This window comes from uncultured Kluyvera sp. (assembly GCF_902485085.1).
Classification (GTDB): domain Bacteria; phylum Pseudomonadota; class Gammaproteobacteria; order Enterobacterales; family Enterobacteriaceae; genus Kluyvera; species Kluyvera ascorbata.
Genome location: NZ_CABTJS010000097.1, coordinates 1 through 56,837, shown reverse-complemented (window position 1 = coordinate 56,837; position 56,837 = coordinate 1). Strand labels below are relative to the sequence as shown.

The window sequence follows — 56,837 nt, the reverse complement described above, 5'->3', positions numbered from 1 at the left end:
AAAAGTCACACCGCTGTTTTATAATTTAACGGATAAGTAAGTATGAAACTTGTCGATGTTAATCAGGCTAATATATCGTTAAGCCCACAGATAAGCGATGAGACGCTTCTTCAGCGTAACCTTCAGGCGCTGCGCGACGAAAAAAGCGCTGAGGGTCGGCGTATCTCCAGCCCTTCCGTCCCGCTCACCGCCGCGCTGGTCAAAATGAAGTGGAAAAACCGCCGCGAGATTTATGCCTATCAGGTCAAAGAAGAGATCTTTGGCGCAGCCCTTTGCGAAGTGATGGAACGTTACCCGCACCTGCGCGATAAAATTCTCGCCCACACAGAATCCTGCTATCAGCATGTGCTGAGCCGCGAAACCGCAACGCTTGAAATCAGCCGCGGCCTCGCGGATGGTGATTACCGCACCTCAAACGTCATCCTTAAACTGGATAAAGAAGACGAAAAGCCTCCCGTTCAGCCGGTGATATCCGTCGCGAAATAGTCAAAAGCACAAGACCCCTGCGGTGAATCCGCCTCAAGCGCAAGCGCCACTAGCCCGATTTTCGCGCCGACCCACTTACCTTTTCCCGCCGCAAAGACTGGCGTCACCGGCTGCCAGATTCCCCCTTGTTCACACCAGGCGAAACTGCAAATGCCTCCGTGGGTGACGCTAACACTAAACGCGCACGATGCGCTATTTATCTGCGCAATGACCCGACGGCTTTCGCGCACCACGCCGGCATCGCTCATCCAGCCAGTGACCCAAAGTAACTGATGATATCCGCCCTGCTTTTCAAGCAGCAGCGCCGCGTAGCGCTCACCGTAAATAATCAGGCCGCCGCTATCGCCATTTCCCGCTGCGTTTAGCGTCAACGCCGTTCGGGCAGTAAACTGCCACGCCGGGAATTTTTGCAAAAGCAGATTCGGTTGCCAGTAAAGATTACTTTTACCCTCAGTCTGCACCAGCGGATAACAGCGTAAATTCAGTTGATGACTTCCCGGCAACAGCCAACCAGGATTAGGGTTCGCCTGCCACTGCCACTGTAAACCAGGCACGCCTCGCGCAAAATCGTCATCGGTTTGCGGCAAGCGTCGTGCCGATGGCGGCAGGCTTGCCGGGCGCGGCCAGCGCATCACTGGCTGACCTTCCCCTTCACCACCCATCGGCTCACCGATACGTGGCCAACCGTCCTGTTCCCAGCGCATCGGCTGCAGGTGGACAATACGTCCGTAGAGGTGCGCATCCTGGAAATGCACAAACCAGCATTCGCCGTCATCCAGTTCCACCCAACCGCCCTGATGCGGGCCATTCACCGGTGTATCGCCCTGGAACAACACATTTCTGGCCTCCCACGGGCCGGCCATACTGCGGGCGCGCAGCACAGTTTCCCAGCCTGTCTCCACGCTGCCCGCCGGGGCGAAAATGTAATACCACCCGTCGCGCTTGTAGACCTTCGGCCCTTCCAGCGTCGGCTGATCGCAGCTACCGTCATAAATGATACGACCTTCGCCAAGCAGAGAAGTCCCATCCGGGGACATGGCAAACAACTGAAGCTTGTGCTTGATGCCGCTGCGGCTATGAGCAAAGGCATGCACCAGCCAGGCGTCACCGTTGTCGTCCCAGAATGGACAAGGATCAATCCAGCCTTTCGCCGGTTGCACGCAGTACGGTACGCTCCATGTTCCCCAGGGATCGTCGGTCTGACACATGAAAATTCCCTCATCCGGCGTGCTGAAAAACACCCATAGCTTGTTGTCATGCCAGCGAATTGATGGGGCCCATACACCTTTTCCCGGCTGATATTCGTCATAGCCGGGCAGCGGCAGCGCATCAAAGACGTGGTTAATAATCTGCCAGTTGATCAGGTCCGTTGAATGCAGAATCGGCAGCGCGGGCATATGGTTAAAGCTGGAAGAGACCATAAAAAAGTCGTCCCCAACTCGGACGATATCCGGGTCGGAATAGTCCGCGCACAAAATCGGGTTCTGATACTCAGATTGCGTCATCTCACTCTCCTCAGGCTTTACTCAATTCGCCGTCAACCGCTTGCGGCTCTGCGGTTGTCGCTGGTACCCCTGCCTGTTGACGAGCGGAGAGGTCACGTTGAATTGCCGCCATTTTCTGGTCGTCGAGCTTATAGAAGCGTGACAACCACCACAGCACCAGGTAAGAGAGTGATGGCCCGAGGGTCAGGAGCCCAACGATGCCCATTGTCGCCATCGGCGTTTGTTCACTCACGCCCGCCTGATAGCCAAACAGCCCCAGCGAGAATCCTACCACCGCGCCCGCAACCGCCATCCCCATTTTCAGCGCAAACAGGTTGCCAGAATAAGAGAGCCCGGTAATACGGCGACCAAACTTCCACTCGCCGTAGTCGGCGGCGTTGGCCATCATGTTCCACTTAAAAGGTTGGTACATCTGGTGGAAGAAGCCGACGAGGAAATAGAGCGGGAACACGACCGGCAGCCAGGTCGGTGGTACGAAGAACATCACTACGCCTACTGCGACCAGCAGCAGGTTAATGTTTTTAAACAGTGATACTGCGCGATAACGCTTCGCCAGCCAGCCCGCGGCGATACTGCCGATAATGGTGCCGACGACGCTTGTCGAGACAAAGGCCGATTTCATCGCCGTGCCCGCCGCCGACTCCACGCCCCCCATCATCAGATAGGTGGCGTAATAGAGCGTGGCTGCACTGCGCATCACGCCCGCCATACTGGAGAAGAAGGTAATGATCGCCACGATCCGCCACTGATCGTTTGCTAACAGCGAACGCAGATCTTCACGAATACTGCCCTGCTGCTCAACCGCAGGCGCCACGCGCTCTTTAGTCGAGAAAAAGCAAAATGCGAGCATCACAATGGCAATCAATCCCATGATGCCCATGGTGGCCTGGAAGCCGAACTGCTTATCCTCTTTGCCCAGATAATCGACCAGGAACAGCGTCGCAACGGAGACCATCAGCCCGGCAATAGAGGAAATCGTAAAGCGATAGGACTGTGCCGACAGACGATCTTTTTCATCGCGCGTGATCACCCCACCCAGCGCGCAGTAAGGAATGTTGATAAAGGTGTAACACAGCATCAGCAGGGTATAGGTCAGGTAGGCGTAAACCAGTTTACCTGATGCGCCGAAAGCCGGCGTGGTAAAGGTCATCACCGCCAACACGGCGTAAGGAATAGCAAACCAGATTAGCCACGGGCGGAAGTGGCCCCATCGGGTTTTAACCCGGTCGGCGACAATGCCGGTCAGCGGGTCGGTGATAGCATCAAGAACGCGAGTCACCAGAAACATCACCCCAACCGCCGCCGCGGAGAGGCCATAAATATCTGTATAAAACCAGGTTAAAAACATCGTTACAGAAGAGTAGACGATACCGCAAGCGGCATCGCCCATGCCATATCCCAGCTTTTCTGCGATAGACAATTTGTTGTCATTTGCCACGAGAATGTCCTCCGGAATTGAAGAGGCTTCAATGTAGGAGGATGCCTAAGACAATCCTATTGTCATTTTTCGTACTGGTATTACGTTTTCTGGCAACTGCGGAAGCTGTCACACAACTGGATGATTTGTCATACCGCTTTCATTTTTGTGACCTTAAACCAGCCGGAACACAGAGATCGCCGACTTCAGTTCACCGGTATGGTGCTGCTGTTGCTGGGCCACCTGAATCGTCTGCGCCACATGCTGTACGTTCTCCTGCACGCTGGCATCAATTGTGGCAATGCTGCCTTTCATCTGCAGCACGCTGGTTTTCTGCTGGTCGCTCATTGAGAACAGCACGTCAACGCAGGATTGCAGGCTGTCGATATTGTGGATAATTGACTCCATCGTTTTCCCCGCTCGTTCAACCTGCTCCGCGCCCTGATGGGTGCGCTCGACGGAGGTGGCAATCATCTGGCGAATATCGCGCGCGGCTTCTTCACAACGTAGCGCCAGCGTACGTACTTCGGCAGCCACCACCGCGAAGCCTTTGCCGTGCGCGCCCGCCCGCGCCGCCTCAACGGATGCGTTCAGCGACAGAATGTTGGTCTGGAAGGCAATGCCGTCAATAAGCTCAAGAATACCGTTAATTTTCAGCGACTCATCGCGGATATGTGCCATTGAGGCCATCGCCGAGCGAATATTTTCCCCGCCCTCCTGCGCCACGCCGCTCGCCTGTTCCGCCAGCGTCCGCGCCTCGCTGGCCTTCTCGCTGGTGAGCGAGGCCGCCCCGGCGAGCTGCTCCATGGCGCTGGCGGTGACGGCTAACGATCGCGCCTGGTTATCCGTGCGTTCAGAAAGTGCGGTATTGCGCTGGAGGAGCGTTTGCGAGGCTTCAATCAGCTGCGAAACGTTGCCGCTCACTTGCTCAAGCGTATTACGCATCGCATCCAGCGTCAGGCTAAAGGTGCGGGCAAACGGGGAGCTGCTGGTTTTGCTGTCGCGCTCAAGGGTCAGATACCCCGTCTCTCGGTTGATAACCGAGGCTAGCTTCGCCACTTCGCTAGCCGAGCGGGCATCCTGCTCCATCCGCACCGCCAGCAGCACGAGGAATATCGTCTGCGCGACAACGTATAGTCCATGCATTATCACCATTTCCAACCCGGTATGCATAAAGACAGTAATATTAAACAGGCCATACTCTTGCAAATAGTTAAACACCAGATGATGCACGGCAATAACGGCAGCCCCCATAATTAATGGCCGCCAGTCTCGCCACGCCAACAATGCGGACAGTAGGACAAATACCGAGAAGTGGTATTCGGTTTCGCCATCTCCAAGCTGAATTAGCAGCGCAGAATAGGCCATCATAATAAACGCGTACACCAGACGCGTAATGAGCTTACCGGGAAAAAGTAGCGTCATGAGCGTGCCGAGAACCGCAAGCAATGTGGCCACCAGCAGCGCCAGACTGAGGTTGCCATTCATCGCTCCCACGCCCAACGATACGCCCCACATCACCCAGGCGAGCGCCATCAGCAGCCGGTCGGCTCTACGGCGAATAGAGGATAAAGAGAACAGATCCCGAGGCACGCCATCGGCTTGCCATAACGTCATTATTGCCATGATATATTCCGCCTGCGCAGGTGTTATTTCACGTCATATTATTGTTAGCGTTCAGAATTAAGCGTAGAGGGGTTATTTATAGCTAGCCAGCAAGTTGTTAAAAATATATCGCCACTATTAAGCTATGCTTAATAACATTTAACAGAGGATTGGAATATATAAGACTTAAGGGAAATATTATATTACTGAGGGAATAATAACGGATGGCGCAGAACGCGCCATCCGGGATACTTATTTTTTCGCGACGGTCTCTTCACCGACCAGGCCAATTTTCAGATAGCCTGCCTGATGCAGAGTATCCATGACCTTCATCATCGTCTCATAGTCCACGGTTTTGTCCGCACGGAAGAAGATAGTGGTATCTTTTTTGCCTTCCGTCAGCGCGTCAATTGCCGTCACCATGTTGTCGTCGGTAATCGGATCGTTACCGAGGAACATTGATTTGTCCGCCTTCACCGACAGATAGACTGGTTTATCCGGGCGAGGCTGCGGTTGGCTAGACGAGGCTGGCAAATTCACTTTGACATCCACGGTGGCCAGCGGGGCGGCAACCATGAAGATAATCAGCAGTACCAACATGACATCGATAAACGGCGTCACGTTGATATCATGCATTTCGCCATTATCGTCCAGATTTTCATTAAGACGCATTGCCATGGGGCGTTAACCTACTCGTAATTTCTGGGCGGTACGCACCGGGTGTACGCCGCTGGCGCTGAGGTCCAGGTCACGGCTTTGCAGCAGCAGAACCTGCGCCGCAACGTCGCTCAGGTTGGCTTTAAAGCCACCAATCAGACGCGCGAAGATGTTATAGATAACCACCGCTGGAATCGCAGCGAACAGGCCAATTGCCGTTGCCAGCAGCGCTTCCGCGATACCAGGAGCGACGACCGCCAGGTTAGTGGTCTGGGTCTGGGCGATACCGATGAAGCTGTTCATGATACCCCATACGGTACCAAACAGGCCGACGAACGGGGAGATAGCACCGATGGTCGCCAGGAAGCCGTTACCACGGCCCATATGACGACCCACAGCTGCCACACGACGCTCCAGACGGAAGCCGGTACGTTCTTTAATACCTTCGTTATCTTCCGAACCCGCAGAGAGCTCCAGTTCGTTCTGCGCTTCGTTGATTAACTGAGTGCTCAGGCTACGGGCATCAAAAGCGGCCGCAATTTCATTTGCCTGATTCAGGGAACGTGCATCGCCTAACAGTTTTTGTTCGCGCTTGAGGCGGCGCTTATGGGAGATAAGCTCTGCACCTTTGCTGAAGAAAATAGCCCAGGTGACGACGGATGCCAGTATCAAGCCAATCATGACTACTTTAACCACGATGTCGGCATGATGATACATACCCCAAACGGAGAGATCCGCCTGCATCAAATTATTACCCACTGTGTATCTCCAGGACGTAAATCACAAATTCTGGGAACAATAATATCAAAACATCGTCGAATTGATAGTAGTTCTCATTAGTATTTACATATTGACCCAAATCACACTTATTTTCCTTGCGCTTACGCAGTAAAAAAGTTTTCCGCCCGTTTTTTGGCAAAATTTTCTGCTGTTCGCGCACTAAACGGTAGATCCCGCGTGCAATCGTGTTAATTTAGCCATCCAGACGTATAAAAATAGGCAGACAAAAATGGCAGACAAGCACCTCGATACCGCGCTGGTTAACGCCGGACGCAGCAAAAAATACACCCAGGGATCGGTGAACAGCGTCATTCAGCGCGCCTCTTCGCTGGTGTTCGACACGGTCGCCGCCAAAAAACATGCGACCCACAACCGCGCCAACGGCGAACTGTTCTATGGCCGTCGCGGTACCCTCACCCACTTCTCATTGCAGGAAGCAATGTGTGAGCTGGAAGGTGGCGCCGGCTGCGCCCTCTTCCCCTGCGGTGCGGCAGCGGTAGCCAATACGATTCTGGCATTTGTTGAACAAGGCGATAACGTGCTGATGACCAACACCGCCTATGAGCCAAGCCAGGACTTCTGCACCAAAATTCTCGGCAAGCTGGGCGTGACCACCAGCTGGTTTGACCCAATGATCGGCGAAGGGATTGCCGCGCTGATTAAGCCCAACACCAAAATCGTATTCCTGGAATCCCCCGGCTCCATCACCATGGAAGTGCACGACATTCCGGCCATTGTTGCCGCCGTACGCCGGGTCGCGCCTGAAGCCATCATCATGATCGACAACACCTGGGCGGCGGGGATTCTATTTAAAGCGCTCGATTTCGGTATCGATATCTCTATTCAAGCCGGTACCAAATACCTGATTGGCCATTCGGATGCGATGGTGGGTACGGCGGTGTCTAACGAGCGCTGCTGGCCGCAGCTGCGTGAAAACGCCTACCTGATGGGCCAGATGCTTGACGCGGATACCGCCTACATGACCAGTCGCGGCCTGCGTACGCTGGGCGTGCGTTTACGTCAGCACCATGAAAGCAGCCTGAAAGTGGCCGAATGGCTGGCTCAGCAGCCTCAGGTTGAACGCGTAAATCACCCTGCACTGCCTGGCAGCAAAGGGCATGAATTCTGGAAGCGTGATTTTACCGGCAGCAGCGGTCTGTTCTCCTTTGTGCTCAAAAAGCACCTGAACGATGAAGAGCTGGCGAACTACCTGGATAACTTCTCGCTGTTCAGCATGGCCTACTCCTGGGGCGGCTTTGAGTCGTTAATTCTGGCTAACCAACCGTCGGAACTCGCCAGCATTCGCCCGGAAGGGAAAATCGATTTCACCGGCACGCTGGTTCGCGTCCATATCGGTTTAGAAAACGTTGACGATCTGATTGCGGATTTAGCGGCAGGATTTGCCCGCATCGTGTAACATACCTATGCCCGGCAGCTTCTGCTGTCGGGCGGGTTAGCAATGTTTTTGATGCGTCGGTCAGACGCGTCACCGATGTTGAGAACAGTCGGTCCCCGAAGTGATAGATCACCGTCGGCGTAAACCGTTTCCGCGTTGTTGTCAGCAAATCAGGACAGCGCGGCTTCAGTAGTTGCGCACGCGATCAAGGTGTTCTTAATCTTTCGGGCGTACAATAAGCGAAAACGCTGTTCCACAGGAATGTTCATGGTCGTTATTCAAGATATTGTCGCCGCGCTTTGGCAGCACGATTTTGCTGCTCTGGCGAATCCGCACGTCGTGGGGATCGTTTATCTGGTCATGTTTGCCACACTTTTTCTGGAAAATGGCCTGCTTCCCGCTTCATTCTTACCCGGCGATAGCCTCCTGCTATTGGCGGGCGCGCTCATTGCGAAGGGCGTGATGGGCTACGTCCCCACTATTGCTATTCTGACTGCCGCGGCGAGCCTTGGCTGCTGGCTGAGCTATGTTCAGGGCCGTTGGTTGGGCAATACCCGCGTGGTGAAAGGCTGGCTGGCGCAGTTGCCGGATAAATACCATCAGCGGGCTACCTGCATGTTTGACCGTCACGGTCTGCTGGCGCTGCTGGCGGGGCGTTTCCTGGCGTTTGTGCGTACCCTGTTGCCAACCATGGCGGGTATCTCCGGCCTGTCGAATCGCCGCTTCCAGGTGTTCAACTGGCTGAGCGCACTGCTGTGGGTGGGCGTAGTGACGAGCTTAGGCTATGCCATCAGCATGATTCCGTTTGTGAAACGTCATGAAGATCAGGTGATGACCTTCCTGATGGTTCTACCGATTGTCCTGCTGGTCGCCGGGCTTCTGGGCACGGTGATTGTGGTGATTAAGAAGAAGTATTGCGACGCATAATATCTCGTAGCCCGGCCAAGCGCAGCGACGCCGGGCTACGAATTACATTCCCCGCAGTCGCGCGGCATCCTCTCCCGGCGTCATGCCGAAATAACGCTTAAACTCACGGCTGAACTGCGAAGCGCTTTCGTATCCAACCTGCATCGCCGCGGCGCTGGCCTTCAGCCCGTCATGCACCATCATCATCCGCGCTTTGTGCAGACGGTAGCTCTTCAGGTACTGCAACGGCGACGTGCTGGTCACCGACTTAAAGTTATGGTGAAACGCCGACAGGCTCATATTGGCCTCGGCGGCGAGCTGGTCCACGCTTAAGGCTTCTGTGTACTGGCTTTCAATGCGTTTGAGCACCCGGCTAATCTGGCTGAAATGGGTCTGGCGGCTGACCAGCGCCATCAGCGCGCCGCCGCGTGGTCCGGTCAGCACGTGGTAGAGCATTTCACGAATAATCTGTTTTCCCAGAATACGAGCGTCCAGCGGGCGTTCCATCACATCCAGCAGGCGTTCGGAGGCACAGAGAATCTCTTCTGAGAGCGTCGCCGAGTTGATGCCGCTTTCTGCCATCGATGAAGGATGAAACAGCGGGTCTTCACCGATATCCATCAGCAGCTCTTGCAGTTGTAGAATATCGACATCAAGCCGTAATCCTGCCAGCGGCGCGTCCTCAGTCGCAAAAGTTTCACATTCGAAGGGTAAAGGTACCGTCAGCAGCAGATATTCGTTGGCATCGTAGCGGAAGGTACGCTCGTTGATATAACCAATCTTATAGCCGGAAAAGAGAAACACGATGCCCGGTCGGTACATCACCGGAGTGCGCCCGCTTGGCTGAGTGCCATAGATAAGCTGAATATCCGGCAGCAGGGCTCGCAGATTTTGTTCGTTACTTTTCAGCTGCTTAATTTTATCTGTCAGCAGCAAACAGATCTCTTCACGGTTCATCAACGGAGGCTCCTGATACCTTTTCCGACGCTGCCATTGTGGCGTTGTTTAACGTATTTCTCCAGAGCTATGGAGAAATGGGCAAGACAATCGCAGGAATGTGCATTGAGAGGTACGACAACGAAGACCACAATGATGTCATTCGGCGATGACCCCTCACCGCCCTCTTTTTCCACCCACCATATAGGGAACGAGCAATGTTTAATTTTGATCTTCATACCCCGACCCGCATTCTGTTCGGTAAAGGCGCTATCGAAAACCTGCGCGCTCAGATCCCCGCTGACGCTCGCGTGCTGATTACCTACGGCGGCGGCAGCGTGAAAAAAACCGGCGTGCTCGACCAGGTGCTGAGCGCACTGCAAGGTCTGGACGTGCTGGAGTTCGGCGGGATTGAGCCAAACCCATCTTACGAGACGTTGATGAACGCGGTGAAAATTGCCCGCGAAGAGAAAGTCACCTACCTGTTGGCCGTTGGCGGTGGTTCCGTACTGGATGGCACCAAGTTTATCGCCGCTGCCGCGCATTACGATACCAACATCGACCCGTGGGAAATTCTGGAAACCTACGGCAGCAACGTCAACAGCGCGATCCCTATGGGTTCCGTACTGACGCTGCCAGCGACCGGTTCCGAGTCCAACAAAGGTGCCGTTATCTCCCGTAAAACGACCGGTGACAAGCGCGCCTTTATGTCTCCACACGTGCAGCCGCTGTTTGCGATTCTGGACCCGGTTTACACCTACACCCTGCCTCCACGTCAGGTCGCTAACGGCGTAGTGGATGCATTCGTTCATACCGTAGAGCAGTACGTAACTTACCCGGTTGACGGCAAAATTCAGGATCGTTTCGCGGAAGGCATTTTGCTGACCCTGGTTGAAGATGGCCCGAAAGCGCTGCAGGAACCAGAAAACTATGCCGTACGTGCCAACATCATGTGGGCAGCCACTCAGGCACTGAACGGCCTGATTGGCGCTGGCGTACCGCAGGACTGGGCAACCCATATGCTGGGTCACGAACTGACCGCAATGCACGGTCTGGATCACGCGCAGACGCTAGCTATCGTGCTGCCTGCCCTGTGGAATGAAAAACGCGATACCAAACGCGCCAAACTGCTGCAGTACGCAGAACGCGTATGGAACATCACCGAAGGTTCTGACGATGCGCGTATCGACGCCGCTATCGCCGCAACCCGCAGCTTCTTCGAACAAATGGGCGTGCCAACTCGCCTGTCCGACTACGGTCTGGACGGCAGCTCTATCCCTGCGCTGCTGAAAAAACTCGAAGAGCACGGCATGACTAAACTCGGTGAAAATCAGGATATTACCCTGGACGTGAGCCGCCGTATTTACGAAGCTGCACGCTAAGAGCTTCTCGCTTTACCTTTCGTTTTTGCATATTTCGACCAGACTTAATCTTACAAACCTTATCGGGGCATTGCCCCGATAAGCTCGTAAAAAGGAGAAATGCATGACACATCCAACCGTGATTAAACTGCACGATGGCAATGTAATGCCGCAGCTCGGCCTCGGAGTATGGCAGGCCACGAATGAGGAAGTCGTCACCGCGATCCATAAAGCGCTCGAGGTGGGCTACCGTTCCATTGATACCGCCGCCGCTTACAAAAATGAGTCGGGAGTCGGTAAAGCAATTAAGAGCGCGGGCGTTGCTCGTGAGGATCTGTTCATCACCACCAAGCTGTGGAATGACTCCCATCTCCGCGCGGCGGATGCCCTGCAGGAGAGCCTGGAGCACCTGCAGTTGGACTATCTCGACCTGTATCTGATCCACTGGCCGGTTCCTGCAACCGACCATTATATCGATGCGTGGAAGAGCCTGATTGAACTGCAAAAACAGGGGCTGATTAAGAGCATCGGCGTGTGTAACTTTCAGGTGCCTCACCTGCAGCGGCTGATTGATGAAACCGGCGTTGCGCCGGTTATCAACCAGATTGAGCTGCATCCGCTGATGCAGCAGCGTCAGCTGAATGCCTGGAACGCGACGCACAAAATCCAGACCGAGTCCTGGAGCCCGCTGGCACAGGGCGGTGAAGGGGTGTTTGACCAGAAGGTTATCCGTGCTCTGGCGGATAAATACGGCAAGACCCCCGCGCAAATCGTGATTCGCTGGCACCTCGACAGCGGCCTGGTGGTTATCCCGAAATCGGTCACGCCGTCACGCATCGCCGAGAACTTTGCGGTGTGGGATTTCCGTCTGGATAAAGATGAGCTGAGCGAAATTGCGAAGCTGGATCAGGGCAAGCGTTTAGGGCCGGACCCGGACCAGTTTGGTGGTTAAGTTGTATCGAGTACCGGATGGCGGCTACGCCTTATCCGGCCTACAAATCATCGAGTAGGCCTGATAAGCGCAGCGCCATCAGGCATAAAATACCCGGCATTTGCCGGGTATTTTTTTAGCTCAACGAGACGCGGGTTTAGGGCGTTTTTTGATGCCACCAGGCGTCTGGCGCTGATGCGCCACCGGCGTGTGCTTGGTCAGCGCCGGGCGGGTGTTGCGGTTCTGGCGACGCGCTTCGCGCATTTCATCCAACGTCGGCGCAGGCACCAGGCAATCACGACGGCTGCCGATCAGATGCTTTTTGCCCATCGTCTCCAGCGCCGTACGAATCAGCGGCCAGTTAGCCGGATCGTGATAGCGCAGCAGCGCTTTATGCAGACGGCGCTGCTTATCACCTTTCGGGATCACCACGTCTTCACTCTTATAGCCAATTTTACCCAGCGGGTTCTTGCCGGTGTAATACATGGTGGTCGAGTTCGCCAGCGGCGACGGGTAGAAGTTCTGTACCTGGTCCAGACGGAAACGGTGCTGCTTCAGCCACAGCGCCAGGTTAACCATATCTTCATCGCGCGTTCCCGGGTGGGCGGAGATAAAGTACGGGATCAGATACTGCTCTTTACCGGCCTGCTTCGAATAAGTGTCGAAAAGCTCTTTAAAGCGGTGATAGCTGCCCATCCCCGGCTTCATCATTTTCGACAGCGGCCCTTCTTCGGTATGTTCCGGCGCAATCTTCAGATAGCCGCCCACGTGGTGGGTAGCCAGCTCTTTGATATAGCGCGGGTCTTCCACCGCCAGGTCATAACGCACGCCGGAGGCAATCAGGATTTTCTTGATGCCTTTCAGGTCGCGGGCGCGGCGATACAGGTTGATGGTCGGCGTGTGGTCGGTATCCATATGCGAACAGATTTCCGGGTACACGCAGGAGAGACGACGACAGGTCTGCTCCGCACGCGGCGACTTACAGCGCAGCATATACATGTTGGCCGTTGGGCCACCCAGGTCGGAGATAATGCCGGTAAAGCCCGGTACCGTATCGCGAATCGCTTCGATTTCGTTGATGATCGAATCTTCGGAGCGGCTCTGAATAATACGGCCTTCATGCTCGGTGATGGAGCAGAAGGAACAGCCGCCGAAGCAGCCGCGCATGATATTGATAGAGAAACGAATCATATCGTACGCCGGAATACGCGCCTTACCGTATGACGGGTGCGGAACGCGCTGGTACGGCAGCGCAAACACGCTGTCCATCTCTTCGGTGGAGAGTGGAATTGCAGGCGGGTTAATCCAGATATAGCGGTCGCCCTGCTTTTGCATCAGCGCACGGGCGCTGCCCGGGTTTCCTTCGTGGTGCAGAATACGGGAGGCATGGGCGTACAATACCTTGTCGCCTTTAACCTTCTCAAAAGACGGCAGCAGCACGTAGGTTTTCTCCCACGGCTTAGGGCGCGGCGGCTGCACGGTAACGGCTTTGGCTTCCTGTTTTTTCGGTGCTACCGGTTTGTTGTCAGCACACGGCAGATCGTCGCCGTACGGATGCGGAATCGGGTCGATTTTCCCCGGGGTGTCGATGCGGGTTGAGTCGACGCCAGACCAGCCCGGCAGCGCTTCTTTGACGATAATCGCCGTGTTACGCACATCGCGAATCTGCGCGATGGGTTCGCCCGCCGCCAGACGGTGCGCCACTTCAACCAACGGACGCTCACCGTTGCCGAACATCAGCATGTCGGCTTTGGCGTCAATCAGCACCGAACGGCGCACGGTATCGGACCAGTAATCATAGTGCGCGGTACGACGCAGGCTGGCTTCGATGCCGCCGAGAATGACCGGCACATCTTTCCACGCCTCTTTACAGCGCTGGGTATAGACCAGCGTGGCGCGGTCCGGGCGTTTGCCCGCGACGTTGTCTGGGGTATAGGCATCGTCATGGCGCAGCTTGCGGTCTGCGGTGTAGCGGTTGATCATCGAGTCCATGTTGCCCGCGGTGACGCCGAAGAACAGGTTCGGTTTGCCCAGGCGCATAAAGTCGTCTTTGCTGTTCCAGTCCGGCTGAGCAATGATCCCCACGCGGAAGCCCTGCGCTTCCAGCATACGGCCACAAATCGCCATCCCGAAGCTCGGGTGGTCAACGTAGGCGTCGCCGGTTACCAGAATGATGTCGCAGCTATCCCAGCCAAGTTGATCCATCTCTTCACGTGACATCGGCAAAAACGGAGCCGGCCCAAAACAGGCAGCCCAGTACTGCGGCCAGGAGAAAAGGTCGCGATCCGGTTGGATCAGGGAGATAGCGCTCATATTGCTTCCGAAAAATTGGCAAAAAAATAGACAAAGGCCGGGGATTATAAGCCCGATCGCCCTACTAATGAAGTGGGAATTTTTAACGAGGTGTGAGTCCCGGCGTCGCTGCGCTCGGCCGGGATACAAAGACGCCGGGGGTTTTTGATTACGGCGCCGGGTTCACCAGAATCTGTCCGATAGAACCACGGTCGGCAAGCTCCAGCGTCTGGCTGGCGTACTGGAACGGGAAGTGCGGCCATGACGGCTGTGAGTAATAGACCAGCAGCTCTACCTGGCCATCAATCCAGACCGTATCTTTCCAGCCGCGGTCTTCCGGCAGCGGCGTCGCGCCGTTGACGTTACGAATCTGGAACATTACCCCTTCAATATGGAACGACTGCGGCGCATCGGCGCGTACCGTCCAGCGCTCCCAGGTTCCCTGTTGCGCGGTGATATCAATACGCTGCGGGTCCCACAGCTGGCCGTTGATGCCCGGATCGTCGCCCAACAGAATGTCACGGCTGCGAATCGGCGTGCCGCTGAGCACTTCCGTTGGCAGTATGCGCATTGGTAAGTTATCGGTCACTAATGGCAGAAGCCCCGTCGGACGCAGGGTCAGCACTAGAGTTGAGATCAAAATGCTCGATGGTTCAAAGAAGCCGCGAATACGTTCCATGATGCTGGCTGACTCGCCGCAGGTGATCGAGGCTTCGTCACCGTTGGTCATATCGACCAGCACTTCGCGACGTTCGCCCGGTGCCAGGGAGATTTGCGTGGTGGAGACCGGCGCAGGCAGGAAGCCCTGATCGCTGGAAATCACATGCAGCGCACGACCATCGCTCATCCGCAGCGAGTAGCGACGAGAGTTAGAGGCGTTCAGCAGGCGCAGGCGCACCCAGCCGCGTGACACTTCCACGTACGGCCCCTGTACGCCGTTGACCAGCAACGTATCGCCAACAAAGCCACCGCTGCCCGGCTCGTCGTACACCGGCGCGCCAAAGTTATCCAGGCGCTTATCCTGAATGATGACCGGGAAGTCGTCGACGCCGTAGTGGTTAGGGAATGGTAAAGACTTACTAACCTCATCTTCCACCAGCCACATGCCTGCCAGGCCGTTATAGACCTGCTGCGCCATGTGGTTCGGCGTATTGGCCTGATACCACAGCGTTGATGCGCTCTGGCGAATCGGCAGCACCGGCGCCCAGTCGGCATTTGGCGTCATCATACGCGCCGCACCGCCAATCAGCGGCCCCGGCACCTGAAGGCCGCGCACGGTCATGGCGACGTTTTCAGTCAGACGGTTGCTGTAGATGAGTTTGACATCGTCACCCTTCCAGACGCGGATCGTCGGCCCAAGATAGCGACCGTTGACGCCCCAGACGGACGCGCGCGTGCCCTGGGTAAACGACCAGTGCGCACGTTGCAGCGTTAGGAATAGCGGTTGCCCACGGCGAGACTCCAGCAGCGGAGGCACCGGCAATGCGGGCTGCTTCCCTGCGGCTTGAGCCCTCAGCGGCACGGTGCCCGCACAAAGCGCAACGCCCGAAGCCTGAATAAACTGACGCCGACTGAGTGACATATAAGCTCCATCAAAACGAACAAATCAAACGTGGGAAATCATTTTCCCGACAGTAAAACAGCATGTGACGCGAGCGTTCACCCGCGCCATCAGCGGATATTACTTTTTACCGGCAGACTCACGCTGGGCCACTTCCTGGTCCAGCTCGTCGATTTTAGCCTTCATCACTTCACGGCAGTGCTTCGCCAGGTCACGAACCTGATCTTTACCCCACGCGCTGGTGTCGATTGGCTCCAGCATTTCCACAATCACCAGACCATTATTCCAGCGATTGAGTTTAATCTTATTGGAAGTATTCGACACACACACCGGGATAATTGGCACACCGGCGGCGATAGCCGCATGGAACGCACCGGTTTTAAACGGCAGCAGACCACGGCCACGGCTGCGGGTACCTTCCGGGAACATCCAGATGGAAATTTTGCGTTTCTTAAAGGTATCCGCCACTTCCGCAATAGTACTGTGCGCTTTCGCTTTGTTATTACGGTCGATCAGCAGGTTGCCAGTCAGCCAGTACAGCAGACCAAAGAACGGAACCCAAACCAGGCTCTTTTTGCCGACCGTTACGGTTGGCGGCTGGACGATGTTCGCCGCCGTCACCATATCGTAGTTGTTCTGGTGGTTGGCGATATAAATCGCGTTGCCATAGTTCTCCGCGTCAGCCGGTTTGCGGGTTTCAACCTTTAAACCGAACACGGGCGCCATACGGCCAAACATATGGCCAAAGGTGGCGACGTGTTTTGGGTTACGCGGACTGAACAGGCAATAGATGCAGCCAAAGATGCATACCAGGATGCAATAAATGACGACAATAATGACACGTAAAATAAATAGCATAGCGTCCTCTGAACCCTGAACCACTTAGAATGTTACCGATCAGGCGGGTGCCGACAGGATATATACCGGACAGGGCTTTGTTACTTGCAGACCCCTGCAAAGGGGTATTGTTAATCGCAACGGCTGAATTAACAACGGTTTCACGGTAATTTTTCCCCCGCCTGACGACGGGGGAGATGATTACTCTTCGCTGTCACCCGCCGAAGCGCGCCGCGGTGAATCAATCTCAATGCGATCGATTTTTTGCAGGCCACGCATCAGGGTGCCGCGACGACCGCGCTCACCCGTGACTTTTTGCAGCTCTTCCGGGCGCAGTTTGATCTTACGTTTGCCCACGTGGAAGGTCAGCGTACTCTGCGGCGGCAGCACATACAGATGCGCCAGACTATCGACGCCGCTGGCCGCTTCCGCCGCCGGGATGTTAATAATCTTGTTACCCTTACCTTTCGACAGCTGCGGCAGGTCGCTCAGCGGGAACATCAGCATACGGCCCGCCGAGGTGATAGCCAGCAGCATATCGCTCTCGTCTTCGATGACCACCGGCGGCATCACGCGAGCGTTATCCGGCAGGGAAATCAGCGCTTTACCGGCACGGTTACGCGCCACCAGGTCATTGAAGGTACACAGGAAGCCGTAACCCGCATCAGACGCCATCAGCAGCTTGGTATCGTCGCCTTCCATCAGCATGTGCTCAACGGTCGCGCCCGGCGGTAGCGTCAGCTTGCCGGTTAACGGCTCGCCCTGACCGCGCGCGGACGGCAGCGTAATCGGGTCGATGGCGTAGCTGCGACCAGTGGTATCGACAAACACCACCGGCTGGTTGCTCTTGCCTTTCACCGACGATTTCCAGCTATCGCCAGACTTATAGTTCAGCCCCTGAGCGTCGATGTCATGACCTTTCGCACTACCTACCCAGCCCATCTGCGACAGCACGATGGTGACAGGTTCAGACGGCAGCATGTCATGTTCGCTCATTGCTTTCGCTTCTTCGCGTTCATGCAGTGGGGAACGGCGATCGTCACCAAAGGCTTCGGCATCGGCCTGCAGCTCTTTCTTCAGCAGGTTGCTCATCTTGCGTTCGGATGCCAGGATCGACTGCAGATGATCGCGCTCTTTGGCTAAATCATCCTGCTCACCGCGGATCTTCATCTCTTCGAGCTTCGCCAGGTGGCGCAATTTCAGCTCGAGGATCGCTTCCGCCTGGGTTTCGCTGATGCCAAAGCGCGACATCAGCGCCGGCTTCGGCTCATCTTCGTGACGGATAATCTCGATCACTTCATCGATGTTGAGGAACGCCACCAGCAAACCTTCGAGGATATGCAGGCGTTTGAGCACTTTCTCGAGGCGGTAATTCAGACGACGACGTACGGTGTCGCGGCGGAACGCCAGCCATTCTGTGAGGATCTCCAGCAGGTTTTTCACCGCCGGGCGACCATCCAACCCGATCATGTTCAGGTTGATGCGGTAGCTCTTTTCCAGATCGGTGGTGGCGAACAGGTGGTGCATCACCGGTTCCATATCTACGCGGTTGGAGCGCGGCACGATAACCAGACGAGTCGGGTTTTCGTGGTCAGATTCGTCGCGCAGGTCATCGACCATCGGCAGCTTTTTATTGCGCATCTGCGCCGCGATCTGTTCCAGCACCTTAGCGCCGGAAACCTGATGCGGCAGTGCGGTAATCACCACCGCGCCGTCTTCTTTATTCCACACCGCTCGCATGCGCACGGAGCCACGGCCGTTCTGGTAAATTTTGCGGATTTCCGCGCGCGAGGTGATGATTTCTGCCTCGGTCGGGTAGTCCGGGCCCTGAACGATATCCAGCACCTCGTCAAGCGTGGTCTGCGGTTTTTCAATCAGGGTAATCGCGGCTTTCGCCACTTCACGCAGGTTGTGCGGCGGGATGTCCGTCGCCATACCCACGGCGATGCCGGTAGTGCCGTTCAGCAGGATGTTAGGCAGGCGCGCAGGCAGCATTTTCGGCTCCTGCATGGTGCCGTCAAAGTTTGGCACCCAATCAGCCGTGCCCTGCCCCAGCTCGCTTAACAGCAGCTCGGAATATTTCGACAGGCGGGATTCGGTATAACGCATCGCCGCGAACGATTTCGGATCGTCCGGTGCCCCCCAGTTCCCCTGGCCATCGACCAACGGGTAACGGTAAGAGAACGGCTGCGCCATCAGCACCATCGCTTCATAACAGGCGCTATCGCCGTGCGGATGGTACTTACCCAGTACGTCACCGACGGTACGGGCGGATTTTTTAAATTTCGCGGTGGCGTTCAACCCCAGCTCCGACATTGCGTAAACAATGCGGCGCTGCACCGGTTTCAGGCCATCGCCAATAAACGGCAACGCACGGTCCATGATGACGTACATGGAGTAGTTTAAGTAGGCGTTTTCCGTAAATTCATGTAGCGCAAGGCGCTCTGCCATATCGCTCATTAACAGTGGATCCTCAATCTGCATGCTGACCGTTCGGACGGCAATATTGCCGCAGATAATAACCTATCTCACGGTCTGAGTCACAAACCGTGAGATAGGTTGAGAGCGGGTTAACGAAGCGGCAAATAAATATCCGTCAGCAGCGCATGTTCCGGCACCTCATGAACAAAGTTGAGGTACTGGAAAAAGACCGGGAAGTCGCGCGGCGTCTCACCGCTGCCCGGCAGCCACTCGCGGAACAAATACCAGACGCTGTCAGACAGTGAATCCAGCGAGCCCTGATGACGCACCACCGCGCAGCGCCCGCCGGGGATTTCAGCGTTAACCACGCCAAACGCGTTCTCCGGTATCGGTGCTGCGACGCTGCCGCAGATATCAAAGCGAAACTGCTCCGGCGGCGTCGTTTGCGGGTCGTGCCAGGCAATGCCGTAGGTTTGGCTACTTTTCACCGGAGAAAACCCGGTGCTGCGTCGCCATTCAATAAAGGTTACCGCGCTGTCGTTCACCCGATCAGGATGCCCTTGATGGGTCAACATGGCGACGTTGGTATGCGGAAATTCAACGATTTTTACGTCCATTACGTTCTGCTCCTGTAATGCCAGTTTAGGTACGCGTTGGTGCCAGGCCGCCCAGTTTGGTTTTTGGCGGAACTGGCGCGGGCTTTGGCCAAACGCGGTTTTAAAGGCACGAGTGAACGACTCCGGGTTCTGAAACCCGGCATCCAGCGCAATATCGATAACCTTATCCTGCGGGTTAAACGCCAGCCGCCATGAAGCGCGGCGCAGGCGTAACCACTGGATATAGCGATACAGCGGCAGGCCGCTCCAGGCGGTAAATTGCCGATGGAAATGAAATGGCGAACTGTGCGCCATCCGGCTTAACGCCTCAAGCGAGAGAGGCTCATCCAGATGACGCTCAATGTGGTCGCAAACGCGCCGCAGGCGTTCGGAATAAGCCGCGCTTAATAAGTCACTCATCACTGCCTCCTTGCGGGACATTCTGCCCACCTGGCCGCAGTGAATCCTGACCGATCTTGCGCAGCTCTGGGGGATTACGGATTCACTTTGCGGATCTGCTTCACGTCGATTTCAACGGAGTTCCAGTCTTTATCCACTTCGCCCTGGATTTCAACCACATCCTGCGGGGTGATGGTCTGGCCGTTCCAGCGTTTGTGGTCAATATCCACGTTTACGGTGCCGCTGGCATCTTTAAAAATATACAGATCGTCAGAGACGCGCTCGATAATATTCCCACGAAGCGTGACCCAGGTGTCATCCCGCATGGTTTTGGCGTTCGCCGCGGTGGTCACGGTGCCGTTAGGGCCAACGAAGCCGCCGGCCTGCGTCGTCGTGGTAGACGGGCCGGAAAATCCGCCCTGAGTGGCAGCCAATGCCGGTGCAGAAGCCAGAGCAAGGATAGCGGCGATAGCAGCAAGTTTCTTCATGATGTGTTCTCCCTTTTGTGTTGTATGGGGACTATTACACCCGCCATTTCTTAACAACTTCTTAAGGGGAAAAAAGATTTATTTTTGCTGTACAGTAACCGCAAGGGCGCGGTTTACTTGGCATACAGAGCAGCAGGCAAGGAGCAGCAGATGCGCATTTTATTAGTGGAAGATGACAAGCTTATCGGCGACGGCATCAAAACCGGGCTCGGCAAAATGGGCTTCAGCATTGACTGGTTTACCCGCGGTGAAGAGGGCAAAATTGCGCTCTATAGCGCCCCGTACGATGCGGTGATCCTGGATCTCACCCTGCCCGGCATCGACGGGTTGGACATTCTGCGCGAGTGGCGCGAAAAATCTCGCCGCGAACCGGTGCTCATTCTTACCGCCCGCGATGCGCTGAGCCAGCGCGTAGAAGGGCTGCGCTTAGGCGCTGACGACTACCTCTGCAAACCGTTCGCGCTGATTGAAGTCGCCGCCCGACTGGAAGCGCTGATTCGCCGCGCCCACGGCCAACCGAGCAGCGTGCTGCGCCACGGCGAGGTGGAGCTTGACCCAAACCATCTGACCGCCACGTTTAAAAACGAGCCGCTGATACTGAAGCCGAAAGAGTTTGCCCTGCTGGAGCTGCTGCTGCGCAACGCCGGGCGAGTACTGCCGCGTAAGCTCATCGAAGAGAAGCTTTACAGCTGGGATGAAGAGGTCACCAGCAACGCCATTGAAGTACACGTCCACCATCTGCGCCGCAAGCTCGGCAGCCCGTTTATTCGTACCGTCCACGGTATCGGCTACACGTTGGGTGACCAATGAACCTATTCCGCCGCCTGAGTCTGCGCGTTCGCCTGACGCTGCTGTTTATGCTGCTCTCCGCCGTGGCCTGGTGTTTTGCCAGCGTCATCGCCTGGAAGCAAACCACCGATAAGCTGGACAAGCTGTTTGATACCCAGCAAATGCTGTTTGCCAAACGCATCAGCGCGATGGATTTCGCCGACCTGCCGACGTCCCGCCAGTGGATTCGCGCGCCTAAGAAGGTTAAACACGGGCATCTTGATGAAGACGCGCTGGCGTTCGCCATCTATACCGTCGACGGCAAAATGGTGCTGCACGACGGCGAGAACGGACCGTTCATTCCCTATCACTACCGCCGGGAAGGCTTTGACGACGGTCACTTGAGCAACGATGACGATAGCTGGCGATTTCTGTGGCTGACTACCGCCGATAAAAAATACCGGATCGTAGTCGGCCAGGAGTGGGACTACCGTCAGGAGATGGCGCTGGACATCATCACCGGCCAGCTAACGCCGTGGCTGGTTGCCCTACCGGTGACCTTTTTACTGCTGATTCTGTTGATTAGCCGCGAGCTAGCGCCGCTCAAAAAATTAACCCGCACCCTGCGCCAGCGCCACCCAGACTCCGGCGAGCCGCTGGATACCCAGGGCGTGCCGAACGAAGTGCGCCCAATGCTGGATGCGCTGAATCTACTGTTCCGCAAAACCCACGATATGATGACTCGCGAGCGGCGCTTCACCTCCGATGCCGCCCATGAACTGCGCAGCCCGCTCACCGCATTGCGGGTGCAGGCCGAAGTAGCACAGCTGTCGCAGGACGATCCGCAAAGCCAGCAAAAAGCGCTGATGCAGCTGCACGCGGGTATCGACCGCGCCACTCGCCTGGTCGAGCAACTGTTGACGCTTTCCCGCCTTGATTCGTTAGAACAACTCGCCGATGTGCAGACGGTGAATCTTGGCGATCTGCTGCAATCCTCGGTAATGGATATCTATCACGCCGCGCAAAAGGCGGGCATTGAAATTCGCCTGCACCTGAACGCGCGGCAGGTTACCCGCACCGCCCAGCCGCTGCTGATGAGCCTGCTGGTGCGTAATCTGCTGGATAACGCCGTGCGCTACAGCCCGTCGGGTAGCGTCGTTGACGTCACGCTGGACAGCCACGGCTTCAGCGTTCGCGATAACGGGCCAGGCATTCAGCCGGATGCGCTGGCACGCATCGGCGAGCGCTTCTATCGCCCGCCGGGGCAGGATGAAACCGGCAGCGGACTTGGTCTGTCGATTGTTCAGCGGATTGCGACGCTGCATGGGATGGCGGCGACGTTTGCTAACGCGGTTAAAGGTGGGTTTGAAGCCTCAGTAAAATGGTAGCTGGCGCGGATAAAGGAGATATCAGAATACCCTCTATCCGCACAGAGAGTTTATATACAAAATATATTGCGCCCCCAAAAAACCCACCAACCCGCGCAAAGACAGGCCAATACAGCAAAAAAATTCAGCCAGACCCCAAACCAATTCCTCGTATACAGTTTTCGGAGAAGAATAATAACAAGCGGTGTAAGTATGATAAAAGCCGAAAAACAGGCTTGGAGGATACGATCATATCCTGATGTTTTTGGAATGCTACAAACGGTATCGCCGGGTGCCATCATCCAGCTATATTTATTAAATGCAAAGAATGTATTCATTAGCCAATAAGCCAGGATGATATATATGAATACTTCAAATATGGATATTAACCGTTCTTTTGACATATATGGCTACTCTTTAAGCAATATTCTAATGTGTGGTCTTATTTCTAGCAGTCTCATTCCATAAGATATAAAACTATAATCATCTGTACCTTTCTGCGGTACATTTTTTATTAACTGAAGAAAATCGCCCAATTTCCGCTGGACACCTCGATTATATCGAATACCCGTCATTATGTACTGTTCATCAGTCATATAGAGCGATGCTGAGTCGGGATAGTCATACAAAAAAAGATCTCGTAAATAAGTTGCAGATACCTGAAGGTTAAAATCATCTTCCATTAGGCAAGTTGCTAACTCTAACTGATCCCGGGTTGTCAACTCTGCGGGATCAAGGCCCAACGTAACGGCTGCCACTCGTATCTGTACAGCAACAGAGCCAAATGAGGTGGCCTCCTTCGGTTTTCCTAACCATGGGAACATCCTTTTAGCCTCAAAAAACTGGAATTTAAAATTTTCTGGCATTCCTCCTGACTCAATCCAGGCCACACCACCAAGTAAGTCAGGCCGAATACCGGCTACATTTGCATAATGAATGATTTTATCCCTATTATACTGCACATATGCGTCCTTGTAGGCATTCAAATAAAATCCCCCTGAACGTCCTTTTACGTCATTTCGCCCCAACTTCCAAAACAGAACATCAATTTCATCCCACTTACGAAATTTAGCTTCAGAGACAGAACAGAAACGGTTTCTTATCACCATGTTGTTTTTCATCGTTAGAAAATCCGCTCATTCCAAAAACTGTATGATTCCGTACCCGCTGATAAATGTTTCCAGGTAATATTCTCATAGTTCAGAATAACAACCTCTTCGGGTTGATTACCGGCATGATTAAGTACATGAGGGTAACACGATGATATGTTAGATAAGTGAGCCTTTTGTAACTCAACCGTATAAAATCTTTCAATACCACCATTCCGAATTGTTCTATAAAAGTTGAATACGACAGATAATGCTTCATTTGCTGAAATTGCAGAATTTAACAAAGGAGATGACTTATCGATGGGTTTGTAGAACTTCACCGGATGGTGAGTAACATTACGCTCTCGGCTTATGGAATGATCGAATTGCAGAACAAAAATCTCATCTACATGGTTTATTTGATACTTATTACCAATAGAATCAGAAGTTCCACAACCTGCTGAAATTAGACCTTGTTTTTCACCTGTAATCGATGCATATATTATATTTGCCATGATTAACCTCATGAATTATCAGTTTTGAATAGCTTATCCCGTCTCAGCAATTAAAAAGGGTTCAAGCCTGTCATTTACTCATAATTCAGAAATTATTTACCCCATTCGTGTAATGGCTTAAACGCTCAAACCATTATTGCTAATTCAGCAAAAGACTTTGCACATTTTGCACATTTAATCGTTACAGCAAGGCGAGTATCATGCCCCTCAAAAGCCAACTTTTGAGGATTCATCATGGGCAACATCCTGATTATCAACGGTGCGAAGAAATTCGGCCATTCTAACGGCCAACTGAACGACACCATGACTGAAGTCGCGGAGACCTTCCTGCGCGACCTCGGGCATGATGTTAAAGTGGTTCGCGCCGACAGCGATTATGACGTAAAAGCCGAAGTCCAAAACTTCCTGTGGGCCGACACCGTTATCTGGCAGATGCCGGGCTGGTGGATGGGCGCGCCATGGACCGTTAAAAAATATATCGATGACGTGTTCACCGAAGGCCACGGTTCTCTGTACGCCAGCGATGGCCGTACCCGCTCCGACGCCAGCAAAAAATATGGTTCCGGCGGTCTGATCCAGGGCAAAACCTATATGCTGTCCCTGACCTGGAACGCCCCAATGGAAGCATTTACCGATAAAGAGCAGTTCTTCCACGGCGTGGGCGTTGACGGCGTTTACCTGCCGTTCCACAAAGCCAACCAGTTCCTGGGAATGGAAGCACTGCCGACCTTTATCGCCAACGACGTGATTAAAATGCCTGACATTCCACGTTACGTTGCAGAATACCGCGAGCATCTTGCGAAGATTTTTGGTTAACTGGTAACCTGGAATTAGAAGGAGTTAATCATGTTGACAGTTATTGCTGAAATCCGTACTCGTCCGGGCCAACATCATCGTCAGGCGGTACTGGAACAGTTCACCAAAATTATCCCAACCGTACTGAAAGAAGACGGCTGCCACGGCTACGCGCCGATGGTGGACCACGCCGCAGGCGTGAGCTTCCAGACCACAGCACCAGATTCCATCGTGATGGTTGAAGTGTGGGAAAGCGTAGCGCACCTTGAAGCGCACCTGCAGACGCCGCACATGAAAGCCTGGAGCGAAGCAGTGAAAGGCGACGTGTTGGATACGACGATTCGTATTCTGGAAGCGGGCGTTTAATCCTCCGAGTGTCGTAGTAGGCCGGATAAGACGGAACGTCGCCATCCGGCATTCGCGCAGCACCATGCCTGATGGCGCTGCGCTTATCAGGCCTACCGTTCCGTAGGCCTGTTTTATCTACCAGTAGAGCTTCCAACTCTGCGTCATGCGCACCAGCGCTTCCACATAGAAATAATCCCCCCAGCTACAGCACTCATCCACACCTTTATCGCTGGCGAAGTGATACACCGAGTGTTTCAGCACGCCGGTACCCGGCTCGTCCATGCCCATCAAATAATGTTTCGACAGCGACGACATAATGCCCATCGCCCACTGCTGATAGCGCTCGCGATCCGGATCGGTGGTCGGCAGATGCTTCACCAGTTCCAGCAAGCCGCACACCGCAATCGCCGCCGAGGATGAATCCCGCAGCGCGTCGGTGCCCACCAACGCCAGATCCCAGTGGCATACGTGGTCTTCCGGCAGGCGATTGAGGAAGTAGTTCGCCAGCTTTTTCGACAGGCTAATCAGTTCTTTATCGCCGGTATAGAGGAAGCTCAGCATGAAACCGTAAATGCCCCACGCCTGACCGCGCGACCAGCAGGAATCATCCGCATAGCCCTGCTGCGTTTTGCCAAAGCGCGGCGCGCCGGTCTGCACGTCCATATAGTAGGTGTGGTAAGTCGAGGCATCTTCACGCACCAGATACTTCGCCGACTGGCGCACGTGGGCACGTGCGGCATCGGCGAATCTTGGATCGCCGGTTTGTTCAGTGGCCCAGTAGAGCAGCGGCAGGTTCATGGTGCAGTCGATAATCATGCGCCCCGCCTGCTCCGGGTCAGTCAGTACGCCCCAGGCCTGGATAATTTCCGCTTTACGATGGAAGCGCTCCAGCAGCGCTTCCGCTGCCTGCAAAGAGAAGCCGCGCGCATCGCGATTGCCGGTCAAGCGCCACGCTGACACGCAGGAAAGCGTGTACAGGAAGCCCAGGTCATGCGTGTTGGTGTCGCAGCGGCCCGCAATACGCAGGCCGAACGAGCGCACGTGTTTTTCCGCCAACGCCCGGTATTTCTCTTCACCGGTCATCTCCCAGGCCAGCCACAGCTGCCCGGTCCAGAAGCTGGTCGTCCACTCGACATTTTCGGTGAGCGGATAATAGCCGTCCACGCAGGCTTCACCCGGGAATTTATCACCGAAATCCGTTAAATGACGGCTAATCAGCTTAAGGACGTGGCTACGCGCCGAGCACAGCTCATCGTTAAACGTCTGAAGATTAACGGGTGCACCCGGAAATTCGCGCAGGGTTTCCTCAACGATAGGGTTTAACATATTCGGTTCCTTCATTCAGTAAGGCTTATTTAGAAATACCATTTTCAGCGACATCAAGTGCAGGCTGGCGATGATTCTGACGTTTACAGGCGGATAAAGTGAATGCGGACACCAGCGTAAAGAACAGCGCAATTCCGCCCATGATAATATAAGTCTTTTCAAATCCGATGTGGTCGTATAATAAACCTGCCGGGGAAGAGACCACCACGTTGCCAATATACAACATGGCCTGATAACCCAATAAATACATGGTGGCATTGACGCGTTTATCGAAATGCTCGGCAATATATTTAAAGACCGATACCAGCAGCAGACAAATTTCCAGGCCGTACAGCGGTTTAATAACCGAAATCAACAGATGTGAGTCGCACAGGCCGGAAATCACCAGGCGAGCACCAACGAGCGCCCCTACAATGATCAGGCCGCGTTTTGCGCCAATATAGTTAACGAACATCGGCATAAAGATGTACATCACGAACTCGGTGCCGGACTGCACGGTCCCCAGTAGACCGAAGATAGTGTTACCTTCGTGCACATCGCTAAAGAAGGTGACGAAGTAGCGTGAGAACTGCTGCTCAGCTACAAACATCATCCACGCTACGCCTGCCACATACAGGCAGAAAGCCCAGAACTTGCCGCTTTTCAGCAGATCGAACACGTCTTTCAGGACAATCTTATCCTTAGAGATAACCGCGCTGGCGTTGCTGGTTTCAGTATCCACTTTCAGGCTAATCAACACCGCCAGCATGACCAGCGATGCCACGCTGCCGAGAATAAAGTTGTAGGCCGGGGAGATATTAAACAGCAGGCCGGAGAACGACGACGCCACCGCCCAGCCGAGCGAGCCCCACATACGAATCTGACCAAACTCCATGCTATTCAGACGGCTGTAGCGATCGGCATAGGATTCACAGGCCGCCACGCCGGCATACCACGCGAAGCTCAGATAAATAGCACCAACAATAATCCCCACGGTGGTGTAGGAGAGCAACAGCGGCTGGTAGACATAAATAAAGAATGGCGCCATCAGGGCGGACATTACCACCACAAAATAGAGCAGATATTTACTCATCCCTATTTTATCGAGGATGTAACCGTAAATCGGTTTAAGAATAACGGAGAATATGCCGTTTACGGCAAACACGGTACCAATTACCGCACCGCTGAGTTCTGCTTTTTGTCCAAGCCAGATGGCAAATAAACCAATACTGGCTGACCAGGTAAAGAAATATAAAAAGATAAATGAACTTATTTTGTAATATTCCAGCCTGTTTGTTGACGATAGTTTTTCCATACGGTCCTCGACAAGACGATGTAGGGGTACAAACTCTGCATCATGGTGATACAGAGTTTGTCAGGAGGTATTCCGGTTTAATGTTTTATCCGGGTATTTAAAAATTCAGCGTTGTTATTTTTCCACTGACGTTATCCGTCACGTTCAGCGTATTATTTTCAATATGCAGCGTTGGCAATGCTGGCAACAGCATATTGCGGTTACCGCTTGCCACCACGGCGCAGCATAGCCAGTGTTCACCGGGTGCTATCTCACCCGTTAACGTTGGGATCGCCGCGCACTCGGCAAACATCACGCTGCTGTTCGGCGGGGTAATGACGCTATCGGCAACGCGAACGGGTTGAGGCGAGAGATCCACCACCGCACTCACGCCGTTGGCCGCGTTCACCAGGCTCTGATGCACGGTTAGCTCCGCCTCGGCTTTCATCACCGCAAATCCCCCTTCTACCGTCTGTAGGCGACGCGCCGAATTCACGCGGTGAACGCGAACGTGCCAATCGCCGCATGGGATAAGCCAGGTATCCACCTGCACGTCGTGCCACGGCAGCCAGCGTGAGTAAATCGCGCCATCCAGCATCTCAACGCTCTCGCATTCGCGGCGACCGCGCCAGTAGTTGTCGTTATCCGACAGCAGCAGCATCGAGTCACAGGCCGCGTGCTTAATACCGTAACGTCCCCGCTCGATGGTGAAGCCAAAGCGCGTGGAGTAGGCAAATTTGGTGTACTTGGCCTCGGTGTTGACGTAGTTGTTCAGCTCAAGCTGACCGGAAGTGAGCATCACCACATGCTGCGAGTTGTCGCTGTGCTGCAAAATTTGCTGGGCGGGTACAATCGCATGCACCGGTGCCAGACTCGGCAGCGGCAGCTCTTTCGCCTGCCAGAAAGCGTGGGTTTCCGGCAGCGCCATGATCAGGAATACCTTCAGCGCCCAGTACGGCGAGCCCGGCGAGTTGTAGTCCTCGCACATCGCCAGATTCGGGTAGGCAAAGCCCAGCGTCAGGATGCCATCGCGGTCAAAAATCGGCTGTTCAAGCCACCAGCGCAGGTGACGCAAGATAATGCCTTTCACCACGCCCGGTGGGAACACGTCGAGCCCGGCGAAGGCCACGCCGCTCCAGAAAGCGACCATCGCAAAGCGGTAGGTCAGGCTGCGGCCAAACGGTACAGATGCTCCGTCGGCAGCGGAAAGATAGATAAAATCTTTGGCAAACAGGCAGGCGCGTTCACGCAGCGTCGCGGCGCGCGCTGGGTCATCCTCCGCGTTCAGCGTGGCATAAATCAGGCCGTAAAAGTGGAACGCCATCGAGATGTAGTAATCCTTCGGACGCCCCGGACCATCGGAGTACCAGCCTCCGCCCAGATAGTAGGCTTCCATCATCGTAAAGCGGCGGTCGATAGCGGCCTGGTCATACGGCAGTCCGGCACGCTTAAAACCCAGCTGCACGATAATCGCGAAGTAGTTCCAGTTGCTGTCCGGCATCTGGGCATCGGTGATTTGGTTCAACCAACGGTGCAGGTTTTCAAGCTCGGCGGCGCTAAAGTGACAAGTCAACTTGTCCTGCAACAGCGCCAGACCGAGTCCGTAGGCCGCCATCTCAACCAGACGCTGGTCGTACGGCCCGGTTTCGCCCCAGTAGGACGGGCTTTGCGGGTCGGTACCCAATTTAATCGCCGTGAGGTACTTATCGCTAAACGGCAGCGTTTCGCCCCCAGCCAGCAGCGGGAACAGGCCCCAAAGCGCTCTCGATAAGCCCTCCATTTCCGCGATATCCGTGCTGTAGTGCGCGCAGGTTTTCCCCAGCGAGAACTGTGCAACGTTGGCGGGAAACTGTTTATCGAGAGCGCTCAGCATCGCCGTTAGCGTATCCGCTACGTCCTGTCGTGATGACAATATTTTTGATATTTCCGCCACTGTCCTGACCCCTAATTTAACCATCCTCGAAAGTGGCTAAAGCATAGAGAATCGGGGTAGCGTAGAAATGTTAACCCGGTCACAACTGATACTATTCAATGAACCGCCGCTTGATAAAATTTAAAACAGTGGTTTAGTAGTAAGATTAACCCGGCAAAAATTTAAAATTATTGCACATGACTTCGTCCTGGAACGCCGAACATCTGGAGCTGATCACGCTAAATGACGCGGTGGCGTCGTTTAGTCGCCTTTTTGCCAATACCGTACGCTATCAGCACTGGCATCAGTGTCTGGAAATTCTCTATGTCGAAGAAGGGTTTGGCGTGGTGATCGTCGATAATCGCCAGTACACCATGCGCCCCGGCAGGCTCTTTTTCTTCCCGCCGTTCACGCTGCATAAAATCATGGTCGATGAGAAAGCGCAGGATAGTTACCGGCGGACGATTATCCATGTCGATCAGCACGCCATCGCAACGCTGCTGCGCCACTTTCCGGAGAATCATCGCCGCCTACAGGCGCTCTCGGCTCGCGGCCGCCCGGCATTCGTGGCGGATTTAGCCGACCAGCACGCGCACATTGATCACCTGTTCAGCCTGTATGCCTCTATGTCCCACGCCTCCGGGCTCAGCACCGAACAAATCACCTGCATGCTGATGACGCTGTTCAATATGCTGCCGCCTGCGCAGGAAAAAATGCCGGAAGCCGCGCGCGGTATCGCCAGTTCCGTCATGTTCTGGATTGAGGAAAACTATCGGCAGAAGTTCAGCCTCGATGCGCTGGCGCAGGAGTTGGGGAAATCTCGCAGCTATCTGTCGCGCCGCTTTCACGCTGAGACGGGCGAGAATATTCACGATTATCTCAACACCATCCGATTGCGGCGAGCCTGCGAGCTGCTGCTGCACAGCGCGCTGCCGGTAAGTGAGATTGCGGGTCAAGTGGGCTTTTCTGAGGTGACCTACTTTATTAGCTCATTTAAAAAGGGGATCGGTGAGACCCCCTTACAGTATCGAAAAAATCACGTCGCCCGGGCCTAGTGGAAACGTCCCGGCAGCCACAGAGAAATCATCGGAATATAGGTGATGGCAACCAGCACCAGGAACAGTACGCAGTAGAACGGGATCATCGCCTTCACTACCGTTTCAATTTTCTGCCCGCTGACGGCGCTCGCCACAAACAGCACAGAGCCAACCGGCGGCGTGATGAGGCCAATCCCCAGGTTCATCATCATGATGATGCCGAAGTGCACCGGATCGATTCCCAGCGCGACCACCACCGGCAGCAGAATCGGCGTCAGGATCAGAATCAGCGGCGCCATATCCATCAGACAGCCTAACAGCAGTAACATAATGTTGATAATCAACAGGATGACGTACTTATTGTCCGACAGCGACAGCAGCGCGGCGGAAATCTCCTGCGGCAGCCCCACCAGCGTCATCACCGAGCCAAAAGCGGCGGCGAAGGCAATCAGCACCATCACCATAGTGACGGTTTTGATAGTGCGGTGAATCAGCTTCGGGAAGTCCTTAAGCTTATATTCGCGATAAACAAAGAAGGTCACGAACATGGCCCAGATACACGCAATAGCACCCGACTCCGTTGGCGTAAAGAAACCGGAGAGAATGCCGCCGGAGATGATCACAATAGTCACCAGCCCCCAGATGGCATCCGAGGCTATCTTTATCTTGCGCTTCAGTTCAACGCGTTCTTCTTTCGGGTAGTTATTTTTACGTGCGGCAATCAGACACATGACGATAAGCGTCACGCACAGCACCAGCGTCGGGATGATCCCGGCAAGGAACATCGCCGGAATGGTCACCGCCGCCGTGTTCGCCACGATAGCAAACAGCACCGAGTTATGACTCGGCGGCACGAGGATCGCTTGTACCGAGGCGCTGGCGGTCAGCACCGCGCCGAATGAGCGCGGGTAACCTTTACGCTCCATTTCCGGGATCAATACCGATCCGATCGAGGCGGTATCCGCCACCGATGACCCGGAGATGGCGCCAAACAGCGTCGAAGCGAGAATATTCACCAGCGACAAGCCACCGCGTATCCAGCCCACAAATAAGCCGGCAAAGTCCACCAGCCGCCGTGCCATACCGCCTTCCGCCATTATCGCGCCGGCAAAAACGAAGAACGGAATCGTCAGCAGGTTAACGTTATCGGTACTGTGGAAAATGGTGATGATAAGCCCGTCGAGGGAGAAATCAGCGAAGGCAGTGACCACAACCGCGGTCAAGCCAACGGCGTAGGCAACCGGCATACCAATCGCCATTAACGTCACGAAGGTGACGACAAAAATAATCAGCGTTAAGTCCATTATTCTCGCTCCTTAGTGGCCGACTTTCGGCGAGCCAAACTGCACCAGCTCACGATGCGTTTGCGGGCCGCACAGCAGTTTTTCAACCACGAACAGCAGCGTAAAGAACGAGCCCAGCGGAATTGGCAGATGGGTTATCCCGGAGGTTAAAAACGGCAAAGACGGCACCACATCTTCCCAGGCATCCATACAACCGATGATCCCCCAGCGGATGATAAACAGACAGGTCACGAGCATCGCCAGATCGACAAACACCGCCAGCCCTTTTTTCATCAATGGGTTGATATGATCGACCAGCATAGTGATCGCGATATGACTCCCGGCCCGATAGGCCGCCGCGGCCCCCACGAAAGAGAAAGTGATCATACAGATCTGAGATAAAGGCTCCGGCCAACTGGTTGATGCGTGTGGCAGAAAGCTCATCCACTCGGGAAAGTCGGGACGGAAGCGGGCATAGATCCCCACCAGATAAATAAACGTCATAAATAACAGGCTGATCCCTGACAGCCAGATACAGAGCCGATATACAGCATCCATCGCCAGGACATAGTAATTTTTCATTGTTATCCCCAGATCAAAACGGGCAGACCAACCCACGCTGGCCCGCCGCTAAGTGGATTATTTGGTGTCCTGAATTTGCTGCATTAAGTCGCTGAACTGCTTGCCGTATTTCTCGCGAACCGGTGCAGTGGCATCAACAAATGGCTTTTTGTCTACCGGAAGGAATTTGACGCCCTGGCTTTGCAGACGCTGTTTGGATTTCTCCACGTACTCCGCCCACAGCACACGCTCTTCCGCCTGGGCTTCTTTTGCCAGCTTCATGATCAACGCCTGATCGTCCGCCGAGAGTTTGCTCCATTTACGCTTCGAGAAGGCAAGGACTTCCGGGATCATAAAGTGTTCGGTGAGATCGAAATATTTGGTCCCGGCCACCACGTAGTTTTCGGTATCAAAGGTCGGTTCGTTGTTTTCCGCAGCGTCGATCACCCCGGTTTGCAGGCTGGCAAAGACATCGCCGACCGGCAGGACGATCGGGTTCGCACCCAGCGCTTTAAAGGTATCGAGACCGATTGGGTTGTTTTGCAGACGGATCTTCACCCCTTTCAGATCGTCGAGGCTGGTGATCGGCTTTTTGGTGATCAGGCTGCGCGAGCCCGCGTCCATCCAGCCAAGGAAGACCAGGCCAAGGTTGCTGTCGGAGATCTCTTTGGCCAGCGTGTTGCCAATATCGCCATCCAGCACTTTGTGCTGATGATCGGTATCGCGGAACACAAACGGCATGTTGAAGACGCTCACCTGAGGAAGGATGCCACCGACCGGGGCCATGGAAACACGCAGAATATCGATAGCGCCCGCACGGGTTTTCTCGAGCGTAGTGCTCTCGTCACCCATCTGCCCGCTTGGGAACATACGGATGGACAGTCGCCCGTCGGTTTGTTGGCTGAGTTTTTCACCCATGTGAATCACCGCCGCCGTAGTCGGATAGTCAGCCGGGTGTACATCTGAAGCGATGAACACCGTTTTTGCCATCGCCGCCGCAGACCCCATCAGTAACGAGAAAGATAAAACGCTTACTGCTAGTTTTGTTCTTAACATAGACGATTCTCTTTTGATTAAAGATAAAATTCACCATGCGAATCAATTGCCAGCACAGATTGACGTCCATGTTCAGAAGTATGTTTTATATCCAGCGGAAGAATATGGTAGAAGTCATACAACTAAAATGTGACCTGTCATACCAAATTTTAAAATGGCATTTCAGAAAGCGTAGAAATTAGAATTGAATCGATTAATTAAGCGGCGGTTCTGACAATAAAAAAGGAGACGCAAGCGTCTCCTTTTTTATTGTAGGCCGGGTAAGCGAAGCGCCACCCGGCAATTTATCAGGCTTCCAGCTCCGCCATGTCGCCTTTTTCCTGCAGCCAGTTACGACGGTCTTCCGAACGCTTCTTGGCCAGCAGCATGTCCATGGTGGCATCGGTCTGCTGCTCATCTTCATCAGTGATGTACAGCTGCACCAGACGGCGGGTATTCGGATCAAGCGTGGTTTCGCGCAGCTGCATCGGGTTCATTTCACCCAGACCTTTAAAGCGCTGTACGTTCGGCTTGCCTTTCTTGCGCTTGAGCTGCTCCAGCACGCCCGCTTTTTCCTCTTCGGTCAGGGCGTAATACACCTCTTTGCCCAGATCGATACGGTACAGCGGCGGCAGCGCCACGTAGACGTGACCTTCTTTCACCAGCGCACGGAAGTGCTTCACAAACAGCGCGCACAGCAGCGTCGCGATGTGCAGGCCATCGGAGTCCGCATCCGCGAGGATACAGATCTTGCCGTAGCGCAGCTGGCTGAGATCCGAACTGTCCGGATCGATACCGATCGCCACGGAAATATCGTGCACCTCCTGCGAGGCCAGCACTTCATCAGAAGAGACTTCCCAGGTGTTGAGGATCTTACCTTTGAGCGGCATGATCGCCTGATATTCACGATCGCGCGCCTGTTTGGCAGAACCGCCTGCGGAGTCACCTTCGACGAGGAACAGTTCGGTGCGAGCGAGATCCTGCGCGGTACAGTCGGCCAGTTTACCCGGCAGCGCCGGGCCGCTGGTGAGCTTTTTACGCACCACTTTTTTCGCCGCGCGCAAACGACGCTGGGCGCTAGAGATAGCCATTTCGGCCAGCAGTTCAGCGGCCTGAACGTTCTGGTTCAGCCACAGGCTGAAGGCATCTTTCACCACGCCGGAGACAAACGCCGCACACTGACGGGAAGAGAGACGCTCTTTCGTCTGCCCGGCGAACTGTGGATCCTGCATTTTCACCGACAGCACGTAGGCGCAGCGGTCCCAGATATCTTCCGCCGACAGCTTCACGCCGCGCGGAAGAATATTGCGGTATTCGCAGAACTCGCGCATTGCGTCGAGCAGGCCCTGACGCAGACCGTTAACGTGCGTCCCGCCCTGCATGGTCGGGATCAGGTTGACGTAGCTTTCGGTCAGCAGTTCGCCGCCTTCCGGCAGCCACAGCAGCGCCCAGTCGACCGCTTCAGTATCGCCGGAGAAGTTACCAACAAACGGTTTTTCCGGCAGCAGCGGCAGGCCATTCACGGCTTCGCAGAGATAGTCGTTCAGACCGTCGGCATAGCACCAGGTCTGTTCGGTGTCGTTTACTTTGTCTTTAAAGACGATTTCAACGCCGGGGCAGAGTACCGCTTTCGCTTTCAGCAGGTGGCTTAAGCGGGAAACGGAAAAACGCGGGCTGTCGAAGAAGCTTTCATCCGGCCAGAAGTGGACGCTGGTCCCGGTATTGCGTTTGCCGCAGGTACCGGTCACGTGCAGGTCTTCAACCTTGTCGCCGTTTTCAAAGGCAATGGTGTAGATCTGACCATCGCGGCGTACGTTCACCTCAACGCGCTTTGACAGGGCGTTAACCACCGAGATCCCCACGCCGTGCAGGCCGCCGGAGAACTGGTAGTTTTTGTTGGAGAACTTACCGCCCGCGTGCAGACGGCAGAGGATCAGCTCAACGGCGGGCACGCCCTCTTCCGGGTGGATATCGACGGGCATGCCGCGGCCGTCGTCAATCACTTCCAGTGACTGATCGGCATGAAGAATAACCTCAACACGCTTTGCGTGCCCGGCAAGCGCTTCATCCACACTGTTATCAATCACTTCCTGACCAAGGTGGTTAGGACGTGTGGTATCTGTGTACATCCCCGGGCGGCGGCGAACCGGCTCAAGCCCGGTGAGTACCTCAATGGCATCAGCGTTATAAGAAGATTGCGTCATGATCTATTCGTAGGTAGTTGGCGTTGCTTAATGCAACCCCAGGAAATCGATAATCTGTGTGAAGTGATCTTCAAAGCCGGTAAATGCGTGATTACCGCCCTCCTCTACCGTTTGTCGGCAGGAGGCGAAATAGTCCACGGCCTGGCGGTAATCAAGCACTTCGTCGCCGGTCTGCTGAAGCAACCAGATAAGATCCGGCGCCTCCAGTGGGTCAATTTGCATGACTTTGAGATCGTAAATATGGCGTGACTCTAGCACATATTGCTGCCCGGTGTAGGGATTCTCGTTCGGGCCGAGGAAATTCACCAGCAGCTCGAACGGGCGTATCGCCGGGTTCACGACCACGGCTGGCAGCATGTAGCATTGAGACAGCCAGGTGGCGTAATAACCGCCCAGAGATGACCCCACAATGCCCAGCGGCTCACCGCCATATTCCAGCACCAACGCTTCAAGCATCTCCGCCGCTTCCGCCGGGTAAGCCGGTAGCTGGGGAATAACCATGTTCACGTCGGGATAGTGCTCCGCCAGCCACTGCTTAAGCGCAGTAGCCTTGGCAGACCATGGAGAACTGTTGAATCCGTGCAGATAAAGAAGCGTCGCCATCAATAGCCTTCAGATGTGGTATCAGGATGGAATTCGCACCCGGCAAGACGGCAAACTTCGGTGGTTAATGAACCATCGGCATGCAGCTCCAGCCAGCGCCATCCAGGGGAAACGGTATCCAGCGTGAAGTTGGCGCAGTGCGGCTTAAACTGCACGCAGGTTGATGGCGTCGCCATGATACGACGGCCATTCCAGTCAACGTCGAGCTCCTGATGGATGTGTCCACAAAGCAGGTTTTTCACGCGCGGATAGCGTACCAGCACGTTATCCAGCGAAGCGGCGTTACGCAGGCTGTGCTGATCGAGCCAGCTGCAACCCGCCGGCAGCGGATGGTGGTGCAGCAATAGCAGCGTGTGTCGTTCCGGTGCTTCAGCGAGTCGTTTCTCGAGCCACTCGAGTTGGAAATCGCTTAGTTCGCCGTGAGGCACGCCAAAGACCTGACTATCCAGCAGTAGGATCTGCCAGTGCTCGCCTACCATTACGCGCTTGGCCGGGGAGATCCCCGCGTCCTGAAGCGTGCTGTACATGGATGGCTGGAAGTCATGATTACCCGGCAACCAAACGCAAGGCGCAGAAAAGCTCGCGATGCCATCAGCAAAGTGCTGATAGGCCGCGGATGAGTGATCCTGTGCTAAATCGCCCGTCGCAACCACCAGGTCTGCGTCGCGCGCCGAGGCATGAATCGCCTGCAAAACAGCGTGATAGCTTTCCCAGGTGTTCACGCCTAACAGCGTTTCGTCTTTCTTAGCAAACAGGTGAGTATCAGTAATTTGCAGTACCCTGACACTGGCCCCACCAGCCAGAGGAAGGTTTAAAAGGCTTTCCAAATGGTGTCCTTAGGTTTCACGATGCAAACATACACATCATCCTTTCATGCTGCGTCATCGCTGGCAGCGCCTCAGAGACAACCTGAAAGGTGCTATGTACAAACCGGAATCGCCATCGCTCCATGTGCTAAACAGTATCTTAGCCAATCAGCTAAAAACTGATTAATTTGATGCTTTTCGTCGCGTTGATGCAACTTTTTATTTGGATAATCATATCGCGCTTTGAAGCGAAAGATCTGCTGACTTGAACACACTTCAGCCACCATCGCATCGTGATACAGCCGTACGCTCATCGATGGCAGGCTCCAGTAGCTCACCGCCGGGTACGTCTGTTCAATTGTGACCAACGTAGTGTAGCGAGTTGATTCCGTTATCGTTAACCGATATTGCGCATTGGCCACCTGATAGTTCACCATTTCGCCGGCTTCATCAACGCGCGGCAGTAATCGACGTAATTGTGCGAAGTTGGTTTCGCACAGGCGCATCATTTCAGGGAAGTCAGGTGTATAACGCTTCATTTGATCCACTCTTTTCGTAAGTCCTGATAATGCAGCTGTAGCCATTGCAAAGCGATGACAGACGCTGCGTTGTCAATTTTTCCCTCTTCAACACATTGATAAGCGTACTCCCGGCTTACCACATGAACCCGGATATCTTCGTGTTCATCCGCCAGGCCATGAATACCTTTGGCCGTTGTTGCATCCACTTCACCGACCATGATGGTCAGGCGCTCGCTGGTGCCGCCAGGGCTTGCCAGATAACTCAGACACTCTTTAACACGGCCGAGTTCAAGACCAGCCTCTTCTTTTGATTCGCGGCGAGCCACGTCTTCCACGCTCTCGCCCTCTTCAATCATGCCGGCAACCATTTCCAGCAAATAGGGTGTCTCACTGGTGTCGTAAGCCGCAATGCGAACTTGTTCAATCAGCACTACTTCATCACGCACTGGGTCAAAGGGTAGCAAGACTGCAGCGTGACCGCGCTCAAAAATTTCGCGTCGAACTTCGCCGCTCATCTCACCGTTAAATAAACGATGGCGAAAACGGTACACATCTATTGAAAAAAAACCGCGATATACTGTTTCTCGTGCAATAATTTCTACATCGTTTTTCGAGAGGGTAACCACCGGGTTACATGATTTTGTCATGGCCTTGCCTATGCTGTAATTGTGGTGAAATCGTGGATTTAAAGTCTGTTTATCTTAGGTTCCACACTCTCTGTGGTAGATTGGTGCAAATTAACGCCAGATGGCACATTACGACAACTTTTTAACGTGGCAGACTCTGGTACAATCGGCGAATATTTTTTCTGTGAATTAGATCAGCGCTAAGCTTCACAACAAGGAATGCACATGCAAATGAAGAAATTGCTCCCCATCCTTATTGGTCTGAGCCTTACGGGTTTCAGTACAATGAGCCAGGCAGAGAACCTGTTACAGGTCTATCAGCAGGCACGTACCAGTAACCCAGATCTCCGTAAATCAGCAGCAGACCGCGATGCTGCATTCGAAAAGATCAACGAAGCGCGTAGCCCGCTGTTACCGCAGTTGGGTTTGGGTGCCGATTATACCTATACCAATGGCTTCCGCGACAGCAACGGCGTGAACTCCAACGTGACCAGCGGTTCACTGCAGTTAACGCAGTCGCTGTTCGATATGTCTAAATGGCGCGCTCTGACCCTGCAGGAAAAAGCAGCAGGCATTCAGGACGTCACCTACCAGACCGATCAGCAGACGTTGATCCTGAATACCGCCACCGCATACTTTAACGTGCTGAGCGCGATTGACTCGCTCTCCTACACCGAAGCGCAGAAACAGGCGATTTACCGCCAGTTGGATCAAACCACTCAGCGCTTTAACGTTGGCCTCGTGGCGATTACCGACGTGCAGAACGCCCGTTCACAGTACGATACCGTACTGGCGAACGAAGTAACCGCGCGTAACAACCTCGACAACGCCGTTGAAGCGCTGCGTCAGGTCACCGGTAACTACTACCCAGAGCTGGCTTCTCTGAACGTCGACAGCTTTAAAACCGACAAGCCGCAGGGCGTTAACTCGCTGCTGAAAGAAGCGGAAAACCGCAACCTTTCGCTGCTTCAGGCTCGTCTGAACCAGGATCTGGCGCGTGAACAGATTCGCCAGGCGCAGGACGGCCACCTGCCGACGCTGGATTTAACCGCCTCTACCGGGGTGTCCAACACCTCTTACAGCGGTTCTAAAACCAACAGTTCACAGTACAACGACAACGATGCTGGCCAGAACAAAATTGGCCTGAGCTTCTCCCTGCCGCTGTACCAGGGCGGGATGGTTAACTCGCAGGTGAAACAGGCGCAGTACAACTTCGTCGGCGCGAGCGAGCAGCTGGAAAGCGCGCACCGCTCCGTCGTACAGACCGTGCGTTCCTCCTTCAACAACATCAACGCCTCTATCAGTAGCATCAACGCCTATAAACAGGCCGTTGTCTCTGCACAGAGCTCTTTAGACGCGATGGAAGCGGGTTACTCCGTGGGTACGCGTACTATCGTTGACGTGTTGGATGCGACCACCACGCTGTATAACGCGAAGCAACAGCTCTCCAGCGCGCGTTATAACTACCTGATCAACCAGCTGAATATCAAAAATGCGCTGGGTACGCTCAACGAGCAGGATCTGCTTGCGCTGAACAATACGCTGGGTAAAAACGTTGCCACGTCTACCGACAGCGTTGCACCGCAGAACCCGCAGCAGGACGCCTCGGCGGACGGCTACACTTCTCCGGCGACCAGCAAAGCGCGTCTGCGCTAAGGCTTCACGCCGTACCGAAAAGGGTCCGCTTTATGCGGGCCCTTTTTTTATTCTCTTGCGCTAACGTAAGGCAACGTAAAGATCCGCCGCTTTACGCCCTTCTTCGCTTCATTTTCAACCACTCATCCACTATCCTGAGCGTTATTGCAATACCACTCTACTGGGTCCAGGAAGAACACAATGAAACGGACGAACAATATTCAACACGCCGCCTTTCGTAAAAGCTGGGGCGCGCGTCACCTCACTCCGGTCGCATTAGCCGTTACTGCGGTATTCATGCTGGCGGGCTGTGAAAAAACTGACGAAACCGTCACGCTGTATCAGAACGCGGACGACTGCTCTGCGGCAAATCCGGGCAAAAGCGCCGAGTGTAAAACCACCTTCGATAACGCCCTGAAAGAAGCCGAACGTACCGCGCCGAAATACGCCAGCCGTGAAGACTGCGTGGCTGAATTTGGCGAAGGCCAATGTCAGCAGGCACCTGCACAGGCAGGCATGGCACCAGCCAGCGGTGAAAACCAGGCGCAGGCACAAAGCAGCGGCAGCTTCTGGATGCCGCTGATGGCGGGCTACATGATGGGCCGTATGATGAGCGGCGGCATGGGTGGCTACCAGCAGCAGCCGGTCTTCACCTCGAAGAATCCATCCAGCCCGGCCTACGGTAAATACACCGATGCCAGCGGTAAAAACTACGGTGCAGCGCAGCCGGGCCGTTCGATGAACGTACCGAAAACCGCTATGGCACCAAAACCGGCGACCACCAGCACCGTGACCCGCGGCGGCTTCGGTGAGTCCGTTGCCAAGCAGTCCACCATGCAGCGTAGCGCATCAGGCACCACCACCCGTTCAATGGGCGGCTAATTAACATGGAAAGAATCAGCATTACTGAACGCCCGGACTGGCGTGAAAAGGCGACGGAGTACGGCTTCAACTTTCACACCATGTACGGCGAGCCGTACTGGAGCGAAGAAGCCTACTACAAGCTGACGCTGGCGCAGGTTGAAAAACTGGAAGAAGTCACCGCTGAACTGCATCAGCTGTGCCTGAAAGTCGTTGAGCGCGTCATCGCCAGCGATGAGCTGATGGCGAAGTTCCGCATTCCGAAGCACACCTGGACTTTCGTGCGCCAATCATGGCAAACGCAGCAGCCGTCGCTCTACTCGCGCCTCGATCTCGCGTGGGATGGCACCGGTGAACCGAAGCTGCTGGAAAATAACGCCGATACCCCAACCTCACTGTACGAAGCCGCGTTCTTCCAGTGGATCTGGCTTGAAGATCAGATCAACGCAGGCAACCTGCCAGAAGGCAGCGATCAGTTCAACAGCCTGCAGGAAAAGATCATCGAACGCTTCAACGTGCTGCGCGAACAGCACGGTTTCCAGCTACTGCACTTGACCTGCTGTCAGGACACCGTAGAAGATCGCGGTACCGTGCAATACCTGCAAGACTGCGCCGCTGAAGCGGGCGTGGCGACCGAGTTCCTCTATATTGATGAGATCGGTCTGGGCGAGAAAGGTCAGTTTACCGATCTTCAGGATCAGGTTATCAGTAACCTGTTCAAGCTCTACCCGTGGGAATATATGCTGCGCGAGATGTTCTCCACCAAGCTCGAAGACGCTGGCGTGCGCTGGCTGGAACCGGCCTGGAAGAGCATTATCTCTAACAAAGCGCTGCTGCCGCTGCTGTGGGAAATGTTCCCGGATCACCCGAACCTGCTGCCGGCCTACTTTGCCGAAGACAATCATCCGGAGATGGACAAATTCGTGGTGAAGCCGATCTTCTCCCGCGAAGGCGCCAACATTTCGATCGTTGAGAACGGCAAAACCATCGAGCAGGTGGAAGGGCCTTACGGCGAAGAAGGAATGATTGTGCAGCAGTTCCATCCGCTGCCGAAGTTTGGTGATAGCTACATGTTGATTGGTAGTTGGCTGATTAACGACGAACCGGCCGGGATTGGCATTCGTGAGGACAGAGCGCTGATCACGCAGGATCTGTCACGCTTCTATCCCCACATTTTCGTTGAATAATTGCTAGCCGATTAATACCGACAGCATACTCAGGGAGCCCATTTCGATACCGTCTACCGGGATCGTGATGGGCTCTTCGCCATCCCAGGCACCCAGCACATAAAGCAGCGGCAGGAAGTGATCCGCCGTTGGGTTCGACAGCGAACCGCCTTCGTGTGACAGATAGTTCACCAGCGGATGCTGTTCTACCGGCCCTTTCCAGCCCAGGTTTGCCTTCACATAATCGTTGAACGATGTCGCCCATGGATAAGGCGTTGAATCACCGTGCCATTTCGCCGTACGCAAGTTATGCACAACGTTGCCACTCGCCACCAGCATGATGCCTTCATCACGCAGGCTTGCCAGCTTACGACCCATTTCAAAGTGCCACGCCGCCGGTTTTGTGCTGTCGATACTCAGCTGCACCATAGGGATATCCGCATTCGGGTACATCTTAATCAGCACGCCCCAGGAACCGTGGTCAAAGCCCCAGGCTTCTTTGTCCAGCGCCACCGGATCAGGAGCCAGCAGCTCTACCAGCTTCTGCGCCAGCGCCGGGGAGCCCGGAGCCGGGTAATGGGTATCGTAAAGCGCCTGCGGAAAGCCGCCGAAATCATGAATCGTTTTCGGGGTTTCCATCGCCGTCACGCCCGTGCCGCGGGTAAACCAGTGCGCAGACACCACCACGATCGCTTTCGGACGCGGTAAGGTTTCGCCCAGGTGCTGCCAGGTACGGGTATAGAGGTTATCTTCCAGTACGTTCATCGGGCTACCGTGACCTAAAAACAGTGCTGGCATTCGGCTACGAGACATGATGTTATCCTTCCAGAGGGAATAATTGAATAACACCACATTAACCTGTTTTCAGTGAGGATAAACTCAGATAAGCGTGATGATGATCTTCAGAAAATTTGAATGTAAGGATGAAGTAAAGATTAACGTCGCCTCTCGCCAGCCGCGACGATTTTCAATATCATGAATGATAATCATTATCATAAGGAGTAAGCGATGTCGGTACCGCTGATTCTGACATTACTGGCAGGAGCTGCCACCTTTATCGGTGCAATTCTCGGGGTTATCGGGCAAAAACCGTCCAACCGGGTACTCGCCTTTTCACTCGGCTTTGCTGCCGGCATTATGCTGCTTATCTCCTTAATGGAGATGCTGCCCGCCGCGCTTGACGCGCCGGGGATGTCGCCAGTACTGGGTTACGGAATGTTTGTCATTGGGCTGATTGGCTATTTCGCCCTCGATCGCGCCCTACCGCACGCGCATCCGCAGGATCTGATGCAGAAAAACACCCAGCCGCTGCCGCGCAATATTCGCCGCACCGCCATTTTGCTGACCCTTGGCATCAGCCTGCACAACTTCCCGGAAGGCATCGCGACCTTCGTCACTGCCAGCAACAATCTCGAGCTAGGCTTTGGTATCGCGCTCGCCGTAGCACTGCACAATATTCCTGAAGGGCTGGCGGTCGCCGGGCCGGTCTATGCCGCAACGGGTTCAAAGCGTAAAGCGGTTTTCTGGGCGGGGATTTCCGGTATGGCGGAAATACTGGGCGGCGTGCTGGCGTGGGCGATTCTCGGCAGCATGGTGTCACCGGTGCTGATGGCCTCGATTATGGCGGCAGTCGCCGGGATTATGGTCGCCCTTTCCGTGGATGAACTCATGCCGCTGGCCAAAGAAATAGACCCTAACAATAACCCAAGCTACGGCGTCCTGTGCGGAATGTCGGTGATGGGAATGAGCCTGGTGATTCTGCAATCGATGGGCATTGGCTGACGACAGACAATAAAAAAGCCCGGTGCGTATCGCAAACCGGGCTTTATCACGTAGGCCGCTAAAATCAGCTGGCTTTACGCTCGTGCTCACGACGGTATGCCACCAGGTCTTCAATGGTGACCAGCGCCATATTGTGTTCTTTCGCAAACTTGATGCATTCTGGCGCACGCGCCATGGTGCCGTCGTCGTTGGTCAGTTCACACAGTACGCCAGCCGGTTTAAAACCTGCCAGAGAAACCAAGTCGATCGTCGCTTCCGTGTGACCACCACGGGTCAGCACGCCACCCGGCTGCGCGCGCAGTGGGAAAACGTGGCCAGGACGGTTCAGGTCGGAAGGTTTCGCGTTGTCGGCAATTGCCGCGCGAACGGTAGTCAGACGGTCAGCGGCGGAAACGCCGGTGGTCACGCCGTGAGCCGCTTCGATAGTGACGGTAAAGCCGGTGCCGTAAGCGCTGGTGTTGTTTTCTACCATCATCGGCAGATCCAACTGTTTACGACGTTCGTCGGTGAGACACAGACAAACGATGCCGCTACCGTGACGGATAGTCAGCGCCATTTGTTCAACGGTCATGTTTTCGGCGGCAAAGATCATGTCGCCTTCGTTCTCGCGATCTTCGTCGTCCAGCACCATCGCACCGCGACCTTCGCGCAGAGCAATCAGCGCGTTTTCAACGCGTTCGAACGGAGTACCAAAAGAGGAAAGTAGCGTCTGATTCATGGTAAAAAAACCTCATTAATATTATGGTTACCAGAATCAGGGCAGTCTTAGGAGTGCCGATAAACGGCAAATGGATAACGCGAGCGGGCTCTTGACCCAACTGAATCGTTACTCTCTCCCATCCGGACTCTAACCGTCGGCCCCGGAATTACACCGGATCTGCTGACCTTCCCATGTTCATAGGAAGCGCTCGCGGGCTTTCAGCCGTAGCTGATTTACCGCCGGTGGGGAATTTCGCCCCGCCCTGAGAATAAGCGTACTTACTATAACGCCAATGACTATCTTCGGCAATGCATAAGCTTCGAACAATTCTGGTTTATCGCACCGGGATAAGACACTACAATAACGTTCATGCCGACAGAATCAGGGAACAAGAGATGATCGACCCGAAAAAAATTGAACAAATCGCCCGCCAGGTCCACGAATCCATGCCGAAAGGCCTGCGTGAGTTCGGGGATGATATTGAAAAGAAAGTTCGTCAGGTGATCCAGTCACAGCTGACGCGTCTTGATGTGGTGAGCCGTGAAGAGTTTGACGTGCAGACTCAGGTTCTGCTGCGTACGCGTGAGAAGCTGGCGCTGCTGGAACAGCGGATTAGCGAGCTGGAAAACCGCGCTGCGGCACCGGTCGTAGACGACAAAGAGTAAGAATACAGCCCCCTCACCCCGGCCCTATCCTCCACGGGGAGAGGGTTAGGGTGAGGGGGAAATTTAGCGCACTACTTCTCGCTATCTTTCTGAATCTTCTTGATAATATTGGTCGTAGAACAACCATCTTCAAAGTTCAGCACCAGCACTTCACCGCCATTCGCCCACACTTCTTCGCTACCGGCAATTTGCTCTGGCTTATAGTCGCCGCCTTTGACCAGACGATCCGGCAGGATCTCGGCAATCAGACGCTGCGGGGTATCTTCTTCAAATGATACGACCCAGTCCACGGACTCCAGCGCGCCCAACACAATCATGCGCTGATCCAGCGGGTTAACCGGGCGGGTTTCACCTTTCAGACGTTTGGTAGAAGCATCGCTGTTTACCGCAACAATCAGACGATCGCCCAACTTACGCGCGTTAGCCAGATAGGAGACGTGCCCCGCGTGCAGAATATCGAACACGCCGTTGGTCATCACCACTTTCTCGCCACGGCGACGGGCAGCGGCAACCGCATTTTTCAGCTCTTCTTCGCTCATTACGCCAAAACCGGTATCCGCGCGACCGCGCACAGCATTCTCCAGTTCGATTGGCGAAACGGTAGAAGTACCCAGTTTGCCCACAACGACACCCGCCGCAGCGTTAGCAAAGAAGCAGGCCTCTTCCAGCGTTTTGCCAGAGGCCAACGTCGCCGCCAGTACACCGATAACGGTATCGCCTGCACCGGTCACATCGTACACTTCCTGAGCCTGCGTTGGCTGATGCAACGGCGCTTTGCCCGGCTGCAGCAGCGTCATACCCTGCTCGGAACGTGTCACCAGCAGCGCAGCGAGATCGTAATCAGCAATCAGCTTCATGCCCCGTTCAACGATCTCCGCTTCGTCCTTGCACTTACCAACCACCGCTTCAAACTCAGAGAGGTTCGGCGTCAGCAGCGTTGCGCCACGATAGCGTTCGAAATTGGTGCCCTTCGGATCGATAAGCACTGGCACATTTGCTTTGCGCGCCAGCTGAATCATCTGCTGAACGCTTTCCAGCGCGCCTTTAGCGTAGTCAGACAGTACCAGTGCGCCTACGCTCGGCAAACTGCTCTGAATGCGGTCATGCAGCGGCTGTGGATCAACGCCGGCAAAGCCTTCTTCAAAGTCCAGACGAATCAACTGCTGATTACGCGACAGCACGCGCAGCTTGGTGATCGTCGGGTGCGTCGGTACGGAAACGAAGTCACATTTCACGTTGACGTCGGCCAGCGCTTTATTCAATGCGCGTGCGGCATCATCGATACCGGTCAGACCGACCAGACGTGAACCTGCCCCTAGGGACGCAATGTTCATCGCCACGTTTGCCGCGCCGCCCGGGCGTTCTTCTATAGTTTCCACTTTCACAACGGGGACCGGGGCTTCCGGGGAAATACGGCTGGTTGGACCATACCAATAGCGATCCAGCATGACGTCGCCAACCACCATCACTCCTGCGCGTTCAAATTCCGGCAGCGTTACTTTCATTCTTGTCTCCTGAGAGAATCAAAATTTTGGCGCGATAATAGCACATTTCACGGTTGAACCAGCCACTTCTGCCAACTGGCACTGACTAGTTCACGCTCCCGCACGAAGCTTGATAAATCGACATTTCCCGGCAGCTCCTGAAGCGCCAGGTGATGTAATGCATCGCGCAACGTGGTGTAGGCACGGGTGAGTGCCTGTGCTTCGTGCTCGTCCATAATGTCGTTTTGCGCTAGCAGTTCGAGAATACGCACGTTATCCGACCAACGGGTCAGCTTCGGCTTCTCGTGGGCATAGCGCAGCACCAGATACTGGGTGATAAATTCAATATCCGTTATCCCACCCGCATCGGTTTTAATATCAAAACGGTCGCGCTGCTTGCCGCCCAGATGCGCGCGCATTTTTTCACGCATCTCGCGCACTTCGGTTTGCAGCGCCGCGCTTTCACGCGAAGTGGTCAGAATACGTCGACGGATCTCGTCGAACTGCTGCTGCAGCTGCGGGTCGCCGTAGACCACGCGGGCGCGCACCAGCGCCTGATGCTCCCAAGTCCACGCTTCGTTTTGCTGATAATCAGCAAACGATTCAGCGGTGGTTACCAGCATACCCGCCGCGCCGGAGGGGCGCAGACGCGCATCGACTTCATACAGAATGCCAGACGAAGTACGCGTGCTGAACAGGTGCATAATGCGCTGCGCCAGACGCAGATAGAACTGACGACCGTCGATTTCCCGTTCGCCGTCGGTCATGGCGTCCATCGGGCAGTCGTGCAGGAAGACCAGATCCAAATCTGAGCTATAGCCCAGCTCCCATCCGCCGAGCTTGCCGTAACCAATCACTGCAAACCCGCGCCCGTGACGCTCCCGAAGATGGGTTGGCTGTCCATAGCGCGCCACCATCTGCACCCACGCCTGCTGGACCACGGCATCAATCATCGCTTCCGCAAGCCAGGTTAAGTGGTCGCTGACCTTCATCACCGGCAACGTACCGGCGATATCGGCGGCGGCAATGTGCAGCAACTGCGCCTGCTTAAACTGACGCAGGGCTTCCAGCTGCTGCTCTTCGTCCTCTTCCGGTACGCGCAGCAGATACTGACGCAGCTCGTCACGATAAGCATCGGTCGCCGTCGGCTGATAGAGCGTGTTCGGGTCAAGCAGCTCATCCAGCAGCAGCGGGTAGCGCGCAAGCTGGCTTGCCACCATCGGCGACGCGGCGCACAGGCGGATAAGATGCTTTAAGGTGCCGGGGTATTCGCTTAACAGCTCGAGGTAAGTGGTACGAGTAACAATGCCGCTCAGCAGCGGGGTAATGCGCGTAAGCAATACCGTGGCATCTTCACGCGAGCACACTTCGCTCAGCAGATGCGGCATCAGCGAGTCAAGCACCTGACGCCCACGCGGGCCAATGGTGCGCTTATCCAGCTCTTTGCGGAAGTCGGCAATTTGCGACAGAACGCGGTGGCGGTCGTCGTTGCTTAGATGCACCAGCCCCGACGGAGAATCATCTTCCTGCAGGGTATCCTGCCATAGCTCACGCCAGGACTCCGAAAGCTGTTCTTCCTGCGAGGGCTCTTCATCGTCGCCGATAAGCTCGTTAAAGACGCGACGCACTTCCGCCATCAAAGTATCCAGCCGCTCGGTCAGCGAGGCCCAATCGGAAAAATGCATTCCCCACGCCAGACGGGCGCGGTTGAGGTCATCGCCAGGCAGCGTCTGCGTCTGTTCGTCGTTGATGCTTTGCAGCAGGTTTTCAAGGCGGCGTAAGAACAGATACGCCTCACGCAGCGCCTGCGCGTCGGTTTCCGACAGCAGATTCAGGGTTTCAATGGCTTTGAGCGTCGGCAGCAGCGAGCGGCTTTGCAGCGTCGGCTCACGCCCGCCGCGGATCAGTTGAAAGACCTGAACGATAAACTCGATTTCGCGAATGCCGCCCGCGCCAAGCTTGATGTTATCTTTCAAACCCCGGCGGCGTACTTCGCGGGTGATCATCCCTTTCATATTACGCAGCGACTGGATCACGCTGAAGTCGATATAGCGGCGGAAGACAAACGGCCGCAGCATGGCCCGCAGCTCGCTGGTGTACACGCCGTCGTCATCGCCCATGATCCGCGCTTTGACCATGGCATAGCGCTCCCAGTCGCGCCCCTGCTCCTGGTAATAGTCTTCCAGCGCGGCAAAGCTCAGCACCAGCGGCCCGCTGTCGCCAAACGGCCGCAGACGCATATCAACGCGGTAGACGAAACCGTCCTGCGTCGGTTGATCCAGCACCTTAATCAGGCGCTGGCCGAGGCGGGTAAAGAACTGGGCGTTATCCAGTTCGCGACGCCCGCCCTGGGTACTGCCGTGTTCTGGCCAGGCAAAGATCAGGTCGATATCGGAGGAGAAATTCAGCTCTCCGCCGCCCAGCTTGCCCATCCCGAGGATCAGCAATGGCTGCGGCACGCCATCCGCACTGCACGGCGTGCCCCAATCGCGACAGCAGGCCTCGTAGAGCCAGTTGCGCGCGTTAACGATCAGCGTTTCCGCCAGATGGCTCAGCTGCTGGAGCGTATCTTCTTCGGAGACCTGCGACAGCGCCTGCGCCCAGGCAATGCGTACCATCACCCGGCGGCGAAACAGCCGCAAGACGCGCATCAGCGCCGTTTCATCGTAAACCTCAGCCAGCTCCGCCTGGAGCCAACCCGCATATTGCCGCCACTCATCCGCCTGCGGCGGGTCGCTTTCTAGCGACGCCAGCCACTCGGGGTGCGCCGTTACACTTTGCTGAACAAAATCACTAAAGGTGAAAACAGCCTGCGCTTCAACGCCAAGCGACCCGATAGGAAAATCATCCGGGGCTCGCTCAACGAGCGTTTGCCAGTGCTGCTGTAACTGCGAAGAAAGCGGCGTCATACGCGGGTTCCCTGAAGTTAATTAACGTTTTCCGCTGTGTAGCCAGAATGGCTCGACCGACAGAGCCTCATTACGGAAATGTTCAATTTCAATGTGCTGGCGAGTTTCAATCGCATGGCGCAAGCCCTGCCAGTTCGCCAGCCAGCGTTCAGCCTGGTCGGTATCGTAATAGCCCGCCAGCAGCTGAACGGTGTTGATATCGCGGATCAGGCGCGGCAGTTGATCGCCGTAAGCATCACCCAACGGGTAAGCAAAAACGGTGCGCAACTCAGCGGCCTGACGAGAAAGATGAATATCGGCAAAGCGCTTAAATGAGTCGGCCATTTTGGCTTCTGCTTTAGCGTCCAGGAATGCTTCCCAGCCGCGCAGTACCAGCCATTCGGTGTAAGCAAGCTTCGTCAGCGCCGTCTCACGGCTGAATACCGCGTCGTGTGCGGATGCCTCGCTCGCCATCAGCGCATCAATCTGGGTTAGCCCATCGCGCAGCGCGGCGCTGGCCTTACGCGGCACAATGCCGCCAAACAGCGTCAGAATATGGCGCACCAGGCCCAGCGCATTCAGCACTTCCACTTTTGCCTTTTTGTTGCCGCGCAGCCACAGTTCTTCGTGGTACTGCCAGTGGGCGAGCGCTTTTTCCAGCGCAGCTTCCAGCGCCTGGCCTACCGTCGCTTTCGGCGGCAGTGAAAGAATGCTCAGCGGTTTCATCGCGCGCGCTTCATTGCCCTGCGCCAGATGGTATCCGCGAGCGGCTTTGCTCAGGCTGCCTTGACGCAGCAGGCCGGTTTCCGCCAGCTGTTTCGCCAGCGCCAGCACGTCGGCGGTCTCGCCGTTCAGCAGTTCAAGCTCCAGTTCGCAGATAGCTTCCTGATGCTCACCGGCTTTAACGTCGCCCAGATCCAGCGCGACCTCAATGCGGCTTTTCCCCTGTGACACCACCCATTTCTCGCGAAGGAAATCGGTGCTGAACAACGGCTGCACCTGCTCCGCTAGCCCTTCCGGCATCTCACCGTTCGGCCAGACTTCTGCTGGCAGCTTATCGAGCGCCAGCTCGGGAGTACTGATATCAATATTGTATTCCGGGCGCTGGTGCAGCCCGCCCACGGTGCGCCCGGCGATTTTCATCGTCATCTCATAGCGACCGTTATCGCCGCGAATGCGCAGCCCCATATCGTGGCGGCGCAGCCAGTTATCGGCGGTTTCGTAGTAGATATTCAGTAACTGAGTTGCAGGCGTGTGCTCTGCATCGAGGGTGTTAAGGTGGTTACGCAGCGTCTCAACGCCAGCGTTATCGACAATAAATTTTAATTCGATTTCTTGAGCCATGATTGAATTCTTGTGGTTTCGTTGCCCGGAAATACCTTTGTGGCGAACTTACAGGTATTCTTTTTGTCAGTAGATAGTATTTTGCGACAAATTGCCATGCAATGCGCAATTTGTCGGGCTAATCGCTGATGGCGTTTTTTCCTCCTGGAGGATTCTGATTGCCGCAGAATGCTTTGCGTCGTCAGACTGTTGCCACTACTATCGTTCCACTTTTATGACAAAAACGATGATCTGATGCCAAAATTACGCTTAATTGCCATTACTTTACTGACACTTACCGCTTCCACCATCGCGCACGCTGATGAAAAGCGCTACGTTTCCGACGAATTGAACACCTGGGTCCGCAGCGGTCCGGGTGATAACTACCGCCTGGCGGGCACCGTGAACGCCGGCGAAGAAGTGACATTGCTGCAGACCAACGATGCCACCCAGTACGGTCAGGTTCGCGACAGCAACGGCCGCACCGCCTGGATCCCGCTGAAAGAACTGACCGCTACGCCTAGCCTGCGTACCCGCGTGCCGGATCTGGAAAATCAGGTCAAAACCCTGACCGATAAGCTCAACAATATCGACACCACCTGGAACCAGCGCACCGCAGAAATGCAGAAAAAGGTCGCCCAGAGTGATAGCGTGATTAATGGTTTAAAAAATGAAAACCAGAAGCTTAAGAATGAGCTTATTGTCGCGCAGAAAAAAGTGAACGCCGCTAACCTGCAGCTGGATGACAAACAACGCACCATCATTATGCAGTGGTTTATGTACGGCGGCGGTGTGCTGGGTATGGGCTTGATCCTGGGCCTGGTTCTGCCGCACATCATTCCGAGCCGTAAGCGCAAAGATCGCTGGATGAACTAACCCCGATTCGCGTTCTCAGTGCTTCTTTCGTATTATCCAGAAAGAATAATGTCGAGGAGAAGCGTGGCGTGAAGAGTTATCTGGTCGGTGGTGCAGTTCGAGACGGGTTGTTAGGACTACCGGTCAAAGATAAAGATTGGGTGGTGGTTGGCGCTACGCCACAGCAAATGCTCAACGCGGGCTACCAGCAGGTAGGCCGCGATTTTCCTGTATTCCTCCACCCAGAAAGCCACGAAGAGTACGCGCTTGCCCGCACCGAGCGTAAATCGGGCTCGGGCTACACCGGCTTTACCTGCTATGCCGCGCCGGACGTCACGCTGGAGCAGGACCTGCTGCGCCGCGATTTAACCGTCAACGCGCTGGCTCAGGATGCCGACGGTACGATTATCGACCCTTACGGTGGTCAGACCGACCTCCAGCAGCGCATTCTGCGCCACGTTTCCCCTGCTTTCGGTGAAGACCCACTTCGTGTGCTGCGCGTCGCGCGCTTTGCCGCGCGCTATGCCCATCTGAGTTTCCGTATTGCCGATGAAACCATGACGCTGATGCGCGAAATGACCGACGCTGGCGAGCTCGCGCATCTGACGCCAGAGCGCGTATGGAAAGAAACAGAAAATGCGCTCGGCACGCGTAACCCACAGGTGTTCTTCCAGACGCTTCGCGACTGCGGCGCGCTGAAGGTTTTATTCCCGGAAATTGATGCACTGTATGGCGTACCGGCACCAGAAAAATGGCATCCGGAAATTGATACCGGCGTGCATACGTTAATGACGTTGACGATGGCAGCAATGCTGAGCCCGGAAATTGATGTGCGCTTCGCCACGCTGTGCCACGATTTAGGCAAAGGCCTCACGCCAAAAGAATTCTGGCCGCGTCATCATGGCCACGGCCCGGCGGGCGTGAAGCTGGTTGAACAGCTCTGCCAGCGCCTGAAGGTACCCAACGAGATGCGCGACCTGGCAAAGCTGGTTGCCGAGTTCCACGACCTCATCCATACCCTGCCTATTCTGCAGCCCAAAACGCTGGTGAAGCTGTTTGACTCGATCGACGCCTGGCGTAAACCACAGCGCGTTGAGCAGATTGCGCTGACCAGCGAGGCAGACGTGCGGGGTCGTACCCACTTTGAAGCCTGTGACTATCCGCAAGGGCGCTTGCTCCGCGAAGCCTGGCTGGCGGCGAAAGCCGTGGGTAATAAAGAAGTTATCGACGATGGCTTTAAAGGGCCGGAGATTCGTGAAGAACTGACGCGCCGTCGTATTCTGGCGGTAGCAAACTGGAAGGAAAAGCGCTGCCCTCAGCCCAAAGACTGAGGGCTCTTCATCAGAAGAAGACCACGTAGACGGCGGCCGCCACAATGAAGCGGTAGATAGCAAACGGAATAAACGAAATCCGTTTCACGAGCTGCAGGAAAGTTTTAATCGCCACCAGCGCAACCAGGAAAGCCATCACAAAACCTACCGCAAACATCGGGATGTCGGCGGCGGTCAGGAAGTGCCAACTCTTGTAGAGATCCAGCACCGTCGCGCCCATCATCATCGGCACCGCCAGCAGGAACGAGAACTCAGAGGCCGCGTAGCGACTCACGCCCATCAGCATACCGCCGGAAATCGTCGCCCCGGAGCGGGAGAAGCCTGGCCACAGTGCGAGACACTGGAAGCAGCCAATCGCAAAGGCCTGACGGTAGCTCATATCATCAATGCCCACCGCGCTTGGTTTTTTCGGTTTCAGCAGCTCGGCGGCGATTAACAGCAGGCCGCCCACAATCAGGGCGTACATCACGTTAACCGGGTTAAACAGCGATTTAATTTTATCGTGCAGCACTAATCCCAGTACCACTGCGGGGATCATGCCAAGCAGAATATGAATCAGCGATAAACGCCCGGAGCCTTCACCTTCGTGAACCGGCGGACGCCCGAAGTTAATGCCAATCAGCCCAAACAGGCGGCGCCAGAACATCACCACCACGGCCAGAATCGAACCTAGCTGGATAACCACTTCAAAGGTATCCGCCGTTTCTCCTTCAAACCCCAGTAGGTGACCTACGATTATCATATGTCCGGTACTGGATACGGGCAGAAACTCCGTCAGTCCTTCGACCACACCCAAAATTGCCGCGACCAGCAGCGAGTGTATATCGCTCATTAATAAACCCTTAAAAAGTAAACAATAAAATAAACCCGGCACTATGACCGGTATAAATCACTTTGGTTTAAATAATATTACTGCTGATACTTTTATTTCAGATTATGGCCACGCTCAATGATAACGCCGACGTTCGCCGCGCGGGCGACTGCACCCGGCTTGCTCACTTTGATGCGCACCCACGGGGAGTTAAAGCGAGACATCAGCAGCTCGGCGACTTCTTCCGCCACGCGTTCGACCAACGCAAAACGGCTGCCTTCGACATGCTTAACCACCGCTTCGCTGATATCCGCGTAGCTCAGGCAGTCATCCACGTTGTCGCTGGCGGCGGCTTTACGGTTATCCCAGCCTAATTCGATATCGAACACCAGCTTCTGTTCAATGGTTTGTTCCCAGTCATAAACACCAATAGTGGTGATTACCGAAAGTTGCTCTATAAATACAATATCCATCACGACCTGCTTGGTTTTAGGCTAAACCGGATACCACTTCCGGCGAATTATGCGTATTATCCACAGATGCAGAGAATACTTCGACATTTTCAAAATGGAACAGCGTTATGAGTGCAATCGAGCCTGGAATGATCCTCCTCGCCTACCTTTGCGGCTCAATTTCCAGCGCCATTCTGGTCTGCCGCATCGCGGGGTTACCTGACCCTCGCACCAGTGGTTCCGGTAATCCCGGGGCCACTAACGTGTTACGCATCGGCGGAAAAGGCGCAGCCGCAGCCGTGCTGATTTTCGACATCCTGAAAGGGATGCTGCCCGTTTGGGGCGCGTATGCCCTTGGCCTTTCTCCATTCTGGCTAGGCCTGGTGGCGATTGCCGCCTGTCTGGGCCACATCTGGCCGGTATTTTTCCATTTCCAGGGCGGTAAAGGTGTTGCTACCGCTTTCGGCGCCATTGCGCCTATCGGCTGGGATCTCACCGGCGTGATGGCCGGGACCTGGCTGCTGACTATTTTACTCAGCGGCTATTCTTCGCTTGGCGCCATCGTCAGCGCGCTGGTCGCGCCGTTTTACGTCTGGTGGTTTAAACCTCAGTACACCTTCCCGGTATCGATGCTCTCATGCCTGATTCTGTTGCGTCATCATGACAATATTCAGCGCCTATGGCGACGTCAGGAGACAAAAATCTGGGCTCGTTTGAAAAAGCGTAAGCAGAAGAAAGAAGAAGAGTAGCAGAGGAATTGACGTAGCCCGGCAGAGCTTCGCGACGCCGGGACAGCCCCGGGGTCGGCGTAAACGCCTCGCCCGGGCTACAAGTTGCTCCGGCGTGTTTACCTTGTCTGTAGGCCGGATAAGGCGTTTACGCCGCCGCCGCCATCCGGCATCTTTTACGCGGCTGGCAGTTCAGCCAGCGGCCAGCGCGGACGAACGGTCACGCCCAGCGATTCATTCACGCCGGTTTTCAGACGCACCATCCCCGCATAGGCAATCATCGCGCCGTTATCGGTACAGAACTCAGGACGTGCATAGAACACTTCGCCGCGACGTTTTTGCATCATTTCTGCCAGCTTCGCGCGCAGCGTACGGTTGGCGCTCACGCCGCCCGCCATCACCAGACGCTTGAAGCCGGTTTGATCCAGCGCGCGCTTGCACTTGATCATCAGCGTATCTACCACCGCATCTTCAAATGCACGGGCAATATCAGCGCGAGTTTGGTCGTCAGCCTCGTTATTACGAATGGTATTAGCCGCGAACGTTTTCAGGCCAGAGAAGCTGAAGTCCAGCCCCGGGCGGTCGGTCATCGGACGCGGGAAGACAAAGCGCCCTTCCGTGCCCTGCGACGCCAGTTTCGACAGCATCGGGCCACCTGGGTAGTCCAGACCGAGCAGCTTCGCCGTTTTATCAAACGCTTCACCCGCCGCATCGTCGATCGACTCGCCGAGCAGCGTGTATTCACCGATACCGGTCACGCTAATCAGCTGCGTATGGCCGCCGGAAACCAGCAGCGCCACAAACGGGTATTCAGGTGGGTTATCTTCCAGCATCGGCGCCAGAAGGTGTCCTTCCATATGGTGTACAGGAATAGCCGGCACGTTCCAGGCAAACGCCAGCGAGCGACCAACGGTTGCGCCAACCAGCAGCGCCCCGACCAGACCCGGACCTGCGGTATAGGCCACAGCATCAATATCTTTCGCCGTCAGATTAGCCTCTTTTAAGGCCTCCTGAATCAGCGGCACCGTTTTACGCACGTGGTCGCGCGAAGCCAGTTCAGGCACCACGCCGCCGTAGTCAGCGTGTAATTTCACCTGACTATACAGTTGGTTGGCTAACAGACCTTTTTCGTCGTCATAAATTGCGATGCCGGTTTCATCGCAGGATGTTTCAATACCCAGTACACGCATGGCTATATTTACCTCGTTTCAATACCGCGCAGTTTAGGTTTTCTATCCCGGCTTGTAAAACATTGTTCGCCCCAGCAAGCTGCCTCGTGTATACTCCTCACCCTTAAAAAGTTCATTTCAAAAAAGGCACCGGTGCTTTACAAAGCAGCAGTAGTTGCAGTAAAATTCCGCACCATTTTGAAATAAGCTGGCGCTGATGCCAGCAGCAAACCGAATTAATCAAAGGTGAGAGGCACATGCCGGTAATTAAAGTACGTGAAAACGAGCCGTTCGACGTAGCTCTGCGTCGCTTCAAGCGTTCCTGCGAAAAAGCAGGTGTTCTGG

At 55.0% G+C, this 56,837-nt stretch carries 54 protein-coding genes and 1 riboswitch (1 of these 55 running past the window's edge); of the genes, 20 read left to right on the top strand and 34 right to left on the bottom strand.

The features are described 5' to 3' along the window. Both RDN66_RS11935 and RDN66_RS11930 read left to right on the top strand, forming a co-directional pair. A protein-coding gene (locus tag RDN66_RS11935) for a hypothetical protein (RefSeq protein ID WP_202217178.1) crosses the window boundary here: on the top strand, positions 1-40 show its 3' end. It extends 356 nt beyond the left edge of the window; 40 of the gene's 396 nt are visible here — the last part of the coding sequence; its start codon lies off the left edge, out of view; its stop codon occupies positions 38-40. Positions 41-42: 2 nt separating this feature from the next. Beyond that, positions 43-486 carry a hypothetical protein gene (locus RDN66_RS11930; protein WP_051910718.1) on the top strand — a complete coding sequence of 148 codons (444 nt, stop codon included), beginning with the start codon at positions 43-45 and terminating at the stop codon, positions 484-486. Here RDN66_RS11930 and RDN66_RS11925 read toward each other — a convergent pair. The 5 genes from RDN66_RS11925 to exbB form a co-directional block, all read right to left on the bottom strand. Further along, positions 459-1,991 (bottom strand): glycoside hydrolase 43 family protein, encoded by a 1,533-nt coding sequence (locus RDN66_RS11925; protein WP_202217177.1) that lies wholly within the window; start codon positions 1,989-1,991, stop codon positions 459-461. The genes RDN66_RS11930 and RDN66_RS11925 overlap by 28 nt on opposite strands. 10 nt (positions 1,992-2,001) lie before the next feature. After that, positions 2,002-3,381, bottom strand: coding sequence for a glycoside-pentoside-hexuronide (GPH):cation symporter (locus RDN66_RS11920; RefSeq protein ID WP_373995155.1), 1,380 nt, complete (start codon positions 3,379-3,381; stop codon positions 2,002-2,004). Between the two features lie 201 nt (positions 3,382-3,582). Then, positions 3,583-5,034, bottom strand: coding sequence for a methyl-accepting chemotaxis protein (locus tag RDN66_RS11915; protein WP_202217176.1), 1,452 nt, complete (start codon positions 5,032-5,034; stop codon positions 3,583-3,585). 231 nt (positions 5,035-5,265) lie between these two features. Then, a complete protein-coding gene (gene exbD / locus RDN66_RS11910; RefSeq protein WP_035892082.1) occupies positions 5,266-5,691 on the bottom strand; it encodes a TonB system transport protein ExbD in 426 nt (141 codons plus the stop codon). A gap of 6 nt (positions 5,692-5,697) precedes the next feature. Further along, positions 5,698-6,429 (bottom strand): tol-pal system-associated acyl-CoA thioesterase, encoded by a 732-nt coding sequence (gene exbB / locus RDN66_RS11905; RefSeq protein ID WP_035892083.1) that lies wholly within the window; start codon positions 6,427-6,429, stop codon positions 5,698-5,700. 250 nt (positions 6,430-6,679) lie between these two features. On the opposite strand from exbB, the gene metC reads away from it, so the two are divergent. Both metC and yghB read left to right on the top strand, forming a co-directional pair. Next, on the top strand, positions 6,680-7,867 hold the full coding sequence (gene metC, locus RDN66_RS11900) for a cystathionine beta-lyase (protein ID WP_202217175.1): 1,188 nt from the start codon (positions 6,680-6,682) through the stop codon (positions 7,865-7,867). Between the two features lie 246 nt (positions 7,868-8,113). Beyond that, positions 8,114-8,773: a DedA family general envelope maintenance protein YghB gene (gene yghB, locus RDN66_RS11895; protein ID WP_035892085.1), complete on the top strand. Its 660-nt coding sequence runs from the start codon at positions 8,114-8,116 to the stop codon at positions 8,771-8,773. A gap of 42 nt (positions 8,774-8,815) precedes the next feature. On the opposite strand, the gene RDN66_RS11890 is transcribed toward yghB, so the two are convergent. Then, on the bottom strand, positions 8,816-9,709 hold the full coding sequence (locus tag RDN66_RS11890) for an AraC family transcriptional regulator (protein ID WP_035892087.1): 894 nt from the start codon (positions 9,707-9,709) through the stop codon (positions 8,816-8,818). A 197-nt stretch (positions 9,710-9,906) separates the two neighbouring features. On the opposite strand from RDN66_RS11890, the gene yqhD reads away from it, so the two are divergent. After that, positions 9,907-11,070: an alcohol dehydrogenase gene (yqhD, locus tag RDN66_RS11885; protein ID WP_123652372.1), complete on the top strand. Its 1,164-nt coding sequence runs from the start codon at positions 9,907-9,909 to the stop codon at positions 11,068-11,070. Positions 11,071-11,173: 103 nt separating this feature from the next. Next, the gene (dkgA, locus tag RDN66_RS11880) at positions 11,174-12,001 is read left to right on the top strand and encodes a 2,5-didehydrogluconate reductase DkgA (protein WP_123652371.1); all 828 of its coding nucleotides are present in this window, start codon (positions 11,174-11,176) and stop codon (positions 11,999-12,001) included. A gap of 120 nt (positions 12,002-12,121) precedes the next feature. On the opposite strand, the gene RDN66_RS11875 is transcribed toward dkgA, so the two are convergent. From RDN66_RS11875 to RDN66_RS11850, 6 genes are all read right to left on the bottom strand, one after another. Beyond that, positions 12,122-14,293: a YgiQ family radical SAM protein gene (locus RDN66_RS11875; protein ID WP_123652370.1), complete on the bottom strand. Its 2,172-nt coding sequence runs from the start codon at positions 14,291-14,293 to the stop codon at positions 12,122-12,124. Positions 14,294-14,441: 148 nt separating this feature from the next. Beyond that, entirely contained in the window at positions 14,442-15,854 is a 1,413-nt protein-coding gene (gene ftsP, locus RDN66_RS11870) for a cell division protein FtsP (protein WP_035897532.1), read from the bottom strand. Between the two features lie 99 nt (positions 15,855-15,953). Further along, entirely contained in the window at positions 15,954-16,691 is a 738-nt protein-coding gene (gene plsC / locus RDN66_RS11865; RefSeq protein WP_035897533.1) for a 1-acylglycerol-3-phosphate O-acyltransferase, read from the bottom strand. 180 nt (positions 16,692-16,871) lie between these two features. Next, complete coding sequence (gene parC / locus RDN66_RS11860; protein WP_308537870.1) at positions 16,872-19,130, bottom strand: DNA topoisomerase IV subunit A; 2,259 nt, start codon at positions 19,128-19,130, stop codon at positions 16,872-16,874. A gap of 110 nt (positions 19,131-19,240) precedes the next feature. Beyond that, on the bottom strand, positions 19,241-20,107 hold the full coding sequence (locus tag RDN66_RS11855) for a GyrI-like domain-containing protein (RefSeq protein ID WP_202217173.1): 867 nt from the start codon (positions 20,105-20,107) through the stop codon (positions 19,241-19,243). 74 nt (positions 20,108-20,181) lie between these two features. Beyond that, the gene (locus tag RDN66_RS11850) at positions 20,182-20,574 is read right to left on the bottom strand and encodes a YgiW/YdeI family stress tolerance OB fold protein (RefSeq protein WP_035896950.1); all 393 of its coding nucleotides are present in this window, start codon (positions 20,572-20,574) and stop codon (positions 20,182-20,184) included. A 150-nt stretch (positions 20,575-20,724) separates the two neighbouring features. Here RDN66_RS11850 and qseB point away from each other — a divergent pair, with 150 nt between their 5' ends. Both qseB and qseC read left to right on the top strand, forming a co-directional pair. Beyond that, the gene (qseB, locus tag RDN66_RS11845) at positions 20,725-21,384 is read left to right on the top strand and encodes a quorum sensing response regulator transcription factor QseB (protein ID WP_115073713.1); all 660 of its coding nucleotides are present in this window, start codon (positions 20,725-20,727) and stop codon (positions 21,382-21,384) included. Further along, positions 21,381-22,730, top strand: coding sequence for a quorum sensing histidine kinase QseC (gene qseC, locus RDN66_RS11840; RefSeq protein WP_202217172.1), 1,350 nt, complete (start codon positions 21,381-21,383; stop codon positions 22,728-22,730). Before qseB ends, qseC begins: the two co-directional genes overlap by 4 nt. Before the next feature lie 50 nt (positions 22,731-22,780). Here qseC and RDN66_RS11835 read toward each other — a convergent pair whose 3' ends face one another. The 3 genes from RDN66_RS11835 to RDN66_RS11825 are packed head-to-tail and all read right to left on the bottom strand — an operon-like array spanning position 22,781 to position 24,312. Beyond that, positions 22,781-23,113: a DUF2645 family protein gene (locus tag RDN66_RS11835; protein WP_202217171.1), complete on the bottom strand. Its 333-nt coding sequence runs from the start codon at positions 23,111-23,113 to the stop codon at positions 22,781-22,783. 6 nt (positions 23,114-23,119) lie between these two features. Then, positions 23,120-23,830, bottom strand: coding sequence for a hypothetical protein (locus RDN66_RS11830; protein ID WP_308537869.1), 711 nt, complete (start codon positions 23,828-23,830; stop codon positions 23,120-23,122). A gap of 2 nt (positions 23,831-23,832) precedes the next feature. Then, positions 23,833-24,312, bottom strand: coding sequence for an Hcp family type VI secretion system effector (locus tag RDN66_RS11825; protein WP_227675131.1), 480 nt, complete (start codon positions 24,310-24,312; stop codon positions 23,833-23,835). Positions 24,313-24,546: 234 nt separating this feature from the next. Here RDN66_RS11825 and RDN66_RS11820 point away from each other — a divergent pair, with 234 nt between their 5' ends. Both RDN66_RS11820 and RDN66_RS11815 read left to right on the top strand, forming a co-directional pair. Next, on the top strand, positions 24,547-25,128 hold the full coding sequence (locus RDN66_RS11820) for an NAD(P)H-dependent oxidoreductase (protein WP_202217170.1): 582 nt from the start codon (positions 24,547-24,549) through the stop codon (positions 25,126-25,128). 30 nt (positions 25,129-25,158) lie between these two features. Continuing rightward, entirely contained in the window at positions 25,159-25,473 is a 315-nt protein-coding gene (locus RDN66_RS11815) for a putative quinol monooxygenase (protein WP_035896943.1), read from the top strand. 117 nt (positions 25,474-25,590) lie between these two features. On the opposite strand, the gene RDN66_RS11810 is transcribed toward RDN66_RS11815, so the two are convergent. The 3 genes from RDN66_RS11810 to RDN66_RS11800 form a co-directional block, all read right to left on the bottom strand. Next, positions 25,591-26,781 (bottom strand): glycoside hydrolase family 88 protein, encoded by a 1,191-nt coding sequence (locus RDN66_RS11810; protein WP_308537868.1) that lies wholly within the window; start codon positions 26,779-26,781, stop codon positions 25,591-25,593. Between the two features lie 25 nt (positions 26,782-26,806). Further along, the gene (locus tag RDN66_RS11805) at positions 26,807-28,075 is read right to left on the bottom strand and encodes an oligosaccharide MFS transporter (RefSeq protein WP_308537867.1); all 1,269 of its coding nucleotides are present in this window, start codon (positions 28,073-28,075) and stop codon (positions 26,807-26,809) included. A gap of 97 nt (positions 28,076-28,172) precedes the next feature. Beyond that, complete coding sequence (locus tag RDN66_RS11800) at positions 28,173-30,011, bottom strand: DUF2264 domain-containing protein (RefSeq protein ID WP_308537866.1); 1,839 nt, start codon at positions 30,009-30,011, stop codon at positions 28,173-28,175. A gap of 152 nt (positions 30,012-30,163) precedes the next feature. Between RDN66_RS11800 and RDN66_RS11795 the strand changes: the two genes are divergently transcribed. Continuing rightward, positions 30,164-31,021, top strand: a complete 858-nt coding sequence (locus RDN66_RS11795) for an AraC family transcriptional regulator (protein WP_123652362.1) — start codon at positions 30,164-30,166, stop codon at positions 31,019-31,021. Here the strand turns inward: RDN66_RS11795 and RDN66_RS11790 are convergent. From RDN66_RS11790 to nudF, 8 genes are all read right to left on the bottom strand, one after another. Then, on the bottom strand, positions 31,018-32,307 hold the full coding sequence (locus tag RDN66_RS11790; protein ID WP_123652361.1) for a TRAP transporter large permease: 1,290 nt from the start codon (positions 32,305-32,307) through the stop codon (positions 31,018-31,020). The two genes, RDN66_RS11795 and RDN66_RS11790, sit on opposite strands and share 4 nt — an antisense overlap. A 12-nt stretch (positions 32,308-32,319) precedes the next feature. Beyond that, the gene (locus RDN66_RS11785) at positions 32,320-32,868 is read right to left on the bottom strand and encodes a TRAP transporter small permease (protein ID WP_202217166.1); all 549 of its coding nucleotides are present in this window, start codon (positions 32,866-32,868) and stop codon (positions 32,320-32,322) included. Between the two features lie 57 nt (positions 32,869-32,925). Beyond that, positions 32,926-33,903 carry a TRAP transporter substrate-binding protein gene (locus tag RDN66_RS11780; protein ID WP_202217165.1) on the bottom strand — a complete coding sequence of 326 codons (978 nt, stop codon included), beginning with the start codon at positions 33,901-33,903 and terminating at the stop codon, positions 32,926-32,928. Positions 33,904-34,190: 287 nt separating this feature from the next. Next, positions 34,191-36,086, bottom strand: a complete 1,896-nt coding sequence (parE, locus tag RDN66_RS11775; protein ID WP_035893717.1) for a DNA topoisomerase IV subunit B — start codon at positions 36,084-36,086, stop codon at positions 34,191-34,193. A gap of 27 nt (positions 36,087-36,113) precedes the next feature. Continuing rightward, positions 36,114-36,689, bottom strand: coding sequence for an esterase YqiA (gene yqiA, locus RDN66_RS11770; protein ID WP_035893716.1), 576 nt, complete (start codon positions 36,687-36,689; stop codon positions 36,114-36,116). After that, on the bottom strand, positions 36,689-37,516 hold the full coding sequence (gene cpdA / locus RDN66_RS11765) for a 3',5'-cyclic-AMP phosphodiesterase (protein WP_202217164.1): 828 nt from the start codon (positions 37,514-37,516) through the stop codon (positions 36,689-36,691). Before cpdA ends, yqiA begins: the two co-directional genes overlap by 1 nt. Positions 37,517-37,608: 92 nt before the next feature. Beyond that, entirely contained in the window at positions 37,609-38,034 is a 426-nt protein-coding gene (locus RDN66_RS11760; RefSeq protein ID WP_035893712.1) for a DUF1249 family protein, read from the bottom strand. Continuing rightward, on the bottom strand, positions 38,031-38,663 hold the full coding sequence (gene nudF, locus RDN66_RS11755; protein ID WP_035893711.1) for an ADP-ribose diphosphatase: 633 nt from the start codon (positions 38,661-38,663) through the stop codon (positions 38,031-38,033). The genes RDN66_RS11760 and nudF overlap by 4 nt, the downstream gene beginning before the upstream one ends. A gap of 210 nt (positions 38,664-38,873) precedes the next feature. On the opposite strand from nudF, the gene tolC reads away from it, so the two are divergent. The 3 genes from tolC to RDN66_RS11740 all read left to right on the top strand — a co-directional run bounded on the left by tolC (position 38,874) and on the right by RDN66_RS11740 (position 42,325). Beyond that, the gene (gene tolC / locus RDN66_RS11750; RefSeq protein WP_035893723.1) at positions 38,874-40,298 is read left to right on the top strand and encodes an outer membrane channel protein TolC; all 1,425 of its coding nucleotides are present in this window, start codon (positions 38,874-38,876) and stop codon (positions 40,296-40,298) included. A 180-nt stretch (positions 40,299-40,478) separates the two neighbouring features. Then, complete coding sequence (locus RDN66_RS11745; protein ID WP_035893710.1) at positions 40,479-41,159, top strand: DUF1190 family protein; 681 nt, start codon at positions 40,479-40,481, stop codon at positions 41,157-41,159. 5 nt (positions 41,160-41,164) lie between these two features. Further along, positions 41,165-42,325, top strand: a complete 1,161-nt coding sequence (locus RDN66_RS11740; RefSeq protein ID WP_035893708.1) for a glutathionylspermidine synthase family protein — start codon at positions 41,165-41,167, stop codon at positions 42,323-42,325. A gap of 3 nt (positions 42,326-42,328) precedes the next feature. Here RDN66_RS11740 and ygiD read toward each other — a convergent pair whose 3' ends face one another. Continuing rightward, positions 42,329-43,117, bottom strand: a complete 789-nt coding sequence (gene ygiD, locus RDN66_RS11735; protein ID WP_202217163.1) for a 4,5-DOPA dioxygenase extradiol — start codon at positions 43,115-43,117, stop codon at positions 42,329-42,331. A 195-nt stretch (positions 43,118-43,312) separates the two neighbouring features. On the opposite strand from ygiD, the gene zupT reads away from it, so the two are divergent. Next, positions 43,313-44,086 carry a zinc transporter ZupT gene (zupT, locus tag RDN66_RS11730; RefSeq protein WP_202217162.1) on the top strand — a complete coding sequence of 258 codons (774 nt, stop codon included), beginning with the start codon at positions 43,313-43,315 and terminating at the stop codon, positions 44,084-44,086. 64 nt (positions 44,087-44,150) lie between these two features. Here the strand turns inward: zupT and ribB are convergent, their stop codons facing one another. After that, positions 44,151-44,804: a 3,4-dihydroxy-2-butanone-4-phosphate synthase gene (gene ribB / locus RDN66_RS11725; RefSeq protein WP_035893704.1), complete on the bottom strand. Its 654-nt coding sequence runs from the start codon at positions 44,802-44,804 to the stop codon at positions 44,151-44,153. Between the two features lie 106 nt (positions 44,805-44,910). After that, positions 44,911-45,060: riboswitch (FMN riboswitch) on the bottom strand. A 121-nt stretch (positions 45,061-45,181) separates the two neighbouring features. Between ribB and RDN66_RS11720 the strand changes: the two genes are divergently transcribed. Continuing rightward, entirely contained in the window at positions 45,182-45,451 is a 270-nt protein-coding gene (locus RDN66_RS11720; protein WP_035893703.1) for an accessory factor UbiK family protein, read from the top strand. Between the two features lie 71 nt (positions 45,452-45,522). Here the strand turns inward: RDN66_RS11720 and hldE are convergent, their stop codons facing one another. From hldE to RDN66_RS11705, 3 genes are read right to left on the bottom strand one after another with little or no spacing between them, the layout of a single operon-like run. After that, entirely contained in the window at positions 45,523-46,956 is a 1,434-nt protein-coding gene (hldE, locus tag RDN66_RS11715; RefSeq protein WP_035893702.1) for a bifunctional D-glycero-beta-D-manno-heptose-7-phosphate kinase/D-glycero-beta-D-manno-heptose 1-phosphate adenylyltransferase HldE, read from the bottom strand. Positions 46,957-47,003: 47 nt separating this feature from the next. Further along, the gene (gene glnE / locus RDN66_RS11710) at positions 47,004-49,844 is read right to left on the bottom strand and encodes a bifunctional [glutamate--ammonia ligase]-adenylyl-L-tyrosine phosphorylase/[glutamate--ammonia-ligase] adenylyltransferase (RefSeq protein ID WP_202217161.1); all 2,841 of its coding nucleotides are present in this window, start codon (positions 49,842-49,844) and stop codon (positions 47,004-47,006) included. A 21-nt stretch (positions 49,845-49,865) separates the two neighbouring features. Continuing rightward, on the bottom strand, positions 49,866-51,167 hold the full coding sequence (locus RDN66_RS11705) for an inorganic triphosphatase (RefSeq protein WP_202217160.1): 1,302 nt from the start codon (positions 51,165-51,167) through the stop codon (positions 49,866-49,868). A gap of 234 nt (positions 51,168-51,401) precedes the next feature. Between RDN66_RS11705 and RDN66_RS11700 the strand changes: the two genes are divergently transcribed. Continuing rightward, positions 51,402-52,022: a TIGR04211 family SH3 domain-containing protein gene (locus RDN66_RS11700; RefSeq protein ID WP_202217159.1), complete on the top strand. Its 621-nt coding sequence runs from the start codon at positions 51,402-51,404 to the stop codon at positions 52,020-52,022. A gap of 68 nt (positions 52,023-52,090) precedes the next feature. Continuing rightward, the gene (locus RDN66_RS11695; RefSeq protein ID WP_123652352.1) at positions 52,091-53,332 is read left to right on the top strand and encodes a multifunctional CCA addition/repair protein; all 1,242 of its coding nucleotides are present in this window, start codon (positions 52,091-52,093) and stop codon (positions 53,330-53,332) included. 10 nt (positions 53,333-53,342) lie between these two features. Here RDN66_RS11695 and bacA read toward each other — a convergent pair whose 3' ends face one another. Together bacA and folB are read right to left on the bottom strand one after the other, a co-directional pair. Next, positions 53,343-54,164 (bottom strand): undecaprenyl-diphosphate phosphatase, encoded by an 822-nt coding sequence (bacA, locus tag RDN66_RS11690; protein ID WP_035893692.1) that lies wholly within the window; start codon positions 54,162-54,164, stop codon positions 53,343-53,345. Between the two features lie 92 nt (positions 54,165-54,256). Further along, complete coding sequence (folB, locus tag RDN66_RS11685; protein ID WP_035893690.1) at positions 54,257-54,616, bottom strand: bifunctional dihydroneopterin aldolase/7,8-dihydroneopterin epimerase; 360 nt, start codon at positions 54,614-54,616, stop codon at positions 54,257-54,259. Positions 54,617-54,723: 107 nt separating this feature from the next. Here folB and plsY point away from each other — a divergent pair, with 107 nt between their 5' ends. Then, positions 54,724-55,344, top strand: a complete 621-nt coding sequence (gene plsY, locus RDN66_RS11680; protein ID WP_123652351.1) for a glycerol-3-phosphate 1-O-acyltransferase PlsY — start codon at positions 54,724-54,726, stop codon at positions 55,342-55,344. A gap of 155 nt (positions 55,345-55,499) precedes the next feature. On the opposite strand, the gene tsaD is transcribed toward plsY, so the two are convergent. Continuing rightward, the gene (gene tsaD / locus RDN66_RS11675; RefSeq protein WP_202217157.1) at positions 55,500-56,513 is read right to left on the bottom strand and encodes a tRNA (adenosine(37)-N6)-threonylcarbamoyltransferase complex transferase subunit TsaD; all 1,014 of its coding nucleotides are present in this window, start codon (positions 56,511-56,513) and stop codon (positions 55,500-55,502) included. A gap of 236 nt (positions 56,514-56,749) precedes the next feature. Here tsaD and rpsU point away from each other — a divergent pair. Continuing rightward, positions 56,750-56,837: 30S ribosomal protein S21 (rpsU, locus tag RDN66_RS11670; protein WP_308537872.1), on the top strand; the 88-nt coding region annotated here is incomplete at its 3' end.

Bases quoted from the DNA above. Each gene is read 5' to 3' on its own strand.
- RDN66_RS11930 (WP_051910718.1), top strand. From the start codon at position 43: ATGAAACTTGTCGATGTTAATCAGGCTAATATATCGTTAAGCCCACAG.
- RDN66_RS11925 (WP_202217177.1), bottom strand. From the start codon at position 1,991: ATGACGCAATCTGAGTATCAGAACCCGATTTTGTGCGCGGACTATTCC.
- RDN66_RS11920 (WP_373995155.1), bottom strand. From the start codon at position 3,381: ATGGGCGATGCCGCTTGCGGTATCGTCTACTCTTCTGTAACGATGTTT.
- RDN66_RS11915 (WP_202217176.1), bottom strand. From the start codon at position 5,034: ATGGCAATAATGACGTTATGGCAAGCCGATGGCGTGCCTCGGGATCTG.
- exbD (WP_035892082.1), bottom strand. From the start codon at position 5,691: ATGGCAATGCGTCTTAATGAAAATCTGGACGATAATGGCGAAATGCAT.
- metC (WP_202217175.1), top strand. From the start codon at position 6,680: ATGGCAGACAAGCACCTCGATACCGCGCTGGTTAACGCCGGACGCAGC.
- yghB (WP_035892085.1), top strand. From the start codon at position 8,114: ATGGTCGTTATTCAAGATATTGTCGCCGCGCTTTGGCAGCACGATTTT.
- RDN66_RS11890 (WP_035892087.1), bottom strand. From the start codon at position 9,709: ATGAACCGTGAAGAGATCTGTTTGCTGCTGACAGATAAAATTAAGCAG.
- yqhD (WP_123652372.1), top strand. From the start codon at position 9,907: ATGTTTAATTTTGATCTTCATACCCCGACCCGCATTCTGTTCGGTAAA.
- dkgA (WP_123652371.1), top strand. From the start codon at position 11,174: ATGACACATCCAACCGTGATTAAACTGCACGATGGCAATGTAATGCCG.
- RDN66_RS11875 (WP_123652370.1), bottom strand. From the start codon at position 14,293: ATGAGCGCTATCTCCCTGATCCAACCGGATCGCGACCTTTTCTCCTGG.
- ftsP (WP_035897532.1), bottom strand. From the start codon at position 15,854: ATGTCACTCAGTCGGCGTCAGTTTATTCAGGCTTCGGGCGTTGCGCTT.
- plsC (WP_035897533.1), bottom strand. From the start codon at position 16,691: ATGCTATTTATTTTACGTGTCATTATTGTCGTCATTTATTGCATCCTG.
- parC (WP_308537870.1), bottom strand. From the start codon at position 19,130: ATGAGCGATATGGCAGAGCGCCTTGCGCTACATGAATTTACGGAAAAC.
- RDN66_RS11855 (WP_202217173.1), bottom strand. From the start codon at position 20,107: ATGAGTGACTTATTAAGCGCGGCTTATTCCGAACGCCTGCGGCGCGTT.
- RDN66_RS11850 (WP_035896950.1), bottom strand. From the start codon at position 20,574: ATGAAGAAACTTGCTGCTATCGCCGCTATCCTTGCTCTGGCTTCTGCA.
- qseB (WP_115073713.1), top strand. From the start codon at position 20,725: ATGCGCATTTTATTAGTGGAAGATGACAAGCTTATCGGCGACGGCATC.
- qseC (WP_202217172.1), top strand. From the start codon at position 21,381: ATGAACCTATTCCGCCGCCTGAGTCTGCGCGTTCGCCTGACGCTGCTG.
- RDN66_RS11835 (WP_202217171.1), bottom strand. From the start codon at position 23,113: ATGTCAAAAGAACGGTTAATATCCATATTTGAAGTATTCATATATATC.
- RDN66_RS11830 (WP_308537869.1), bottom strand. From the start codon at position 23,830: ATGAAAAACAACATGGTGATAAGAAACCGTTTCTGTTCTGTCTCTGAA.
- RDN66_RS11825 (WP_227675131.1), bottom strand. From the start codon at position 24,312: ATGGCAAATATAATATATGCATCGATTACAGGTGAAAAACAAGGTCTA.
- RDN66_RS11820 (WP_202217170.1), top strand. From the start codon at position 24,547: ATGGGCAACATCCTGATTATCAACGGTGCGAAGAAATTCGGCCATTCT.
- RDN66_RS11815 (WP_035896943.1), top strand. From the start codon at position 25,159: ATGTTGACAGTTATTGCTGAAATCCGTACTCGTCCGGGCCAACATCAT.
- RDN66_RS11810 (WP_308537868.1), bottom strand. From the start codon at position 26,781: ATGTTAAACCCTATCGTTGAGGAAACCCTGCGCGAATTTCCGGGTGCA.
- RDN66_RS11805 (WP_308537867.1), bottom strand. From the start codon at position 28,075: ATGGAAAAACTATCGTCAACAAACAGGCTGGAATATTACAAAATAAGT.
- RDN66_RS11800 (WP_308537866.1), bottom strand. From the start codon at position 30,011: ATGGTTAAATTAGGGGTCAGGACAGTGGCGGAAATATCAAAAATATTG.
- RDN66_RS11795 (WP_123652362.1), top strand. From the start codon at position 30,164: ATGACTTCGTCCTGGAACGCCGAACATCTGGAGCTGATCACGCTAAAT.
- RDN66_RS11790 (WP_123652361.1), bottom strand. From the start codon at position 32,307: ATGGACTTAACGCTGATTATTTTTGTCGTCACCTTCGTGACGTTAATG.
- RDN66_RS11785 (WP_202217166.1), bottom strand. From the start codon at position 32,868: ATGAAAAATTACTATGTCCTGGCGATGGATGCTGTATATCGGCTCTGT.
- RDN66_RS11780 (WP_202217165.1), bottom strand. From the start codon at position 33,903: ATGTTAAGAACAAAACTAGCAGTAAGCGTTTTATCTTTCTCGTTACTG.
- parE (WP_035893717.1), bottom strand. From the start codon at position 36,086: ATGACGCAATCTTCTTATAACGCTGATGCCATTGAGGTACTCACCGGG.
- yqiA (WP_035893716.1), bottom strand. From the start codon at position 36,689: ATGGCGACGCTTCTTTATCTGCACGGATTCAACAGTTCTCCATGGTCT.
- RDN66_RS11760 (WP_035893712.1), bottom strand. From the start codon at position 38,034: ATGAAGCGTTATACACCTGACTTCCCTGAAATGATGCGCCTGTGCGAA.
- nudF (WP_035893711.1), bottom strand. From the start codon at position 38,663: ATGACAAAATCATGTAACCCGGTGGTTACCCTCTCGAAAAACGATGTA.
- tolC (WP_035893723.1), top strand. From the start codon at position 38,874: ATGAAGAAATTGCTCCCCATCCTTATTGGTCTGAGCCTTACGGGTTTC.
- RDN66_RS11745 (WP_035893710.1), top strand. From the start codon at position 40,479: ATGAAACGGACGAACAATATTCAACACGCCGCCTTTCGTAAAAGCTGG.
- RDN66_RS11740 (WP_035893708.1), top strand. From the start codon at position 41,165: ATGGAAAGAATCAGCATTACTGAACGCCCGGACTGGCGTGAAAAGGCG.
- ygiD (WP_202217163.1), bottom strand. From the start codon at position 43,117: ATGTCTCGTAGCCGAATGCCAGCACTGTTTTTAGGTCACGGTAGCCCG.
- zupT (WP_202217162.1), top strand. From the start codon at position 43,313: ATGTCGGTACCGCTGATTCTGACATTACTGGCAGGAGCTGCCACCTTT.
- ribB (WP_035893704.1), bottom strand. From the start codon at position 44,804: ATGAATCAGACGCTACTTTCCTCTTTTGGTACTCCGTTCGAACGCGTT.
- RDN66_RS11720 (WP_035893703.1), top strand. From the start codon at position 45,182: ATGATCGACCCGAAAAAAATTGAACAAATCGCCCGCCAGGTCCACGAA.
- hldE (WP_035893702.1), bottom strand. From the start codon at position 46,956: ATGAAAGTAACGCTGCCGGAATTTGAACGCGCAGGAGTGATGGTGGTT.
- glnE (WP_202217161.1), bottom strand. From the start codon at position 49,844: ATGACGCCGCTTTCTTCGCAGTTACAGCAGCACTGGCAAACGCTCGTT.
- RDN66_RS11705 (WP_202217160.1), bottom strand. From the start codon at position 51,167: ATGGCTCAAGAAATCGAATTAAAATTTATTGTCGATAACGCTGGCGTT.
- RDN66_RS11700 (WP_202217159.1), top strand. From the start codon at position 51,402: ATGCCAAAATTACGCTTAATTGCCATTACTTTACTGACACTTACCGCT.
- bacA (WP_035893692.1), bottom strand. From the start codon at position 54,164: ATGAGCGATATACACTCGCTGCTGGTCGCGGCAATTTTGGGTGTGGTC.
- folB (WP_035893690.1), bottom strand. From the start codon at position 54,616: ATGGATATTGTATTTATAGAGCAACTTTCGGTAATCACCACTATTGGT.
- plsY (WP_123652351.1), top strand. From the start codon at position 54,724: ATGAGTGCAATCGAGCCTGGAATGATCCTCCTCGCCTACCTTTGCGGC.
- tsaD (WP_202217157.1), bottom strand. From the start codon at position 56,513: ATGCGTGTACTGGGTATTGAAACATCCTGCGATGAAACCGGCATCGCA.